Origin of the sequence: Thalassospira sp. HF15, assembly GCF_011806525.1 — a bacterium.
Lineage (GTDB): Bacteria > Pseudomonadota > Alphaproteobacteria > Rhodospirillales > Thalassospiraceae > Thalassospira.
Genome location: NZ_JAAVKI010000011.1, coordinates 1 through 42,467 on the forward strand (window position 1 = coordinate 1; position 42,467 = coordinate 42,467).

Genomic DNA, 42,467 nt, shown 5'->3' on the forward strand with positions numbered 1-42,467 from the left:
CGCGGTCGTGTGTGCGGGGGACGCCGGCGAAAAACTAGGGGGCAAAACCTTCGCGCGCATAGCAAGGAAAGGCTGGTCGTAATCTGACTTTACGCTAACCGCCGATACCGGTCCGGGACAGTTCACGTCTGAATTGTCCCGGTGATGTGCCGGTCATGGCCTTGAAGCCGCGGCTGAAGGCTGACAGTTCACTATATCCCAGATGTTCGGCAATATCGGGGATCGGAAGATTGGTCAGGCGCAGCATATCGCTGGCAATCCCACCGCGCACTTCATCGCGAATTTTGCGAAAACTCGTCCCGGCCAGATCAAGCTCGCGCTGAAAACTGCGCAGGCTCATGGAAAATTCCTCGGCCGCGTCATGGATATCGATCTGACGATGGCGGCAAAGTGTGGCGACGATCCATGCCTTGGTCGCAGTCGGAAGATCGACATTCTGTTCAAGCTTGCTTGATCGCACCTGAAATTCGCGGACCAAATGCCAGTGTTTTTCCGGGTTGGCCTGTTTCATCGGCTTGTTGAGCAACGATGCAGGCAGGAAAATCGCGTTTTCACGCTGCCCCAGACGGACCGGACATTTGAAATGATTCTGGAAAGTGCCTAATCCACGGTCATTTCGGTGTTCAAAATCGATGCAGTTTGGCTGCCATCCCTCACCCAAGGCAGCTAGCAAAAGCGAATGAAACGATGCTTCGCTGAATATCGCATCCTGGGTTCGGCTCCGTACCGCGTGCTCGGCAATCCGATAAGAAAGCTTCGCCTGCCCATCCTCGACCGACAACGAAAAGGATGTGCTGCCCTGAAGGGTCGGAAAAAATCGGGCGAATTTTTCAAGCCCATGACCAAGAGTCGGCGCGGTCAAAACCATCTCGGCATGTTTACCAAGACCGCGATAACCCCATGTATTACCAAGCATTAATCCCAACGCCGGGTCATTGGTAGCATCCGATGCCAGTTCCAGCATGGTGGTAAAAATCATCAATGGTGTTGATTGCGGCGAGATAAAAAGCCCAGCCCCTGCCAACCCCGCACGCGCAGAAAGACCCACATGATCAATGCCGGACTCACCAAGCATTCCCATCACGCTGTTTAGAACCGAACGGTCAATGGCACCCGAAACACGTTTCATGGGTTATCCATTCCATGGGCAGTTACCCTTTAACTGCATTCAATTGATGTGCCAATTGAACGACACCTCTCAACCCGACACCAGCCGCCGAGGTGATTTTGGCACCAAATGTCAAATACAGACCCGTTGGCATTGGCTAGCATTTTAGAAATAGAAAAATACAAAATCGCCGATCAGGGAAACCGCGCTCATTCGACATCCCCCGATGGTCAAACGCGTTTTTCGGCATCTGCCTGAAGTCCAGGGAACAACGTCCAATCAAAGCCCCCTCCGCGCCACCAACGCGGTTGTCAAACGCCTGTGCCCGGCCGGTTTACCCCGGCCTGCGATCAGACATCATCATCAGGGAGAAAAAGAATGGATAAATGTTGCAGCAGTGAAAAGGTCGAAGTCACCCACCCGCTTCAACCCTTGACCGCCGAGGAAATCATCAAGGTGGCAGACATCGTGCGCGCCGATCCGCCCTATGGCGACAATACCCTGTTTGAAACCATTGAGTTGATGGAACCCGAAAAGGATGAACTGGCCGATTTCAAACCGGGCGATGCAATCAAGCGCAAGGCGCGCGTCAATGTGTTTGATTCCACCAAGGTCAGCGTAACCAAGCTGGTGCTTGATCTTGACGATGAAAAGATCATCTCGGCCAAGGAACTGCCGGGCAAACGCCCGATGATCCAGCTAGAACAGTTTGTCGAGATCGAGGAAATCGTCTGTGCCGACCCGACCTTCATTGCAGCGTGCAAAAAGCGTGGCATCACCGACATGTCGATGGTCTGCGTCGATCCGTGGTCAGCAGGCAATTTCGACAAACCCGGCGAAGAAGGCCGCCATCTGGCGCACGTTTTCTGCTGGCTGCGCAAACGCGAGAACTCAAACTTCTACGCCAACCCGATCGAAGGCCTGAATGCCGTTGTCGATCTGTTGTCCAAGGAAGTCATCCGGGTCGATGATTATGGCGGCGCCCCCATCCCCGAGGCGGAGGTCAATTACGAGGCCGACTTCTTTGACGCAGACGAATTCCAGCCAAAAGCCAAACCGATCAATGTCGTTCAGCCCGAAGGTGTGAACTTCAAAATGGATGGCAACAAGATCAGTTGGCGTAACTGGGAACTGGTGATCGGCTTCAACGCCCGCGAATCTCTGACCCTTCATGACATCAAATTCAATGGCCGCCCGATTGTCCATCGCGCCTCCATCGTTGAAATGACCGTCCCTTATGGCAGTCCCGATAACGGGCATTACCGCAAGAACGTCTTTGATATCGGCGAATACGGCATTGGCAAATTGGCCAATTCCCTGACGCTGGGCTGTGATTGCCTTGGCGTGATCAAGTATCTTGATGTCACGCTCAACACCATGAACGGCGAACCGTGGACGATTGAAAATGCCATTTGCATCCACGAAGAAGACGCAGGTCTTTTGTGGAAGCACATGGATTTCCGCACCGAACGCACCGAAAGCCGCCGCAATTCAAAGCTGGTGATTTCCACCATCTGTACGGTCGGCAACTATGAGTATGCCCTGTATTGGTACCTGTTCCTTGATGGCATGATCGAGTTTGAGGTCAAGGCAACCGGCATCATCAACACAGCCGCCTGTCTGCCCGGTCAGCCTGGCAAATATGCCGTTGAAGTTTCCCCGGGAGTTGCCGGTCAGATCCATCAGCACATCCTTTGCGCGCGGCTTGATATGGCGATTGATGGCTATGGCAACAGTCCGGTGGAATGCAACACCTTTGCCGAGGAACCCGGTCCCGACAACCCCTATGGCAATGCGTTCTATGAAAAGGAAACCGTTCTGGAATCCGAACTGGCCGCAGCACGCAAAACCAACCCGGCCTCGCAACGCTACTGGAAGGTGGTCAATCCCAACAAGCTTGGCAAAACCGGTCGTCCGGTGGGATACAAACTTGATGCCACCAATTGCGTGACGCCGTTCATCAATCCGGATTATCCATCGGGAAAACGCGCAAGTTTCATTGAAAATCATGTCTGGTTCACAGCCTATGATTCCGAGGAACGCTTCCCCGCCGGTGATTTCATGAACCATTCCGATGGGCGTGACGGACTGACTGATTTCATCAAGAAGGACCGCTCCCTTCAAAATACCGACCTTGTCATGTGGCATGTCTTTGGCCTGCACCATCAAGTCCGCATGGAAGACTTCCCGGTTCAGCCCTGTGTCACCACCGGCTTCAAACTGATGCCGATGGGCTTCTTTGATGGCAATCCGGGCATCAACTTGCCACCGGAAAAGAACGATGCCAGCTGCCCGGCAAAATGCTGATCTGATCCAACCAACGCGGATCATGTCATCATGTCGATCAGCTATGTGATCATCAGTGGCCTTTTGCTGGGTCTTGCCAGCAGCCTGCATTGCGCGGGGATGTGCGGGGCGATTGCCTCAAACATCCTTGCCGCAAGCGGTCTGCATAATGGCCCGGCACACCAGCAATTCCGTACCCTTGTCCTTATGCAGGCTGGGCGCAGCACGACCTATATTCTTGCCGGTCTAGTCGTCGGCGGGGTTGGCGGCGCGTTTGATGCGTTGCTGGTCACGGCGGGATGGCAACCGGTCTTGCGCCTCATTGCCAGTCTGGTGGTGATCTATTCCGGTCTTGCGGTGATTGGTATCGCCCCGGCGCTGCACCGCCTTGACCGCATCGTGCCGAAATTCCTGTTTCAAACCGCGTTGCGCCCGGCACTTGCAGGCGCCGCGACCACTGGTCACGGGCAACAGACAACGCAATCAGCAAATACCGCGCCCAAAGCATTCCGGGCCGGGATTGGCAAATTTTCACTGGGCGCGGCCCTTGGCCTCACACCCTGTGCGATGGTCTATAACGCGCTTCTTACTGCAATGATGAGCGGCACCGTCGCCAAGGCCGGATTGTTCATGGCCTGCTTTGCACTCGCTGCCCTGCCCGCCGTGATCTTTGCCGCCCTTGGCATCAGCTTCCTGCAGCGTTCTGCACGGGGCGATCAATTGGGTCATGTGGTCAGGAACTTGATTGCCTGTGCGTTGCTTACGGTCGGTATCCTGACCCTTGCCGAACCGGCCATGGGCCTGATCGCACTCTGCCTGTCAACTTAATCCGAAACCGTCGCCGCCTGTCCGACCTCGGTGGGCAATTCAAGATACAACTCCGCGCCCCCGAATGCATGCACCAGATCACCGGCCCGCAGGGTCACGCCTTTAATATCTTCAGGGATTGTCACGCCAGAAAGCGATCGGGTGAAAGGCTGCTCATTGACATGTGGATGGGCCAGAACCCGCTCCCCCAACACCGCGCCATCCGGCCCAATCACCTGCCAGACATTGGCATAATGATCCCAGCCGGTATCGTCATGCGCAACGGTCACATCAAACCGATAAGTATCAGCGCCGGTTTTGGTCGCCTTGGCCGCAACCACATCGGCCTCCCCGGCATGGGCACCCGCCGAAAACGACAAAGCCCCGCAGACAAGAACCAGACGGCTCATCAAACGAAATGATGTTCGGTTCTGCATGGCGGGGCTCCTGATCTGGTTTACTTGGGTTTAGGCCTCTGCCTCATCCCGGCGCACCATGCGCGGACGGCCTTCGGCGTCGATGGCAACAAAGGTAAAGGTCGCCTCGGTCACCTTGATGCGCGGCGGCTGATTGCGGCGAAGCACCCAGCTTTCAAGATGCAGCACCATGGACGTATTGCCGATCTTCTCGATATCGCCATAGACACAGACAGTATCGCCGACATAAACCGGGCGATGGAACGTCATGCCGTCCACGGCGATGGTCGCGACGCGGCCTTCGGCAATCTGACTTGCCAGGACACCACCGGCAATATCCATCTGCGACATCAGCCAGCCACCAAAAATATCCCCACTCGGGTTGGTATCTTTGGGCATGGCAAGGGTGCGGGTACACAGATCACCACGGGGCATGGTGCTGTCTGCGAAAAGGGCTTGCTCTTTTTCTGTCGCCATCAGGCTCACTCCTGTTTGCGGCACGCACATTTCGGCACGCCATTTTTTTATTGGACCTCCCGGTCGCGGTTTTCTGCATCCTGTCTTTGCGAAAATATGATCGGATTGGGCGACCATCACTTGCAATGGATTCAAAAACACATTTTTATGGTCGATGCGCACCGATCATATGGTACGAACCAACAAAGATATGGTACTCGTTTAGCGCCGAGGCTTCCAAGCCCTGAATATCGAAGAACAGATATACGGTATTGGACCTTGTTTTAACACAATAAAAGAAGTTGCGTTCCGGGGCATGACCGACCTTTTTGAAGATTCAAACCAGTCCACCGACAAAGCCTATTCCGCCAAGGATATTGAAGTTCTCGAGGGCCTTGAGCCCGTCCGTCGACGCCCCGGTATGTATATCGGCGGCACCGATGATGCAGCCTTGCACCATCTGGTCGCGGAAATTCTCGATAACTCGATGGATGAGGCGGTCGCAGGCCACGCCGACTGGATCGAACTGGAATTGCAGCCAGACAACACAGTGCTGGTGCGCGACAACGGGCGCGGCATTCCGACCGACCCGCATCCGAAATTTCCGGATAAATCCGCCCTCGAAGTCATCCTGACCACCCTGCACTCCGGTGGTAAGTTTTCTGGCAAGGCTTACGAGACCTCCGGCGGTTTGCACGGTGTCGGTATGTCGGTGGTGAACGCCCTGACCGAGAAATTCCGCGTGGAAGTCTGCCGCGATCGCAAGATGGTGTTTCAGGAATATTCCAAGGGCACCCCGCTGGGTCCGCTTCAGGATGGTGGCGCGATCAATAATCGCCGCGGCACCACGGTTATCTTCAAACCCGATCCCGAGATTTTCGGCGCCCGTGCCAAGCTCAAGGCAGCCACCATCTTCCGTATGGCGCGGTCCAAAGCCTATCTCTACAAGGGTGTGGAGATCCGCTGGTCTGTTGACCCAAGCCTTCTGACCAGTGACGACCCGACCCCGCAGCAGGAAGTCCTGAAATTCCCCAACGGGATTCTCGACTATCTGGAAATGACTCTTGAGGGCCGCGATCTTGTCACTGACCGCCCGTTTGCTGGCGAAGCAAAATTCGCTGACAGTGCCGGCCGTGTCGAATGGGCCATTGGCTGGCCGGAAAGCGGCGAAGGCTATTTCCATTCCTATTGTAACACCGTCCCGACCCCGCTTGGCGGCACGCACGAAGCCGGTTTCCGCTATGCACTGACCAAGGCGATCAAGGCCTATGGCGATATGCTCGGTCAGAAAAAGGCATCGGCCATCACCGCCGAGGACGTCTTTGGCGGCGGCTGCATCATGCTTTCGGTGTTTATTCCTGATCCGCAATTCCAGGGTCAGACCAAGGAAAAACTTGGTACACAGGGCGCGACCAAACTGGTTGAAACCGCAGTTCGTGACCACTTTGACCACTGGCTGACGGGCGATACCGAAAACGCCAAGCGTCTGCTTGAACGCATCATCCTGCGCGCCGAGGAACGTCAGCGCCGCAAGGAGAAAAAGGAAACCAAGCGTCAGTCGGCCACCCGTCGTCTGCGTCTTCCGGGCAAGCTTGCAGACTGTTCGCGTTCTATCGCGGCTGGCACTGAAATCTTCCTGGTGGAGGGTGATTCTGCAGGTGGCTCTGCCAAGCAGGCCCGTGATCGCGAAACGCAGGCTGTCCTGCCGCTACGTGGTAAGATCCTGAACGTGGCATCGGCCACCTATGAAAAGATGATGGCCAACCAGGAAATCAAGGACATGATCGAAGCCTTCGGCTGCGGTTCAGGCTCTGATTTCCGTATCAACGATCTGCGCTATGAACGCATCATCATCATGACCGATGCTGACGTTGATGGCGCGCATATCGCGTCCCTTCTGATGACCTTCTTCTATCAGGAAATGCCCGGCCTTATCGAAGGCGGTAACCTCTATCTTGCGATGCCGCCGCTTTATCGTCTGACACAGGGCGGCAAATCGGTCTATGCGATGGATGACGCCGAAAAGGAAGTCCTGATCGAAAGCGAGTTCAAGAACCGCAACAAGGTCGAGATTTCCCGCTTCAAGGGCCTTGGCGAAATGCCCCCGGCCCAGCTACGCGAAACCACCATGGCCCCGAAAAAACGCACCCTGCTGCGCGTAACCCTGCCGGATGCGGCCGAACCGGACGCACGCGGTCAGACCAAGGATCTGGTCACTCGCCTGATGGGCAAAAAGCCGGAGCTCCGCTTCCAGTTCATTCAGGAACATGCCCGCTTCGTCGAAGATATCGACGTCTGATAGGCATTTCTTCTTTCTAAAAAAACCCGGCCAGTTGCGCCGGGTTTTTTGTCCGCCTTCCCCACCAGAAAAAAGACAGGATCGCATAGTGTCTCACGATTATGCTGCCATCCTTGAACAGATCGCCGACGAAGTTGCCAAAGCTGATTTTGGCACCGCGCGTAAGGCCGATTACATACCCGCTCTTTCGGATGTGCCCGATGATCATTTTGCCATGGTCATCTGTGGCACCGATGGACAGGAATTTGCCATCGGCCAATCCGATCAGTCCTTCTCAATTCAAAGCATTTCAAAAATGTTCGCGCTTGTCCTCGCCCAGCGCGCCCATGGGGACGACCTGTGGCAGGCAGTGCGCCGAGAACCATCTGGCTCGGCCTTCAACTCCCTGATCCAGCTCGAACAGGAAAACGGCATTCCGCGCAACCCGTTTATCAATGCCGGCGCCATCCGGGTCACGGACCTGATCACGTCTCGCTATGCAAACCCGGATCGCTCCGTTGCCGAATTTCTCGGACAACTTTGCGGCAATCCCGATATTCGCGTTGATAACGATGTTTACATCTCCGAGGACCAGCACGGTGATCGCAACCGTGCCATTGCCTATCTGATGAAAAGCTTCGATAAGCTCGACAACCCGGTAGAAGACGTTGTGCGCGCTTATTTCAAACAATGTTCTGTCGCAATGACCGCCCGCGAACTGGCACGTGCCTGTCGATTTCTTGCCTGCAAGGGTGTCGGCATGAATGGCCAACCTGTTATCACCGCCGAAGAAACCAGTCGCATCAACGCGCTGATGCTGACATGCGGGATGTATGATGGCGTTGGCGATTTTGCCTTCACCGTCGGCATCCCGGCAAAAAGCGGCGTTGGCGGCGGTATTATCGGCGTGGTCCCGGGTGAATTTTCGGTCTGTGTATGGTCGCCACGCCTCGATCAGCGAGGCAATTCGGCTGCGGGCATTCGTGCGCTGGAAATCCTGATCCGCGCAATTGGCCGGTCGGTTTTCTAAAGGCCGAACCAAGGATCATGTTACCCGCCCGATGGGCAAAAAGCCGGAGCTCGGTTTCCAGCTCATTCAGGAACACACCCGCTTCGTCAAAGATATCGACGTCTGATCGAAAGCAACCCCAAATCCGAAAAAATCGGCGTAATCGCGTGACTTCGACAATTTTCCGACAATATCTATAGGTACACTCACAAACTCAGATCAAAGATCCGAAGGATTGTTGTCATGAAACCGCGTGCATCACGCCTGTTTAAGTTGAAACGCCCTTTATCGATTGCCGCTGCCGCAAGCAGCTTGGCTCTGCTTGCTGGATGCAACATCGCCGCAATTGAACGCGCCCACTATGAAGTCACTGAAGTCGAAAGCTTCAAAAAAGCTGGCGCACCAAGCCGCGTAATGATGCTTGAAATCGTTGATGCCAATAACACCTTCACAGATGGTTTCTGGAGTGCGGCCATGTCCAATCATGGCTACCCGCCACGCCTAAGGTTTGTAACAGATCCGGCTGACATCAAAGACGGAGAAACCATCAAACCCGAAAACCGTATGGTTGCCGTTGTCAATCCTGAACAATCCACCATGCGCGGAAAGCTGTGCTCCGATCCCAAATCTCTCGTCATGGATGAGACAAGCGACACCGTTACCGTTCGCTTCGGGTTCTGTGTAGGAGACAAGATCATCTCGGAAACACGCGCGCATTTTAACAAGGACCGGTTCGCCGAACAGGTGGAAAACAACGCTGACACAGTCAATTATCAGCTTTTCCCACGCCACTTGCGCAACAATGATGATCGCTACTGCAGCCCGTTCTTGCCAAACTGCTAACGTCTTAGAAGATCTGCAAGTGATCGGGCAAAGATGTGCGGCTGTTCTAGCGGCACATAATGCCCGGCACCTGCAATTTCCTGATACGTCGCCTCGGGAATGGCATCTGCCATATCCCGGTGGCTTTCGGGGCTGATAACCCGGTCATGCGTGCCGACCACAACGCTGCATGGCACGGCAATAGCACAAAGATCGGCCATGCTGTCCGGCCGCAGTGCGACGGCGTTGTTTTGCCGCTTAAACACCCCGACCCCGCAATCATCCCCCATAGCGGTCAACAACCTGACCAAAGGTTCATCATGTCGGTTATCTGGATGAAGCATCTCATCAAGCATCCCGTCATTGACTGCGACAAACGGTTTTTTGGATGCAACAATACGTGACAGCAACAAACGTCTGCGTCGCACCGCCTCGCTATCGGCCGTTGCGCGGGTATTGACCAGCATCAAGTGACTGAGCCGTTCAGGTGCCTGGCGCAGAATTTCAAACGCGGCGTATCCGCCCATGGACATGCCCACCAGCGCAAAGCGATCGGGTGCAGCCTGCAGAACCGCACGCGCCATATCTTCCACCCTGTCCTGATCAAACAGCTCGCAGAACACCGGTGCAATCGCGGGCTTGGTCGCATCCGCAATTTCCGAATAAGCGGTCAATGCTGGATGCCACATACGCTGATCAGCCAGCATGCCCGATAAAAATACAACGGGCACGCCATCGCTTTTAGCGTGCCCGGCAGTCTGATCATTGGGCGGTGTCATTTAATCAGCGCGCTCAGTTCCTTGAACTCGGGCGTTCCTGCCACCCGCAGCCATTCAAACATCACGCTTTCACGGGTCACGATCTTCGCCCCGGCATCGCGCATGCGTTCAAGACCAAAAATCTTGTCCTGTTGGCTGCGCGATGTCACAGCGTCTGCCACAACATAAACTTCGCGCCCGCGCTCGATCAGGTCCATAACGGTTTGCAGCACACACACATGCGTCTCCATGCCAACAACCACGACCTGATCACGCCCCTGACTTTCTTCCATCTTCTCGATAAAGCCATCGGCGGGAATGGCCGAAAACGCCACCTTGGAGACAACATTGCCGCCTTCCGATGTATCACCGGGCTTTTCAAGCAGATCGACAATCTGCTTTGCCGTATGTCCCAGTCCCTTGGGATACTGTTCGGTCACGATCACCGGGACCTCAAGGCGATTGGCGCATTTCACCAGAAAACAGCAATTGGCAATGGTTTGATCCGGCGCTTCACAAGCCGGATAGAGTTTCTCCTGAACGTCAATTATCAGCAAACTTGAACGTGTTGCATCCATCAGCACCGGTTTTCTCCCCGAATATTATCTGTAATGTCAGGTTACGCTGGCAAATTGTTGCAAACAAGCCTATCAAAGCTCGCAGAATGGGTTTTCAAGGCCATTTATGCGGCGTTTTTCTTGACTTAATTAAGGCTTGGCTTTACGACGCAATCAGATTTTTAGCGATCCGCTTAACCTTAACGCATTCTATTGCGGGAAAACGAACCATATGAATTTCGCCGATCTCGGTCTGAGCGAAGATATCCTCAAAGCCGTCGCAGACGCCGGCTACGACACCCCAACCCCGATCCAGGCTCAAGCTATTCCGTCGGTGCTGATGGCACGCGACATTCTGGGCTGTGCGCAAACGGGAACAGGTAAAACAGCCAGCTTCACCTTGCCGATGCTTGATATCCTGCATCATGGCCGTGCACGCATGCGGATGCCGCGCTCCATCATTCTGGAGCCGACCCGCGAGCTTGCGACCCAGGTGGCTGCGAACTTCGACACCTATGGCAAATATATCTCGCTGTCCAAGGCGCTGATCATCGGCGGCGAATCTGCTTCAGAACAAAGCAAGGTTCTGGAAAAGGGCGCAGACGTTATTATTGCAACGCCCGGCCGACTGATCGATACGTTTGAGCGCGGCAAGCTTCTGCTGTCTGATTGCAAACTGCTTGTGATCGATGAAGCCGACCGCATGCTCGACATGGGCTTCATTCCCGATATCGAGAAAATCGTCAACATGCTGCCACAGCAGCGCCAGACGCTTTTCTTCTCGGCGACCATGCCCAAGGAAATCAAACGCCTTGCTGACAAGTTCCTGTCCAACCCGAAGGAAATTACGGTTTCCCCGCCATCAACCATGGCAACGACGGTTGAACATAAGCTTCTGGTTCTTGATGACATGGACAAGCGCGAAGCCCTTCGCCGTTTGATCCGTGCCGAAGATGTCCGCAACGCTTTTGTGTTCTGTAACCGCAAAAAAGACGTCGACATCCTGTTCAAATCGTTGACCAAGCACGGCTTCAATGCCGGACGCATGCATGGCGATCTGGCACAGAGCGAACGTACCGAAACGCTGGCCAAGTTCAAAACTGGCGAGATCACCTTGCTGGTGTGTTCTGACGTCGCCGCACGTGGCATTGACGTTGCCGATGTTTCGCACGTCTTTAACTTCGATGTGCCGTTCAACGCCGAAGATTACGTCCACCGTACCGGTCGTACCGGCCGTGCCGGGCGCGCAGGCAAGGCCTTTACCCTTGCCGTGCCCGAAGATGGCAAACTGGTCGCTGCGATAAACAAGACGATCAACATGGACATCCCGTTGAGCGAGCTTGAAGGCATTGAAACGCTTGAGCTGGATTTCTCCGGCAAGAAACGGCGTAACAAGAAAAGCCGCAAGCCAAACAACCGCGATGATCGCTCTGCCCGCCCGGCCAAATCCGACAAAAAGGATGCTGCACCGGAAAAGGCAGCCGAACCGCAGCCTGAGGCACCAAAGCAAAAAGACCCTGAAACGCCAAAGGCACCGGCACGTGAGGCCCAGAATAACAAGGGCAACAATGACCGGAACAATGATCGCAATAATCGGAACAACCGCAACAATCGTCGTGATCGTGATGACCGCGATGACAAGCAGGTCGTCGGCTTTGGCGATCATGTGCCAAGTTTCCTGCTGACCAAAGTTCCGGCCTCAAGCCTTGGCAAAAAAGCCACTGACGAGGAAGAAGCGCCGAAAAAAACCACCCGACGCAAACCTGCTGACAAGTCAAAGGCCGCCGCCCCCAAAAGGCCGCGCCGTTCGACCAAGAAAGCAGCTGCCGATGAAACACCGGCAGAGGCGGCACCGGTAACAGAAGCAACCGAAGCACCGGCAGAAGCCGCAAACGACGCACCTTCTGACGCCGCACCGGCCAAGGAAGTCAAAAAACGCGCACCGCGCCGTCCGCGAAAGAAAACTGCTCCCAAGGCAGAAACTGCCGAAAACACTTCGGAAAGTTCTGACGCGGCACCGGAACAGGCCCCGGCTGACAGCCAAAGCTAAGCCCGCGAATACAGACAAAATTAGAAAGGCCGTCAGATCGCTCTGACGGCCTTTTGTGTCTCTGCATTTTGGTCTGCACCGTTTTAAACGGCGCGGAACAATCCGGTGGATGTCGGTTTTTCCGGGCGACGCTTGCGCATGAGCTTAAGCATCGTTTCAATCGTGATCGACAGCAAGGTCGCATGGGTGATCTCTTCGATCTCATCCATCACAAGGGTCAAAGCCGCCCCGGCATTGGTATCCTGAACAATGCTGTTGGACGGGCTTGTCCCGACCTCCTCGAACAGCTGCACAACATCCAAAAGTGTGGTGCGCTTGGCATTGCCGCAGAACCGATAGCCACCACCGGCACCACGCACCGATTCAACCAGCCCCGCCCGGCCCAGATCCCGCAGAACCTTTGCCAGATGGTTGGTCGAAATATTGTAACGCTCGGCGATTTCCGATGCTGAAAGCTGGCGGTCGGTATCTTCGGCCAGCTCCAGCACGGCATAGAGGGCAAACAGCGTCGCCTTTTGCAAGGACATCATCGGCTTATTCCCCCTCTTCCATATCTGTTTCCAGCTGGATGAACGGCCCGGCCATCATGCCCTGTGCGCGGAAGAACGACATCAAATCGGTCGCATCGCGCGGGATCATGGTGCGGATTTTGGTCACACCGGCATTGCGGAAACAGCGGCAGATTTCATTGTAAAGGATCGTACCGATCCCCCCCATGCGCAGGTCGGGTTCAACACTGACCGTGCCAACCCATCCACACGGGACGGAATTGAATTCCCATGACCGGACTTCACCAAAAATGCAGCCAAGAAGCGTTCCGTTCTCTTCGGCAATCAGGAAGAAACGGGAATCCTTGCGATTTCCATAGCGGGTAAACAGATCATCCCAGTAATCCGGCTTGCGCAGCCCCGTGGTCCGGTCATCAAGATCGACAACATTGGCCAAGTCTGCCTCGACCGCCGGACGAATATTGATTTTATGCTCGCCAATTGTAACCAGGTTATATCCTGGCGTGTTTTGCGCAGCGTCCACCATGCGTGCCTTTCAGTATATCGGCTGCCAATGTCACGAAACTATCAGACAGTGTCAGCCTCCCCCGGTTACCGGCAGGAGAATCATCACAATAGAAATAAGTAAATTGGTACGATTATACTACACTGCCCAGATGGCACACGGCAATGATAAGTTCCGCTGCGGATGCTCACAAGTACAGGCATTCCAAGCAATTGAAGGACATACTGGTATTGTTCGCTTCATGCAAGTATCCGCATCCATTTGACCAATAAAATCTGCTGCACCGCACCGCTGCCTTGTACTGATAAAGGCGTAAAAAGTATCCGATGCGATGACGCAAAGATTGACAGAAACGCGAAGTCATGGCTTATCGCGCAGCAGGAATTATGTACAGCCGGTCAGGGATTTGGCAAAATCCACCCGTCCGGAAATATGGTTCTCAGGGCGATTTCAGCCCGATATCTTATCGTCCAAAGGAGTGTGGCACGCCATGGCGCGCAACGGTTTCGACGCAATTGATCGTAAAATTCTTCGTGAAATTCAGGAAGATGGTCGAATCTCCATGGTTGAACTGGCTGACAAGGTTGGCCTGTCTGTTTCGCCCTGCCTGCGGCGCCTTCGCAAACTCGAAGAAAGTGGCGTCATCCGCAAATATGTCGCCCTGCTTGATCCGGCACATTTGCACCTCGGTGTGAATGTCTTCGTCACCGTTTCCCTGACCCAGCATGACGAACCGTCGCTCCGCCGCTTTGAAAGCGCTGTGCAGGAACATCCGGAAATCGTTGATTGCTACGCCATGGTGGGTAATCAGGACTATATGATGCGCATTGTGGTGCCCGACCCGGCTGCATATCAGCGCTTCCTGTCAGAAGTCATGATGAAGCTGCCCGGTGTTGCCAACATGAAATCAAGCTTCACCCTGCACGAAGTCAAAAACAGCACCACCCTGCCGGTCGCCGACGCTGACTGATCTTCGCCAGCGGTCCTTTTTCTATGCCGCTTCGGGGCGCTGATTGGGAATGATCGTCGGAAACAGCACGGCCAACGTCAGCCCGCGCAGCAGGAAGAACCCGTTAAACGCGGCCCACAGGAAATGGTTGCTCCCCATCTGCACGGCCCACCAGGCAAATCCGGCATAAATCGCAACTGAAAGCAGCATCATGTTGCGCCAGCGTTTGGTCTGCATCGCGCCCAGAAAGACCCCGTCAAACTGAAACCCCAGAACACCAGTAATCGGCAGGATCGTGGCCCACATCAAATAGTCATAGGATGCTGTGCGGACTTCGGGAATGCTGGTCAGGGCATCAATGATCCACGGCCCTAATGTGGCAAACATAACCACCATCAGCACGGCTGACACAATTCCCCAGACGGTCGTTTTGCGCACGGCCCAAAGGAACTGTTTGCGCTTTTCCGCACCATAGGCCTGCCCGACAAGGGTTTCGGCGGCATGGGCGAAGCCATCCAACGCAAATGCCCCAAACATCAGGAAGTTTTGCAAAACCGCATTGGCGGCAAGGGTCACCTCGCCAAACCGGGCCGAGAAACTGGTAAACAGCGCAAAGGCTGATGTCAGGGCCATAGTGCGGATAAAGATATCGCCATTGATTTTCATCAGACGGGCCAATTGCACCCGATCAAGCAAGCCAATCCCGCGCCATGTCCCGCCCAGCCGCTTTAGATGCGGTTGCATCAGAAACCAGCCCAACGCCACGCCGGAGTAGTCTGCAATCACCGTCGCCCCAGCCACGCCGCGCACGTCCCAGCCAAATCCCTGCACAAACAGGATATCCAGGATGATGTTCAGCGAATTGAGAACCACCTGAAAAATAAACACAGCCCGGCTGTCACGCATCGCCAACAACCAGCCCAGCATGCAGTACTGCATCAAGGTCGCAGGCGATGCCCAGATCCGCACATGGAAGTATTCACGCGCCGCGGCCTCGACCGCCGGTGTTGGCGCAATCAGGGACATGGCCAGTTCGATAATCGGCCATTGCAACACCATCACTGCCAAACCTGCGACAACGGCAATCAGGGCTGCACGGGCAAAAACTGCGCGAACCCCATTGGGATCACGCCGTCCATACGCCTGCGCTGCAAGCCCGGTCGTGGCCATGCGCAAGAAGCCAAAGCTCCAGAATACATAGGAAAAGACCAGCGCCCCTACAGCGACCGCCCCGATATAATGCGGACTGTCGAGATGCCCGACAACGGCCGTATCAACCGCGCCAAGAAGCGGTACAGTCGCATTGGACAAAATGATCGGCAGGGTCAACGCCAGAACACGTCGATCCCCCTTGCCAAACCAGCGGCGCGTGCGGTTCATCTGGACCTCGGTCTATGGATCATGCTGTGGGGCATCCGGGCGAACCGGAAGAATTCTTGTGACACAGAATACCCGACGGCAAAAGACGCCTTTTACTGACCAGCTGTCCAAAAAATCCACATCGTTAACTTTTGTCCCGAGTCATACAGCCTGTGGGTGAAAATTCCACCAAGCAAGCCGTGCAAACCAAAGCCATTTTCTGGAAGATTTCTCAGATCACTTTCAATCAAACAAGATAAGCATTTGATTTTAAACATTAAAATTAAAAACCGAAAGTGATGATGCTTTAAATTAGAAAACATAAAATATTTATACCGCGGCATAGCGACATACGACTTCGCATCACCATACGAAAGTTTTATTCCGCAATTTTTCCAAAATACGCTGTTCCATCCACAAAGTTATCCACAGGCCACATCAAGATCTATGTTTCAGTCCTGTAACTAACTGCGATGCCCGCTGATTTCAGTGGAAAAAATGCTGGTGGTCGACGTGCTGCGTTGCTAAGCAGGGGAAACGGGAAAATCAGGAAAGCAGACATGAGCACCGATACTCTCCTCACCGGACCAAGTGTCCCGGCCGCTTCCGGCACGACCAAAAGCGTTGTCATCTTGCTGCACGGCTATGGCGCGGACGGCAATGATTTGATCGGTCTGGCGCCGCATCTGGCACGCGCCCTGCCCGACACAAGCTTCTATTCGCCCAACGCACCCTTCCCGTGCGAAATGTCCCCCTTCGGGCGTCAGTGGTTCAGCCTCGCCGAATATGATCCGGAATTCCTGCGCCGCGCGCCGGAAACCATGTCGGGTGCCCTTGCCGCGATGGCTGAAGGCGCGCGCAAGAATGCGGCCTATGTCGATGACTTCATTGATCACGTCATGGAAACCCATGGTGTCAGCGCTGATAAAGTCGCCCTTGTCGGCTTTTCGCAGGGTACGATGATGTCTCTGCAAACTGCCCCGCGCCGCAAAGAACAGATTGCCGGTGTTGTCGGATTTTCCGGTGCTTTGCTGGGCGAACAGGCCTTTGGTGCTGAAATCAAATCACGTCCGCCGATGGTGCTCGTGCATGGCACTGCCGATCCGGTCGTCCCGATCGAGGCCTCCCGCCTGGCGAAAGAAACCCTTGCAGCCAATGGCATTGACGTCAGCCTGCATGAACGTCCGGGCCTGCAACACGGCATTGACGAGGAAGGCCTTGGCATTGCCATCGACTTCCTGGGCAAACGGCTTCACTGATCAGATATCTCGTCCACACCAGATTGGCAAAAAGCACCTTTCTTAAACGTCAGGTGCTTTTTTTCTGCCTGATCGTTCCAACATAAGAGCAGCAAAGCGCGATTTCCCACGCACGTGTCTAAACCACAACCCACAAATTCTTTTTGTGCCAGTGCCTTACGAACAATCGGCTTGCAAAAAGTTGGTGCAATCAACCACGATAAAACCTATACTTTTCGGTATTATATAGTTTTAAACTATACTAAAGAACATATCTGAGAATAACTTCGCGCGCCCTGGCGCCACGAATAGCAAGAAAACGGGAACCGATCATGCTTCAGAACATAAGAATTGGTCAGAAAGTCGCCAGTTTGTCGCTGCTGTCCTTGATCGCCTTGCTGGCGATTGCAGCTCTTGAACTTCAAACTTTGCGCAGCGGGTTGCTTGAAGACCGCAAAGACAAAATTCAGGCAACTGTTTCAATGCTGGTAACCGCCGCCCAGTCCTATCAAGACCGCGTAAGCAGCGGCGAACTCACCCAGGAAGAAGCCACGGCCGATTTTTACCGCTGGAGCACAGCGGCAAGGTTTGACGAAGGCACCGGCTATTTCTTTGCCTATGATGAAAACGGCATCAACAAGTTGCACGGCGCCAAACCGTCACTTAACGGCACGGACATGAGTCAGGTCAAAGACCCGACCGGCAACTTTATTGTGCAGGATCTTCTCGCCGCGGCTCAAAACCCCGAAGGCGGTTTCTTCTCTTATTACTGGCCAAAACCCGGTGAGCCCGAGGACAAACTGTTCGAGAAACTTTCCTATTCCGCCATGCTCCCCTGGGGCGATGCAATTGGCACCGGTATCTATATTGATGATGTTGATAAAGCGTTCTGGGAACAGGCCGTCTTTGTGATGGTGATCATCGCAATCGTTGTTGCCCTGATGATTGCCTTCGCACTGGCGATCGGACGTAACATTACAGGTGGCCTGAATAAACTCTCCGCCCGCATGAGCGAAATCGCCAATGGTAACCTTGAAGGCGAAATCGAAGGTCAGGAACGTGGTGACGAAGTTGGCGACATGGCACGAACCGTCGTTTCCTTCCGTCAGCAGGCCGTCGAAAACCGTGAATTGCAGGATCGCCAGCAAAAACTGGAAGCTGAGGCAGACGAACAACGCCGTCAGGACATCACCGACATGGCTGATAGCCTGGAAGAACGTGTCAAAGGTCTGATCCGCGCGATTTCGGGCTCCATCACCGAGATGAAGCAGGCAACTTCGAACATGGAAGAAGCCAGCAACACCAACAGCCAGCTCTCTGCGGCTGTCGCCTCGGCAACGACCCAGACATCCACCAACGTTCAAACGGTGTCTTCGGCAACAGAAGAGCTGACAGCTTCGAGTGACGAGATCGCGCATCAGATCTCGCAGTCGGCAGAGGTCGCCAATCAGGCCAATGAACAGGCCACCCGCACCAACGAGACCGTAACCGGGCTGGCTGATGCCGCACAGAAGATTGGTGATGTTGCCAAACTGATCGGTGATATTGCCGAACAGACCAACCTGCTTGCCCTCAACGCCACCATCGAGGCCGCACGTGCCGGTGATGCAGGCAAAGGCTTTGCTGTTGTCGCAAGCGAGGTCAAAAACCTTGCCAACCAGACCGCCAAGGCGACCGAGGAAATCAACCAGCAGATCCTCTCGGTTCAGAATGAAACCGGCGAAGCGGTTGAGGCGATCCGTCTGATTTCCGAAACCATCGCCCAGGTCGCCGATAGCTCGACCGCGATTGCGGCTGCGGTTGAAGAACAACATGCCGCCATTGGCGAAATTTCGCGGAACGTTCAGCAAGCCGCTGACGGCACCAGCGAAGTCTCCCAGCGCATCGAGACGGTCAACGAAAATGCCGGTCGCGTCTCGTCCGGCACCAGTCAGCTTGCCCATTCGGCAGAAAAACTGGTTGAAGAAGCACAATCGCTTGATGAAGCGGTTGAACAATTCCTTGCAGATCTACGCAAACGTGCAACCGATTAGGTTGCATATTCAGCGAAACCATCCGAAAGGCTGGGGCATAATGCTCCAGCCTTTTTTTGTTCGCGTCAGACAACACCGGCCGCGAGCCCAGCGTATGCAACGCATAGCAACTTGCAACCAGGACGCAGCGAACCCATTTTCAAATTAGAACTCACCACACCTATACTTTGGGCTAATTCTACTTGCACTAAACTGATAGGCGAACCATTATATTCGTATATTTTGAATAAACGTCGCTTCTGGCGGAGGAAAAACATGCTTGGCAACCTGAAGATTGGCTACAAAATCATCGCCTTGTCCGTGATCGCGTTACTTGGTGTTATCGTGATCGGCGGGCTGCAGCTCTCGACACTTCGCGATGCACTTCTTGAAGATCGCAAGGACAAGATCCAGTCCACCACCAACTACATCACGTCAATCGCAAAATCCTATCAGGACAAGGTTGATGCCGGCATCCTCAGTCAGGAGGACGCCATCAGTCAGTTCTACGAGATTGCAGGCGCTGGCAAATATGATGGCAATATCGGTTATTTCTTTGTCTTCGCGACCGATGGCATGACCGAGATGCATGGTGCCAATCCCGCACTCGTGGGTAAAAGCCTCAATGATGCCAAGGACTCGCAGGGCAATTATTTCATCCGTCAGCTGATTGCCGCAGGCAACAAACCTGGTGGTGGTTTCTCGTCCTATCACTGGCCCAAGCCCGGTGAGGATGAAAGCCTGACCTTCGAAAAACTCTCCTTTGCAGAGCCCCTCCCCTGGGGATCGATCATTGGCACCGGCATCTATATTGATGATGTCGACGCCGCCTTCCGCGAACAGGCAACCTTCGTCATCATTATTGGTGCAGTCATTCTGTTGATCATGACCCTTGTCGGGCTGGCCATTGGCCGCGACATCACCGGCGGCCTCAAAACCCTTGCTGCACGTATGCGGATCATCTCGACCGGTGATCTTGAAGGCAGCATCGAAGGTCAGGAACGCCGCGATGAAGTTGGTGATATGGCGCGCACCGTGGTTTCTTTCCGTGAACAGGCGCGCGAAAACGTCAAGCTTCAGGAAAACCAGCGTGCGCTGGAAGAACAGGCCGAAGAAAATCAGCGTAAAGCCCTGATGGAAATGGCAGACTCCCTTGATAAGAAGGTCAAGGGTCTGATCAACTCAATCTCGGCTTCCATCAAGGATATGCAATCGGCCACCGATGAAATGCGTGATGCAACCAATATGAACAGCGAACTGGCTGGCGCTGTTTCAACCGCAACCACCCAGACATCAAGTAACGTTCAAACGGTTTCGGCTGCGACAGAGGAACTCTCTGCCTCCTCTGATGAAATCGCACAGCAAATCGCAAACTCGGCCAACATTGCCAACCGTGCAAATGACGAAGCCACGCGCACCAATGAAACGGTCACCGGTCTGTCCGAAGCCGCTCAGCGCATCGGCGATGTCGCAAGCCTGATCGGCGACATTGCTGAACAGACCAACCTGCTGGCGCTCAACGCCACGATCGAAGCCGCCCGTGCCGGCGATGCCGGCAAAGGCTTTGCCGTGGTCGCAAGCGAGGTCAAAAACCTCGCCAACCAGACCGCCAAAGCGACCGAGGAAATCAACCAGCAGATCCTGGCTGTTCAGAACGAAACCACCGAAGCGGTTGATGCCATCCGCCGGATTTCCGAAACCATCGCCCAGGTCGCAGACAGCTCAACCGCGATTGCGGCAGCGGTCGAAGAACAGCATGCCGCCATCGGTGAAATCTCGCGCAGTGTGCAACAGGCAGCCGATGGCACACGCGAAGTATCGGTCCGCATTGAAACCGTCAATGACAATGCCGGCAAAGTGTCATCGGGCACCAACCAGCTGGCCAGCACTGCAGAGAAATTGGTCTCCGAAGCCGTCGCGCTTGACGATGCTGTCGAAGCCTTCCTCGACGACCTGCGTAAAAGTGCCGCAAGCTAGGCAGGCAACACAAAAATAATAGGACACGCGCAAATAAAGCCGCCCCGGATCATCTCCGGGGCGGCTTTTCTTTCGGATATTCAAACCGGTGTCGCTTTATGGACGCGTGGCTTCAATCTCGATTTTGATGTTTACCGGGTCACCAACCTGGGATGTATCGGACCACTGGCCCTGCCCGACGCCAAAGTCGGTGCGGTTGATCGTCACTGTGCCCTCGGCTTCGGCCTTGTTGCCTTCGATCTCAAGATCGAACGGCAAGATCACTTCGCGGGTCACATCCCGAATGGTCAGGTCGGCAACCGCTTCATACTTGCCCGGCGCAATTTGGCTAAATGACTTGGTGGCGAACTTTGCCGTTGGCCACTGCGCAACATTAAACCAGTCCGGTGACACGATCTGGCTGTCACGATCGGCGTTCTGCGTATTGGCAGAAGCGATATCAATCAGAACCTCGACCGAGGACCCCGCCAGATCATCGGGTGAAAATACGATGGTGGCGTTAAACGATTCAAATTCACCTTCAAACTCTGCACCAAGTTGGGTGCCAGTGAATTCGATCTCGCTTTCATCGGCATTAACCACCCAACTATCTGCTGCCGTGGCCACACCGGAAAAACCGGCAAGGGTCGCAACCACAGTCAGGCTTGAAAGCATTTTGCGATTGATCAGAAACATATCAGCTATCCTTGATTTTGCCGGAATATTTGCCGGGCAACATACGGCGTAACGTCGCATCCCGGTCCCAGAAATGATGTTTTAAAGCTGCCAGAACATGCACACTGACCAGTCCGGCAACTGCCCATGACAGCAACCAGTGCACGGTGCGCAATGTATCGAACAGCTCCTGACTGGGCGCGACAAGATCTGGCAGGGTAAACAGGCCAAAGACACTGACCGGAAAATTCGCCGCCGATGACATGGTCCAGCCGGTCAACGGCATGGCAAACATCAACAGATACAATCCCAGATGCCCGGCCTTTGCCGCCAGTCGTTCAATCCGCCATTTGCCAAGTTCTTCTGGTGTTGGTTCACTCAGGCGCCAGACCACGCGCAGGGTCACCAGTGCGAGCACCGTCACCCCCAGTGATTTGTGGCGTGATATCCATTCAAGCTTTTCCATCCCCAACGGCAGGAGATCCATATACCAGCCAATGGAAAACACGCTGACCACAAGAAGCGCCATCACCCAGTGGAAGCTCTTGGTTACGGTGCCAAAAATCTGTTTCGTGCTGCGCAATTTCATAACGGGCTCGCCTCGCTGCCTGTCTGGGGCTGAAATGGCATGTGCGCTGCAACACAATGGTCACAGCGCACAGCCAGAATTCAGGTTCGCCGAATTACTTCTTCTTCAGGAATTCCGAAGAAATCTGAAGTTCGACTTCGTCGCCGACACCACCAACGAGGTAGTCCATGCCATAGTCAGAACGGGTCACGGTACCGGTTGCCGAGAAACCGACAGTCGCATCGCCGGTCATCGGATGATCACCTTCACCGGTCAGGGTCACGTCAAGAACCAGCGGCTTGGTTTCACCAAGGAAGCTCAGATCACCGGTGACTTTTGCCGCATTGTCGCCGATCAACTCGATGTCGGTGCTGGTAAAGGTCGCGGTCGGGAAGGCTTCAACATTGAAGAAATCGGCGGTTTTCATGTGGTTATCAAGGGCTTCAACGCCACTATCGATCTGATTGAGATCAATCGTGATGGTCGCCGAGGATGCAGACGGATTTTCACGATCAAGGGTCAGCTCACCCGTCGTACCGCCAAAACGACCCTGATAGTCCGAGAAACCAAGATGGTTGACGATGAAGATCACACTGGTGTGGGTCGGATCGAGTTTGTAGGTATCCGCAGCCTGGGCCGAGAACGCCGCACCCGACAGACCTGCAACAACTGCCAGTGCAACACCGGCTTTTTTGATCGACTTAAACATTTTCATTTCCCTCATGTTCACAAGGCGCAGACATCTGCTGCACCGCATTAAATCGTGAATTGAGGATGACAGGGCTGTGGGGCGCTCTCAAGCCGGTGAAACCGCAACATATATTTTCGTTTTTGGAAACAATCAGAAAAATATTTGCCATATTCTTGACAATTTGCGACCAATCATCGCGATCCAGGTGTCAGCCGATCAACAGGATTTCTGCGGCATCAAGACAAACCAGATGCCTTACCCAACAAAAAATCTGCCCGCATTCATGGCCGGCTTGTTGCCAAATTGATGATGATCTTCCTATGGCTGTTCCGGGGCGGCCTGACCTTGCGGTGCGGCTTCACCCCCATCGGTCTCAGTTCCGGCAGGATCAAGACATTCCTTAAGCCACACATCATAGACCGGGTGTTCAAGTGCGGATAAACCGGGGCTTGAAGCAAACATCCAGCCGGAAAACAGCTGTGTGCGCGTACCATTGCCATCATCGCGGATGTCGGCAATATCAAGGAAGGTTGCGCTTTCAGGCCGTTCTTCCGGCGGTGTGCGGTAACAGGCATCGACCCGGATTTCGAGTGTGCCAAAACTGGCCGTACGGCCAACCGGCACCTCGAATGTCGAAATACGCGCGGTGATTTTATCAAGCCCCTGAAGCTGGGCAATCGGGGCCGGGCGATAATCAAGCGCCGAAGACGCTGTTCCGATCATTGCACATGTCGAACAAATTGCGGCAATCGCAAAGGATCGTTTCATTGTGGTCTTCAGTCCTGTTTATCGCTTTTGTCATAAGGATTGTGCAGCTCGGCCACCAGATCGCGCATCACATTACGGAACTGTTCTTCATCACAGCCCATCAAAAGCGCGTCTTCCAGTGCGTCCTGCATGATCTCGCGCAGTTCACCGAAATTGTCATTGAGAACCTTGATCTTTTCTACGCACGATAGCGGCGAACCATCGCTGGCCTGCCAGGTGGGAAAGTGATCAACATTTTCGGTCTTTTTCATCAACCGCTCCGACATTCTATCAAAGACAGGGTTCTGTTCTTCTTGCCCTGCCCTAACATCATCTGCACCAGACCCTGCGATGCAAACCCGGCAAAATCATGGCCGGTTAAACCGGATCAATTATCGCTGTTGGTCGAAGAATAGATAACCTGACCAATCAGATCTTCGAGATTGACCGACCCTTGCGTGTATTCGATTTCGCCACCGGCTTCGATCATGTCAATGTCTCCGCCCGGCTCAAGTGCGACAAACTTGCCACCAAGCAATCCGTCAGACGCAATCTTGGCAGAGCTATCAAGCGGCAGCGCAAGATCAGAGCGCAACGACATCTTAACAACCGCCATATAGTTATCGGGATCAAGCTCCTGCGCGGTCACCGTTCCAACAGTAACCCCCGAAACACGGACGTCATTACCAACAACAAGACCGTCAATACGGTTGAAACTGGCCATGATTTCATAGCCGTCCACCGTGTTGATCCCGGCGCGTGAATAAGAATAGGCCGCAAATCCGACCGCAACCGCGATCACAGCAGCACCGGCAATGGTTTCAATCAGTCTGTTGCTCATAGACCTTATCCGTTCTGTATCTCTTTGAGACGTATATTGTTGAGACTTATATTGTATTGCCCTGCGTCGAAAAACAACCACCCAAACGATGGCCGCTCAAAACAGGCCATTGCCAAACAGCAAGCAGTTCCGAAACAAAACGGGCGCGAGTTGCCCCGCGCCCGCTTGAAATCGGAATTCTTTTGGATGATCAGCCTTCCGGCGACCAAGCCTGATAATCACCGGTCGCCGGTGCACGCTTGCCGCCGCTATATTCGTGGCCTTTCGGACGATAGGCGTGCTTGGTACCGGTCAAGTTAGGCAGATGATCTTTTTGCCAGTCATAACGGTCTTCGGCCTTGTCAGACAGCGGCGCATCAACGGTGTAATGCAGCCAGGCATGCCATTCAGCCGGAACTTTCGACCCTTCGACGACACCTTTGTAAACAACCCAACGCTTGGTGCGACGACCTTTGGCCGGAGTCTTTTCGGTGTAATAGGTATTGCCGAAACGGTCTTCGCCAACGCGCTTGCCAAACAGCGCAGTATAAATACGGGTGCCGACGGTGGCCATGTTGGGTCTCTCTCCAGATCTGGTTTGTCCGCCCGAGTTTCGGGAAGGCGGCAACAGGCATCGCAGGGTGCCAAGGTGATACACCCCGTTAATCAAGTGACTTATATGTCGTGATGTTCGGGGAAAGTCAATGTTTCAAGGCCCGCGAATGCCAAACAGATCGGCAAAAACGGTGCTGTTTCGCTGAATGGGAAATCAATACGTATTAAAGGCGACTTTTTACGTCTTAAAACAACCCACAACTGCTTGTGGGGCGACGACTCATTGATCCATCTACATCTGGGGGCTTTGTCCACCTGCTTATCCACAAACAGCCCCATACATGTAGTAGGCCGGGATCGTTGCTATCCCTGCATTTGCGCTCGTCTGAAAAAGAACATTTTAACATAAATATCAAACTGTTATCATTGGTCTCTATGCTAGGAACAACAACGAAACGTGCTGTTTTCAGCTTCGCACTGGAAATGGAATGAAATCCGCGTTAGCTTGATCCTGCGTTGTGGGGGTCTGTCTCGTTCCCACACAACATGTAGTCCGAGTCTTAGGACCGACACACAATCACACTGCGACACAAAGCGCAGTTTTCCGGGCCTCCCGGACCGATTCAGAGATTGTTAACGAGAATCCCACCAGCATCGAATCAGCAAGACGGCAATCGACCCACTAGATGTTGTGGTAAAAATTACTGTCAACCACAAAGATTAGTGGACTGAGGCGAAATTTTGCCGTTATAGTCCTCCCCACGGACCGGCTGGTTCCAAGGGGGGACCACACCACCGACTACCCATAATTGCGACGCTCTGGAAATGCCGGAAAATATCGGCATCGGGGGCAGCGCAAGAGCATTGAGCAAACTATATAGAGTCAGGCGATGTTGGCGCATCACCCGTAAGCGCCCTGTCACGTCTGATCACAACCGGAGCAGACCATGCGGATCACCAGAAAGTTCACTCAGGAAGGCGTCAGCCCGTACGCCGACATCGAATTTCGCAAGTCATCTTGTGTCATCAAAAACCCGGACGGCTCTGTCGTTTTTGAAATGAACGATATCGACGTTCCCGGCTCCTGGTCACAGGTAGCAAGTGACGTTCTGGCTCAGAAATACTTCCGCAAGGCAGGCGTTCCGGTTGCGCTCAAGCCCGTTAAAGAAAAAGACGTGCCGAGCTGGTTGTGGCGTCAGACTGCTGACACCGCCAAGCTCAACAAAATGCCGTCCGAAAAACGCTACACCAGCGAAACCAGCTCGACTCAGGTCTTTGACCGTCTGGCAGGCACCTGGACCTATTGGGGCTGGAAAGGTGGCTATTTTGACGCCGAATCCGATGCGCAGGCTTTCTTTGATGAAATGCGCTATCAGCTCTCTCACCAGATGGGTGCGCCAAACTCTCCGCAGTGGTTCAACACTGGTCTGCACTGGGCATACGGCATTGATGGCCCGGCACAGGGTCACTCCTATGTTGACTTCAAAACCGGCGAACTGACCAAATCGGCAAGCTCGTACGAGCATCCGCAGCCGCATGCCTGCTTCATTCAGTCTGTTGCCGATGATCTCGTCAACGAAGGCGGCATCATGGACCTGTGGTCACGTGAAGCCCGCCTGTTCAAATTCGGTTCCGGTACCGGTTCGAACTTCTCCAACGTGCGTGGTGGCGGTGAAAGCCTCTCGGGCGGCGGTCGTTCTTCCGGCCTGATGAGCTTCCTGAAAATTGGTGACCGTGCTGCTGGCGCAATCAAATCGGGTGGCACCACCCGTCGTGCTGCCAAAATGGTTGTGGTCGATATCGATCACCCGGACATCGAAGAATACATCGACTGGAAAGTCGTCGAAGAGCAGAAAGTTGCTGCCCTTGTCGCCGGCTCCAAACTTGCTGAAAAGCACCTGACGGCAGTTCTGGCCGCCTGCACCAACTGGGATGGCGACGCAGAATCCGAAGACCGCTTCCTGCCGCGCGCCAACCCGCAGCTCAAAGAAGCTGTTCTGGGCGCCCGCGCTGTGATGATCCCGGACTCATACATCAACAAGATTATCGAGTTCGCACGTCAGGGCTTCACCGAAATCAGCTTCAAGACCTATGACACCGATTGGGACTCCGAGGCATACCTGACCGTTTCGGGTCAGAACTCGAACAACTCCGTACGTGTCTCCAACGACTTCCTGCAGGCTGTTCTTGATAACGGTGACTGGGAACTGATCCGTCGTACCGACGGCAAAGTTGCCAAGTCGATCTCGGCACGTGATCTGTGGGACAAGGTCGGCGAAGCTGCCTGGGCCTGCGCTGATCCGGGCATCCAGTACGACACCACCATCAACGAATGGCACACCTGCCCGAACTCGGGTCGCATCAATGCGTCCAACCCGTGCTCGGAATACATGTTCCTTGATGACACCGCATGTAACCTTGCATCGCTCAACCTGATGAACTTCCGTTCTGATGATGGTGGCGTTGATATCGAGGCGTATGAACATGCTGTCCGTCTGTGGACTGTGGTTCTGGAAATCTCGGTTCTGATGGCACAGTTCCCGTCTGATCGTATTGCCGAACTGTCTTATCGTTACCGTACCCTTGGTCTTGGCTATGCCAACATCGGCGGTCTGCTGATGAGCATGGGTATCTCCTATGACAGCGACGAAGGCCGTGCGATTGGCGCGTCCCTGACCGCGATTATGTGTGGCGTGTCCTATGCGACCTCTGCGGAAATGGCCAGCGAACAGGGTGCATTCCCGGGTTACGCTGACAACGCCAAAGAAATGCTGCGTGTCATGCGCAACCATCGCCGTGCTGCTTACGGCGAACAGGAAGGCTACGAAGGCCTGTCGATCAACCCGGTTCCGCTGGTTGCTGCTGACAGCCCCTATGCCGATCTTCCGGTTGCCGCGCGTGCGGCCTGGGACAAGGCGGTCGAGCTTGGCGAAAAGCACGGCTATCGCAACGCCCAGACCACCGTTATTGCGCCGACCGGCACGATTGGCCTGGTCATGGATTGCGACACCACCGGCATCGAGCCGGACTTCGCACTCGTGAAGTTCAAAAAGCTTGCTGGCGGCGGTTACTTCAAAATCATCAACCGCACCGTTCCGGTTGCACTGGCAACGCTCGGCTATACCGAAAACCAGATCCGCGATATTGAAAAATACGCGGTTGGTCACGGTACGCTCAAAGGCTCGCCGTCCATCACCCATGATGAGCTGAAAGCCAAGGGCTTTGACGACGATGCGATTGCCAAGGTTGAAGGCGCACTGAAGAACGCATTTGATGTCAAATTCGTCTTCAACAAATACACCTTCGGCGATGATTTCTGCGTCAACCAGCTTGGTCTGGATGCCAAGGCGATCAACAGCATGGACTTTGACATGCTCGCCGCCCTTGGTTTTGACAAGAAGCAGATCGAAGCAGCCAACACCTATGTTTGCGGTTCGATGACCCTTGAAGGTGCCCCGCATCTGCGCGACGAAGACCTGCCGGTCTTTGATTGTGCAAACCCGTGCGGCCGTATCGGCAAGCGTTACCTCTCGGCAGAAAGCCACATCCGCATGATGGCTGCAGCACAGCCGTTCATCTCGGGTGCGATTTCCAAAACCATCAACATGCCGAGCAGCGCGAATATCCAGGATTGTAAAGACGCTTACATGCTGTCCTGGCGCCTGGGCCTCAAAGCCAACGCGCTTTATCGCGATGGTTCGAAACTCAGCCAGCCGCTCAACTCCGCACTGGTTGAAGAAGACGATTACGCAGATCAGCCGACCGCTGCCAAGGCAGCCCAGGCGTCCGAGCAGATCGTCGAGAAAATCATCGAACGCGTTGTCCGTGGTGACCGTCGTTCCCTTCCGGGTCGCCGCAAAGGTTACACCCAGAAGGCCACCGTTGGCGGTCACAAGGTTTATCTGCGTACCGGCGAATACGAAGACGGCAAGCTTGGTGAAATCTTCATCGACATGCACAAGGAAGGCGCTGCATTCCGCTCGCTGATGAACAACTTCGCAATCGCGGTGTCCATCGGCCTGCAGTATGGCGTGCCGCTCGAAGAGTATGTCGAAGCCTTCACCTTCACCCGCTTCGAGCCGTCCGGCATGGTTTCGGGTAACGATGCGATCAAGATGGCAACCTCCATCCTTGATTACATGTTCCGTGAACTGGCGATCTCCTACCTTGGCCGTAACGACCTTGCCCACGTTCAGCCGTCTGACATCCTTCCGGATGCGGTTGGCGAAGGTGTCGCCGAAGGTGATCTTGGCGAAGCTGCCGAGAAAGCTGGCGATCAGGCGATCGAAACCATCCGCAAGGTGGCATCTTCGGGCTTCGTACGTCGCAACCTCTATGTGGTTGATGGCGGCGTCCCGGCCGAGGACCGCGTTGTCGAAGTCAAATCGACCGGCACCGATGGCCACAGCCACACCCCGGAAACGGCAAGCACCACCACGGTGACCAAGACCACCACGACCGAGGCCGCCGCAATCCTGTCCACCAGCGAAGAAGTCATCGCCAAAACCGATGACAAGATGGACAAGATCCGCGAAGCGCGAATGAAAGGCTATGAAGGTGACGGTTGCCCGGATTGCGGTAACTTCACCCTGGTGCGTAACGGCACCTGCCTGAAATGTGACTCTTGTGGTGCGACCACTGGTTGTTCCTAAGGGGTCTCCCCTTCCGAACACCTGATCTGATCAGCAAACCGGCCGGGGCTTCCCCGGCCGGTTTTGTTTTGGGATTTTGAAAAAAGGAATGCGTTATGTCCCTGTCCACGCTTGGAAATGACACCGCCCTCATCGTCCTTGATGTGCAAAAGGCCATCGACGATCCGCGCTGGAACAGCAAAAACAATCCAAACTACGCCGATGTCATCGCCACGCTGCTGGCGGAATTTCGCGCGGCCAACCTGCCTGTCATCCATGTCCGCCACGAGGAAGCCAACCCGGCCTCAAGCTTTTATGTCGATGGCCCGGGACTACCGTTCAAGGACGAAGCCCTGCCGTTGGACGGCGAAACCGTGATCGCCAAACAGCAAAACTGCGCCTTTGTCGGCACATCACTTGAAAAACACCTGCATGAGCGCGGCATCAAACGCCTGATCTTCACTGGTGTGGTCATCCACAACTCCATGGATGTCACCATCCGCATGGCCCATTGCCTTGGTTTTGAAAACTGGCTGGTGCTGGACGCCACCACCGCAATTGATGTCACCGATGCCAATGGCAAAACATTCCCGGCTCAAGACGTGTTTGATCTTTATGCCGCTGTTCTTGCTTCAGAATATTGTGCACTGACTCGCAGTCGAGATGTGATCAACGCATTGTCATAAACGACATTTACCCTGACCAGCTTAAGCCTCAGACAACGCCCAATATCCACATTGCGCAACGAGTATCCACATTGCGCAGAAAACGACATTCATCTGCCCGGTCCTGAGGGTTTGCCCTTGATACCAATCGACGTGCCGGTGAACTTACGTTCAGCTGCATGCTGTCGGGTGTCGGCGATGACACTCAATTCATGCAACAGATTTTTAGCAAGGTAATGATATCTTGCGCTTAGGTCGATTTTATACTTTATAAATTTGCCTAAGCAGCCACCTCCCTGTTGTTAAAGGCCACCGATAAAAAACGGCGCAACAGGGCAAAAAGGGTCCAAAGGGACATACATGAGCAAACCGAAAGTATCGCTGTCACAGCGACCTGTCGTGCTGGATACTTTGCGGGCACGCGCGATATCAGCCTTCTCAGTGAAATCTTTTGCAAAAAACAACCCCGGCAGCAGCAGCAATGGAAACAGTGGTAATGTTGGACCCATTGTTGACATACGCGCTTGGCACGACCTGAAACGTGTAGCTCGTTTTCGCCTCGCCGCTTGTAAGTCTCTGCTTAAAAAGGCGCTTTATGCGCTGGCGCTGACGGGGCTGTCGCTGCCCTTTGCCGACGGTGCATTCGCACTTAGCGCTGGCTGCAACCAGTTAAACATTTTCTCAGGAACCTCGGATGGCTTGCAGATCTCCAGCGCCTTTAGTGCGAACGAGGTCGCCAAAGTTACCTTCACACATGCGGCCCCCGCTTCGACAATCAACTATACCTTTACCTATACGGACAATAACAACGCTGCCAATTCGCAGACGATCACGACCGGTAGCTCTGACAATGGCGACACCATCACCCTGTCTTTCAAGATTCCGGCCGACACCACAAACGGCGTCCTTCGCTTTCAAGGCGTCGGCGCGACCTACAACATGACAGGTGCCTGCTCTCTCAAAGCAGAACCGGCCGCGTCATCCTCCGCCAGCACCTCGTCCGCCGTTATCAATGCTGTTTCAAGGTCACAAACCACTGTTATCCAACAGAATATCGGATCACGCATCTCGTCCGTGACCGGTGGTGCGGGTGCTGGGGGCACCGGTACCGGAAATGCCGCAACCGGCAATTCGGATGCTGGCGAATCAGATACCGACGAGGTCGAGAATGCCAGTCTGGTCGGTCACCGCGCTGACGTCCCCCGAAACAGCATAACCGATGGCAAGAATGCGCTGCGCCGCATGGCGATGATGGGAAGCTTTGACAGCTCTAGCGGTCAAGGCATGCAGATGCTGGGCCTTGGCCCGACGGACCAGGGCGATGTTGGCGGTGCCGCCGGTGTCGATGGCCGTTCGGCCTTTGCCACTACCACACCGTTTACAGCTTGGGGCCATGGCTCCTTTACCTCGGTCGATAACGACTATATCAGCGGCGCCAATGACAGTCGCTATGAAGGTGATGTCTGGGGATATAATCTCGGTCTGGATTACCGTTTTGACGATGCGCTGATTGCCGGTCTGTCGCTTGGCTATAACGATACAGACCTGACGACGTCGTTTAACAATGGCAGCTACCGCGAAACCGGCTGGACGGCATCGCCTTATGTCATTTACCGCCCGGTCCATAACCTCACCATCTCCGGCGAAGCAGGCTACGGCATGGGCGATATTGATGTCACCCGCGCTAATAGCACGGTATCGGGCAGTACGACCTCTGACATGTGGTATGCCGCGCTGACCACGTCCTATCGGGTTCGCCCGGTTGACACCATGCCGCTGTCCCTGACCCCGTCGGTCGCGGTCCTCGCTGCCAGCAAAACTGTCGATGCCTATAGCGAAAGCAACGGCACAGCCAATGGGGCGAGCCGTTCCAACACCCGTCAAATAAAACCGGCCATCGAGGCCGCCTATGATTTCACGCCAACCCGAAGCCTGACAGTCACGCCATTCCTCGAAACCGGCCTGACCCATGATTTCACCGATGAAATCAACAATGACAAAACCGCCTTTAATCTCGGCGGCGGTGTGCGTTTGTCTGATGCCATGACCGGGCTTAATGCCGCCCTTGAAGGCAACTATCTTGCCGGGCGCGCGGATTACACCGAATACACTATTGGCGGCACCGTCACCTATGGCTTTGCCCTGAACGCCCCGGACGGGCAGCAAATGGGGATCATCACCCCGTTCTTCACCAGCAACCTCAATGAATATGGCAATCAGCGCATCCGAACCGGCTTTGGTTTTGATGCAGGACGCCTGACCAGCGAGCTTGCGCTTAGCCACAGGATGACGCTCGCCCATAACGATGACGACGGCCACGACAACCGCGATACCAGCGTAGTTGAAATCACCCTGTCATTGCCTTTCTGATCGCGCCAAGATCAAACCTGCCGGGAACACCTCGAAGAATCGCGCGTTATCGTTTCTGTTCAATATATTGGCGCCTGCCATGCCCCCTCAGTCAGGGCGGCGCCAGTCAAAACAGATAACGACAGGAGCAAACATCATGTCCTTTGGCCGTATTCTGGGTGTTGTCGCCCTTGTGGTCGGCATTGGCCTTCTGGTGACGGGCTTTAATGCATCGGAAAGTGCCGTCGATCAGCTTTCGGAAACCTTCCTTGGCCGCTATACCGACGAAACGGTCTGGTATCTGATTGGTGGTATCGCCGCCTCACTCGGCGGTCTGTTGTTGCTGGTAACGGGCGGCAAACGTTAAGCATATTTGCGCCACTGTCCACCGACGCAGGTCCGTGGGCAGTGGCGACATTCTGCCACGCACGTCCAACCCCTTGCCTAAGACAGCGTATGCAGCCAATGCTCATAACGCTTGTCGAGTTCCCCTTCATCAACCTTGCCTAAATTCGGTGAAGCACCCGCACGCACATCACCCGGTGTGACCTCGTATTTCGCCCGGAAGGCCCGGATAAATCCGGCATCGGTTTCATAGCCGCATTCAAGCGCAATGTCATAAATCGACCGGCTGTGTCCTGAACGATCGCCAAGCAATGTCAACGCATGACGAAGCCGCATATCGCGCAGATACTGCTTAACCCCGCCATGTTTCTGAAACAGCCGATACAGCGCTGATCGCGACATGCCCAGGTCATCGGCCGCCGTTTCAGCCGTCAGTTCCGGCGACAACAGGTTTTCACGGAAATAGCGCCGGACACGCACAGATTTTTCGATATCCCGACGCAATGCCTGTGTGCCGGGGGTGTTGCCCTCCGCCGCGTTCAGGCAGGTTGCAAGTATCATGACGATGGATTTTTGCAAAACAGTGATCTGTGCGTCATCAAGCTGATCGATATAGCGATGCATCGACAAAATCTGCTGAAACAGCATCTTCACCAACGGATCCCTTTCCGACAAAAACCGCAGATTATGGTCTTCCGGATTGCTCAGATGTTCCTCGACCAGATGTCTGGGCAAGAACAGATGCAATGAACTGAACTGATCACTGGCCTGCGCCTCGGTCGGCTGCGCCAGATCAAGCAGCAACAAACCACCGCGCTTAAGAATATCACCGCCCACACCCCTGTCGGATTTCACCCCGCCATCGGTATAAAGCTGCACGTTGTAATGATCCATGCCATCGGCCGCGATCATTTGCGAGGTGCGGGAAAAGCTCTGTGAACAGCTTTGCGCCTCGACCATCATCAGGTCGCGATGTCGCCATGAATCAAGGTTCGCGACAAAGCCGTCCTGACGGGTCTTGCGGTCCGCGTCGACACTGTAAATGCAGTTGATACTTTCTTTCCAGATCTCGAATTGCTGTGCGCTCGGAAGTCCACGAAGCGAGAAGCGAGATCTTTCAAGAATTGCGCTCTTGCGATCTGATTGATGCGTCATACCTTGACAGCCAAATGAAGGATAAATCGTAATATCAGACTGCTGTGCTTTGCTTTTGTTTTCAAGAACGTTTATCCCGCCCCGCCGCCAACTGACCTGACGGCTGTGCCGCGATCAGGACCGGTTTCAGGCGCGTTTTCGCCCCAAAACCCGCAGGTTCCCTATGCTCTACGCCCGCACTCAATGTTTACCCACAATGAACAAAAGCGACGATTGGCAACAGACTGTTGCCAAAACCTTACTGTTCAACCTCTGCAACGAAGCGCATAGTCGTTACAAATGATTGACCGATGAGGTTTCACCATGACCGAGACAGTTTCAAACACCGGCAGCACTGCACACAATCTTGCGCCGATCTTCATTTCCCACGGGTCTCCGATGCTGGTTGCGCGTCAAAGCACACCGGCCTTCCACTTCTTTGTCGATGAACTTTCGAAAATCACCGATGGTGTGCGCGCCATTGTGATGGTTTCGGCCCATTGGCAGACCGCAAATCCGACGATCTCGACCGCCGCAAAACAGGAAACCATTCACGACTTCTATGGCTTCCCGCAACCGCTTTACGATCTGCACTATGATGTCAAAGGTGCGCCGGATCTGGCACGTGAAATCGCCGAGGAAATCGGTCTTGAAACCGACGCCGCGCGTGGGCTTGACCACGGGGCTTGGATGCCGATGTATCTCGCCCGCCCCAATGCCGACATTCCGGTTTTCCAGCTTTCCATGCTCGGCCATGGCGGCCCGAAAGAGCATTTTGAACTCGGCAAGAAACTGCGCAAACTTGGCGAAAAAGGCATCCTTGTCATCGCCAGTGGCGCCATGACCCACAATCTGCGCGCACTCGATCGCAACGAAGGCCCGATTGATCCCTGGGCAGTCGAATTCACCGACTGGATGCTCGCAAAGATCGAAGCGGGCGATATTGATGCCCTGCTGAATTATCGCGATACCGCGCCAGCCGCAAAAATGGCCCATCCCGAAGATGACCACCTGATGCCGCTTTATGTTGCCCTTGGTGCTGCGTCTGAACGGTTTTCTCCCAAGCTGCTGCATAACAGCTACGAGTTCGGCAACCTTGCCATGACCGCCCTTCGCTTCTACGATCAGGACGAAGTCAAATCAGCGGCCTGATGGATTGATCACCTGATCCCGTCCGGCCCAAAGCCGGACGGATATCATGCTTTCGCAAGACCAGATCACCCTTGAAATCACCACCAGCGGTCAGGGACTTTATGAAGTCACCGAACCGATCCAGTCATGGGTGGCACAGACCGGTCTTGAACGCGGACAGCTGACCATCTTTGTCCGCCACACCTCGGCCAGCCTGACCATTCAGGAAAATGCCGATCCGGATGTCCGCCTTGATCTTGAGACCTTCTTTGGCCAACTGGTGCAGGAAAATCCCAGCCTTTATCGCCACACCTGCGAAGGCCCGGACGACATGCCCGCCCATATCAAATCAGCCCTGACCGATGTCTCATTGACCATTCCGGTGTCTGATGGCCGGGCGGTCCTTGGCACGTGGCAGGGGATCTATTTGTTCGAACACCGCCATGCCCCGCATCATCGCAAGGTCACCTTGCACCTGATCGGCGAATAGGCCAGATAAATTGCCATGCACGGGCTTGTCCCTATGCCGCCAGAACTGGCTCGGACGCCCAAAGCCCCTTGACCTGTACTTCAAGCAATTCACGCAATGTCCCGCACATATCCTCGCAGTCAAAATTCTGCGTGCTGAAATGCTCGTGAATGGTGAATAAAAACAGCGCCATCAGGGTTTTCTGTATCAGAACCGGCGGCAAATCGGGGTTGAGTTCACCCGAAAGCTGCGCTTCCTCGATCAGGGACTGAACGGCTGCAATCAGCCCGCTGCTTTCCATGATCGCATGCACTGCACCCTTTCTCGGTGAAAAGACAATCTGCTGCATGATCACCTGCCACAAGCCGGGATTAAGCCCGACCTGGGTAAAGCGGTAGGACGCGACATGCATCATCTTGTCCACAAAGCACCATTCCGGGTCCATCGTGTACAGGCCCTTTTCAATCGCCTCTGCCATCTGCTGCCCAACGCAGCAAATCAGCAATTCTTCCTTTGTCGGGAAGTGATTGAATATCGTTCCTTCTGCGACACCGGCCTTTTGTGCAATCTGACGTGTCGGCACATCATCAAACGCCCTGGCGCAAAAACATGCGCGTGCGGCATCAAGGATTTTCTGGCGGGTTTCTTCCCGCTGCGCAGCGCGAACAGTCATCGACATCCCCTTAAATGAGTTCACTCACTGAGCGCACTCATTTAAATCATCAGAACGGGAGTGTCAATTCGGGGCAACATTCACAGACTGTTCGAGTGCCGCCTGCATCATCGTGCCCCGGCACCGGGCGAAAATGTCCGTTGCCGGTCGATAAAGTCCTGTCGAAACATGCATCGCACCCAGCACGGTCGAAAACAGATTATCGTGTGAAAAGCTGCCCGTTTGTGCCTGCGTGGCAAGGCAGCTGGTCTCGATCCGGTTGGCCTCCGCATAACCATCTGACATCCAGACCATCATCGGCACCCTGGTTTGCTCAGATGGGGCCAGCATGTAAGGCGCCCCATGCAGGTACAAACCCGCCTCACCCAGCGACTCACCGTGATCCGAAACGTACAGCAGAACCACATTGTAATCGTCCTGATACGATTGCAGGCGTTCGGTCAACTGGGCGACCACATAGTCGGTATAGCGAATGGTATTGTCATAGGTATTGATCAGCTCCTGCGCGCTGCAATTTTCAATATCACTGCGCGGGCAATCGGGGGCAAACGCCCGGTGTGCGTCGGGATAGCGTTTATAATAGGTCGGCCCGTGACTGCCCATGATGTGAAAGGCAATCAGGCGGTCATGCGGTGCGTCTGATGTCACCTCTTCATCAAGGCCGCGCAACATCACTTCATCAAAGCAGGTGCCAAGTACGCAATCCTCGGGGAAATCCTTGGGCTCGATATTGATATGGCGCACGCGGTCACACACGCCCTTGCAGCCCTCGTCATTTTCCTTCCACAAAACATCGATGCCGGCATGATCAATCACATCCATCAGGCTTTCACTGTGCCGCGCGACCTCGCCGTCATAGCCCGCATGATCCATCGGCGAAAACATGCACGGCACTGAAACCGCGGTTGCTGTCCCGCACGATGACACATCCTGAAAGGCCAGCATGCCGTCAATCTGACTGGTAAACGGCGATGTCGGGCGCGCATATCCATTGGCAGCAACGCTTTGCGCGCGCGCAGTTTCCCCGATCACAAGAAACATCAATGTCGGCTTGTCCTGCGTCGCCATTTCAACCGTGCGCGCATCCTGCCCGATGGCCTGAAATGGCATATCGGAATAAAGATAGCGCCGTTTCACAAGCTGGATCGTCCCGGTGATGTAATTGGACGGCACAAGCTCCTTGCCCAGAACCTTGTTGTTACGCCCGACGGATGCGTAATCCTTGAAGTAAAGCGATCCGATCCCGCCAAGCACCAAAAGCGGCACAACCATCAGAACAACCCGCTGCCCGATGCCGCGAAAGACGGTTTTTGGAAAGCGCAGCGGCACAAGGATCAGAAGCAAAGCCGGAACAATCCCGGTCACCACAAACCACAACGCCGCCTGAAGATTGAAATATGAAAGCGCCTCGCTCTGATTGGTCTCGACGACATTTTCTATCATGCCGCGGTCAAACACGATGCCGTATTTCAACATCGCATAATGCGCCAGCGCGCCGGTCAGGATCAGGAAAACAAAGAATGGCTTGAACAGATAACGCCACGAAAACGGCGTAAACACGATCAGCGATGCGCAGATCAAAACAAACGGCGCACTGATCGCAAAGCCCGCGTCATAATCGCTTAGGCCCCCCAGAATGCCATAAAAGTGGCTCAGCACTTTCCAGTTCAGAACCAGCGCAAAATACACCGCCAGCGCCAAAAGCGCATAGCGATAGTCAATCGGGGAAAGGCGTAAGAAGGAACGAAGTCGACGCATCCGGGTATCCTTGGGCAATGGATCATTGCCCCACCCATAGCGTGCTTACCTGACAGCAAACTGAAATCACTTAGATGATGTCGAAAACCTCAGGCGGCTGCGCGTGCCTTTGCATCGGCCCGGGCCCGTTTACTCGCCCGCAGGCCCAGCAGGCTGTGAAGGACAAGCGTGGTGATCACCACCGTCCCGCTGATCAGCGTCATGTCGTCGGGCACTTCGCTGACAAACAGCCACACCAGAAACGACCCGAATATCGCTTCATTGAGCATGATCAGGCTGACCTCGGCGGCCGGAATTTTGCGCGAGGCATAGGAAATCATCAAAAACGATACCGGCAAAACCCAGAAGCCCATCGCCAAAAGCCAGACCCAGTCCATGCCAATTGGCGATAACGGCGCTGCCATCGGCAGCAGCACAAGCGTCACGATAAAGGATCCAAACAGCATGCCCTTGATCGCATCAATCTCGGGCTTCACACCCAACAGATTGAAATAACCTGCCATACAGATCGCAGCGCCGAGCGCAAGCATATCCCCCAGCGCATTCGCCCCGCCAAACCCGGCACTAAACAGGCTCAGCAACGCGACAAACACCACGACAGAGGCAACCCATGTCCGCATCGGTTGCGCGCGTTTGAAGATGAAAACGCCAATCAACCCGGCCAGAAGCGGTGTCGCAGCGATAATGATCAAGGTATTGGCCGCATCGGTATTGCGCACCGAAAACATGAAAAGCGTGCAGGTCCCGCCGTAAAACAGCCCGGTCAGCATTTCAAAGCCGCTGGGCCGGATCGATTGCACGATGCCCTTGCCCTTCTTGGCCCCGTTCCAAAGTGCCACCAGCAAAAGTGCCAACGCCAAAAAGCCCAGCCGCCAGAACGCGGTTGTAAAATCATCGGCCTCAATCAGACGCAGCAAAAGCGCATCGGGCGACAGGATCACAACCCCCAACAGGGCGATCCATCCACCATGCACTTTGTCAAACCGGTCCATTAACGCCATCTGTTTCAACCTTTGTCCGGCTTACGCCGACTGAGTGTCCCAAAAACAAAGCAGCGCGTTCCAGGGTCAGGACCCTAAACCCGTGCTGCACATAAAGACATTGTCGCGGGCCTTTCCCCTTATGGCAATTCGATTTTTTCAACAATTCTCAAATGGTCCTCTGCCCCTTGCCTGCCCGCGTCCTGAGGTGCATGTTTCGGTCAATTGCATCGACACAAAGAAACTGTTTTGTTTGCCCGCCAACCCCGATAAGTTGGGGTCAAATTTGAACATCTGCCAAGCAAAAGGATGGATCATCATGGCTGGTAAAATCGACGCGCATCTTGCCGATCTCGGCATCACTCTGCCAACCGCGACCGCCCCGGTTGCGAACTATGTGCCCTATGTCATCTCGGGCAAGCTGGTGCATATTTCCGGTCAGATCACCATGGAAAATGGCGAGTTGAAATTTGTCGGCAAACTCGGTGCCGACTATGACGTCGAAACCGGTCAGAAGGCCGCCCGCCTGTGCGCACTTAACCTTGTCGCACAGCTCAAGGCCGCCATCGGTGATCTTGATAAGGTCACCCGCGTTGTCAAACTGAACGCCTTTGTCAATTCCGCACCGGATTTCACCGATCAGCCAAAAGTCGTCAATGGCGCGTCGGACACCATGGTCGAAATCTTTGGCGATGCTGGCAAACATGCCCGTTCGGCTGTTGGCGTTGCTGCCCTGCCGCTCGGTGTTGCCGTTGAAATTGATGGCATCTTTGAAATTGCCTGATCGCCGTTTCGGCGTTTGAAATCATGCACCGATCAGCACCGCTGGTCGGTGTTTTCTTTTGGGCCATTACATCTGATGAAAATGCGTGCGCACCATCTGGGCAAAGACATCGCGCACGTCGTTATGGGCCCCGGCCTTTTCCATCAGGCTAATGGCAAATTTCGGCAATTCCGGCAGGCCATGATCACCACGAAGCGCCTCAAGATCATCGGGGATTGTTCCGACCAAAAAGGCGGTAACTGACAAATCTGATCGCACGGTCGCTGCAGTTGCTTCGATATTGCCGCTTTCAAACACGCTGCGCCATGCAATGCCCGCCTGATCAAGCCCATCAATCACTGCCGGACGAAATGCACATTCGCGGCTGACCAGTGACACCGGCAAAGGACGTTTTGTCTGCGCCTTGCCCGATTTTGCCCCGACCCACACCAGTGGTGCGACCGCCAGGCAATCACCGGCAATCTGACCAACCGGTTCCTCGACGAGCGCAATATCAATCTCGCCACCATTCACCATGGCCCGCAGTTCCGATGAACTGTGGCACCGCAGCGAAAGCTCGATGCCCGGATAATGGTCGCAAAATTTCCGAAGCGGCGTGCGCATGAAAGTACCGACAAGGTCATACGGAATACCGACGGTCAACTTGCCGACATAGCCATCCGCGCTCATGTCCTGCCATATCTCGTCATTCAGCAGCAGCATCCTCTGCGCCTTGCGCAGCAATTTCTCTCCATCCTCGGTCAGGTGCAACCCTTTGCGCGTGCGGTCAAACAAGGCGCGCTCCAATGCGGTTTCAAGCCGCTTGATCTGCTGGCTCACCGCCCCTTGCGTAAGGTTAAGCACCTCTGCCGCACCGGTCATGCTGCCGGTTTCCGCCACCGTCACAAAGGCACGCAACAGCGCCACATCAAGATTTCGCATGGTCTCCCCGCCGATCCAGCCGCGACATCAACAACAGCATTAACAAACGTAATACCATCCATAATGAACATTCGCTTTCCTGATGCAAAGAATTGTTTTCTGATATCCCCTGCCTCACATGCCCCGCGCCACCCGCCATCCGCCACCGCTGGAAGATAGAATGCCCGAAACCCTGCTGCCCGTTTTGTCCTTTACCCTGGCCGCGGCCCTGTCGCCGGGCGGGGCGACAACCCTTGCCACTGCGTCGGGCGCACAGTTCGGCTTTCGCCGCTCCGTGCCATTTATCATGGGCATTTCAATCGGCATGCTCACACTCTCCGTTGCCGGTGCGCTGGGGCTGGCGAATCTTGTGCGCGCGTTTCCGTCCATTGAACTCATCACCAAGCTGATCGGCACCAGCTATCTGGTGTGGCTGGCCTTTAAAATCGCCATGGCCCCGCCACCACCCTCTGCGCAAAAGCTTGAAACCGATGGCACAGAACAAGGCCAACCCATCCCGTTTCTTGGTGCCTTTGGTCTGTTGTGGCTTAATCCCAAGGGCTGGGCTGTCACCATCGGGGCGGCGGCATCCTTTTCTGCCATCACCCAGAACCCGACTGAACTGGCGGTTATTCTTGGCAGCGCCTTTGCCTTTTCCGGCTTTTTGTCGATGGCGCTTTGGTGCGCATTGGGACTAAGCCTGTCGCTGTTACTGACATCGGATTGGCAATGGCGCACGGTCAATGTGACGCTGGGTGCACTTTTGATCGCCTCCATCATTCCGATGTGGCTTTAAACGCGACGCACGCCAAACCCCCTTGACCTCAACCATGGTTAAGGTCGGACAAGGATCGCATCACATCCGTATGAGGTAATTAGAATGCGCGTCTTTGTCACAGGTGGCACCGGGTTGATCGGCTCGGCCATTGTTGAAAATCTGATCACGCGTCAACACGATGTTTTCGCCCTTGCCCGATCACGCGCCAGCCACGAAATGCTCCTCCGTCTTGGTGCAACCCCGATCCGGGGCGATATCACCAACCCGACCGCGTGGGTAAACGGCCTGCCGGATGTTGATGCCGTCATTCACACGGCCTGCGATTTTTCCGATCAGATGCCCCGTATTGACGCCAATCTGCTTGATCACTTGATCCCGGCCCTTCATCGCATGTCTGGAACGGTGCGCTTCCTCTATACCGGCGGCGTCTGGAGCTATCCGCAAACCGAACCGGGACAGATCGGCGACGAAACACTGCCCTTTGCCTCTTTGCCGGAATTTGACTGGATGATTGCCGGGCTAAACCGCATTCTTGCCGATGAAAAACTGCACGGCATCATCATTCATCCGGGATGTGTCTATGCCACCGGCCGCCATGGGCATACCGGCCTGTTTGAGCGCGCCATCACATCCGCCCAAAGCAGCAAGATGATTACCATTGTTGGCGGCGACCATATTGATCAACCCATGGTCCACACCGATGATCTGGCCGATCTTTATGGCCGTGCACTCACAGATG

At 54.6% G+C, this 42,467-nt stretch carries 40 protein-coding genes; 20 read left to right on the plus strand and 20 right to left on the minus strand.

Annotated features, from left to right (window positions below; genetic code table 11):
- Positions 1–94 precede the first annotated feature (94 nt).
- The gene (locus HED22_RS19025; protein WP_167725258.1) at positions 95–1,129 is read right to left on the minus strand and encodes an AraC family transcriptional regulator; all 1,035 of its coding nucleotides are present in this window, start codon (positions 1,127–1,129) and stop codon (positions 95–97) included.
- 357 nt (positions 1,130–1,486) lie between these two features.
- On the opposite strand from HED22_RS19025, the gene HED22_RS19030 reads away from it, so the two are divergent.
- Entirely contained in the window at positions 1,487–3,415 is a 1,929-nt protein-coding gene (locus tag HED22_RS19030; protein ID WP_167725261.1) for a primary-amine oxidase, read from the plus strand.
- A 30-nt stretch (positions 3,416–3,445) separates the two neighbouring features.
- Entirely contained in the window at positions 3,446–4,222 is a 777-nt protein-coding gene (locus HED22_RS19035) for a sulfite exporter TauE/SafE family protein (RefSeq protein WP_167725263.1), read from the plus strand.
- Here HED22_RS19035 and HED22_RS19040 read toward each other — a convergent pair.
- Both HED22_RS19040 and HED22_RS19045 read right to left on the minus strand, forming a co-directional pair.
- Positions 4,219–4,638 carry a hypothetical protein gene (locus HED22_RS19040; protein WP_217701917.1) on the minus strand — a complete coding sequence of 140 codons (420 nt, stop codon included), beginning with the start codon at positions 4,636–4,638 and terminating at the stop codon, positions 4,219–4,221. The two genes, HED22_RS19035 and HED22_RS19040, sit on opposite strands and share 4 nt — an antisense overlap.
- A 30-nt stretch (positions 4,639–4,668) precedes the next feature.
- Complete coding sequence (locus HED22_RS19045) at positions 4,669–5,094, minus strand: acyl-CoA thioesterase (RefSeq protein WP_167725265.1); 426 nt, start codon at positions 5,092–5,094, stop codon at positions 4,669–4,671.
- Between the two features lie 295 nt (positions 5,095–5,389).
- On the opposite strand from HED22_RS19045, the gene parE reads away from it, so the two are divergent.
- From parE to HED22_RS19060, 3 genes are all read left to right on the plus strand, one after another.
- Positions 5,390–7,372 (plus strand): DNA topoisomerase IV subunit B, encoded by a 1,983-nt coding sequence (gene parE, locus HED22_RS19050; RefSeq protein WP_167725267.1) that lies wholly within the window; start codon positions 5,390–5,392, stop codon positions 7,370–7,372.
- An 88-nt stretch (positions 7,373–7,460) separates the two neighbouring features.
- Positions 7,461–8,381, plus strand: coding sequence for a glutaminase (locus HED22_RS19055; protein WP_368484519.1), 921 nt, complete (start codon positions 7,461–7,463; stop codon positions 8,379–8,381).
- A gap of 222 nt (positions 8,382–8,603) precedes the next feature.
- Positions 8,604–9,203 carry a hypothetical protein gene (locus HED22_RS19060; RefSeq protein ID WP_167725272.1) on the plus strand — a complete coding sequence of 200 codons (600 nt, stop codon included), beginning with the start codon at positions 8,604–8,606 and terminating at the stop codon, positions 9,201–9,203.
- Here HED22_RS19060 and HED22_RS19065 read toward each other — a convergent pair.
- Entirely contained in the window at positions 9,200–9,961 is a 762-nt protein-coding gene (locus HED22_RS19065; protein ID WP_167725274.1) for an alpha/beta fold hydrolase, read from the minus strand. The two genes, HED22_RS19060 and HED22_RS19065, sit on opposite strands and share 4 nt — an antisense overlap.
- The gene (locus HED22_RS19070; RefSeq protein WP_167725332.1) at positions 9,958–10,518 is read right to left on the minus strand and encodes a hydrolase; all 561 of its coding nucleotides are present in this window, start codon (positions 10,516–10,518) and stop codon (positions 9,958–9,960) included. The genes HED22_RS19065 and HED22_RS19070 overlap by 4 nt, the downstream gene beginning before the upstream one ends.
- Before the next feature lie 211 nt (positions 10,519–10,729).
- On the opposite strand from HED22_RS19070, the gene HED22_RS19075 reads away from it, so the two are divergent.
- Positions 10,730–12,547, plus strand: coding sequence for a DEAD/DEAH box helicase (locus tag HED22_RS19075; protein WP_167725276.1), 1,818 nt, complete (start codon positions 10,730–10,732; stop codon positions 12,545–12,547).
- A gap of 83 nt (positions 12,548–12,630) precedes the next feature.
- On the opposite strand, the gene HED22_RS19080 is transcribed toward HED22_RS19075, so the two are convergent.
- Both HED22_RS19080 and HED22_RS19085 read right to left on the minus strand, forming a co-directional pair.
- Positions 12,631–13,077 (minus strand): Rrf2 family transcriptional regulator, encoded by a 447-nt coding sequence (locus HED22_RS19080; protein WP_062957798.1) that lies wholly within the window; start codon positions 13,075–13,077, stop codon positions 12,631–12,633.
- 4 nt (positions 13,078–13,081) lie between these two features.
- The gene (locus HED22_RS19085) at positions 13,082–13,582 is read right to left on the minus strand and encodes a GNAT family N-acetyltransferase (RefSeq protein ID WP_044828654.1); all 501 of its coding nucleotides are present in this window, start codon (positions 13,580–13,582) and stop codon (positions 13,082–13,084) included.
- A gap of 469 nt (positions 13,583–14,051) precedes the next feature.
- Here HED22_RS19085 and HED22_RS19090 point away from each other — a divergent pair, with 469 nt between their 5' ends.
- Positions 14,052–14,531, plus strand: coding sequence for an Lrp/AsnC family transcriptional regulator (locus HED22_RS19090; RefSeq protein ID WP_167725279.1), 480 nt, complete (start codon positions 14,052–14,054; stop codon positions 14,529–14,531).
- A 21-nt stretch (positions 14,532–14,552) separates the two neighbouring features.
- Here the strand turns inward: HED22_RS19090 and HED22_RS19095 are convergent, their stop codons facing one another.
- Positions 14,553–15,890: an MATE family efflux transporter gene (locus HED22_RS19095; protein WP_167725281.1), complete on the minus strand. Its 1,338-nt coding sequence runs from the start codon at positions 15,888–15,890 to the stop codon at positions 14,553–14,555.
- Positions 15,891–16,429: 539 nt separating this feature from the next.
- On the opposite strand from HED22_RS19095, the gene HED22_RS19100 reads away from it, so the two are divergent.
- The 3 genes from HED22_RS19100 (at position 16,430) to HED22_RS19110 (ending at position 21,096) form a co-directional block, all read left to right on the plus strand.
- Positions 16,430–17,128 carry an alpha/beta hydrolase gene (locus tag HED22_RS19100; RefSeq protein WP_167725282.1) on the plus strand — a complete coding sequence of 233 codons (699 nt, stop codon included), beginning with the start codon at positions 16,430–16,432 and terminating at the stop codon, positions 17,126–17,128.
- Between the two features lie 311 nt (positions 17,129–17,439).
- A complete protein-coding gene (locus tag HED22_RS19105; protein ID WP_167725285.1) occupies positions 17,440–19,140 on the plus strand; it encodes a methyl-accepting chemotaxis protein in 1,701 nt (566 codons plus the stop codon).
- Between the two features lie 255 nt (positions 19,141–19,395).
- Positions 19,396–21,096 (plus strand): methyl-accepting chemotaxis protein, encoded by a 1,701-nt coding sequence (locus tag HED22_RS19110; RefSeq protein ID WP_167725287.1) that lies wholly within the window; start codon positions 19,396–19,398, stop codon positions 21,094–21,096.
- Between the two features lie 96 nt (positions 21,097–21,192).
- On the opposite strand, the gene HED22_RS19115 is transcribed toward HED22_RS19110, so the two are convergent.
- The 3 genes from HED22_RS19115 to HED22_RS19125 form a co-directional block, all read right to left on the minus strand.
- On the minus strand, positions 21,193–21,771 hold the full coding sequence (locus HED22_RS19115) for a YceI family protein (RefSeq protein ID WP_175581327.1): 579 nt from the start codon (positions 21,769–21,771) through the stop codon (positions 21,193–21,195).
- A 1-nt stretch (position 21,772) separates the two neighbouring features.
- Positions 21,773–22,339 carry a cytochrome b gene (locus HED22_RS19120; protein ID WP_167725289.1) on the minus strand — a complete coding sequence of 189 codons (567 nt, stop codon included), beginning with the start codon at positions 22,337–22,339 and terminating at the stop codon, positions 21,773–21,775.
- 94 nt (positions 22,340–22,433) lie between these two features.
- Positions 22,434–23,027: a YceI family protein gene (locus HED22_RS19125; RefSeq protein WP_167725291.1), complete on the minus strand. Its 594-nt coding sequence runs from the start codon at positions 23,025–23,027 to the stop codon at positions 22,434–22,436.
- A gap of 76 nt (positions 23,028–23,103) precedes the next feature.
- On the opposite strand from HED22_RS19125, the gene HED22_RS19130 reads away from it, so the two are divergent.
- Positions 23,104–23,316, plus strand: a complete 213-nt coding sequence (locus HED22_RS19130; RefSeq protein WP_167725293.1) for a hypothetical protein — start codon at positions 23,104–23,106, stop codon at positions 23,314–23,316.
- 11 nt (positions 23,317–23,327) lie between these two features.
- Here the strand turns inward: HED22_RS19130 and HED22_RS19135 are convergent, their stop codons facing one another.
- The 4 genes from HED22_RS19135 to HED22_RS19150 all read right to left on the minus strand — a co-directional run bounded on the left by HED22_RS19135 (position 23,328) and on the right by HED22_RS19150 (position 25,150).
- Positions 23,328–23,777: a DUF2155 domain-containing protein gene (locus HED22_RS19135; protein ID WP_167725295.1), complete on the minus strand. Its 450-nt coding sequence runs from the start codon at positions 23,775–23,777 to the stop codon at positions 23,328–23,330.
- 8 nt (positions 23,778–23,785) lie between these two features.
- Entirely contained in the window at positions 23,786–24,028 is a 243-nt protein-coding gene (locus HED22_RS19140) for a hypothetical protein (protein WP_167725297.1), read from the minus strand.
- A gap of 116 nt (positions 24,029–24,144) precedes the next feature.
- The gene (gene mlaD / locus HED22_RS19145; RefSeq protein ID WP_167725299.1) at positions 24,145–24,597 is read right to left on the minus strand and encodes an outer membrane lipid asymmetry maintenance protein MlaD; all 453 of its coding nucleotides are present in this window, start codon (positions 24,595–24,597) and stop codon (positions 24,145–24,147) included.
- 190 nt (positions 24,598–24,787) lie between these two features.
- Positions 24,788–25,150 carry an NADH:ubiquinone oxidoreductase subunit NDUFA12 gene (locus HED22_RS19150; RefSeq protein WP_167725301.1) on the minus strand — a complete coding sequence of 121 codons (363 nt, stop codon included), beginning with the start codon at positions 25,148–25,150 and terminating at the stop codon, positions 24,788–24,790.
- Between the two features lie 928 nt (positions 25,151–26,078).
- On the opposite strand from HED22_RS19150, the gene HED22_RS19155 reads away from it, so the two are divergent.
- The 4 genes from HED22_RS19155 to HED22_RS19170 all read left to right on the plus strand — a co-directional run bounded on the left by HED22_RS19155 (position 26,079) and on the right by HED22_RS19170 (position 33,143).
- Positions 26,079–29,783 (plus strand): vitamin B12-dependent ribonucleotide reductase, encoded by a 3,705-nt coding sequence (locus HED22_RS19155; RefSeq protein ID WP_167725303.1) that lies wholly within the window; start codon positions 26,079–26,081, stop codon positions 29,781–29,783.
- 95 nt (positions 29,784–29,878) lie between these two features.
- Entirely contained in the window at positions 29,879–30,448 is a 570-nt protein-coding gene (locus HED22_RS19160; protein WP_167725304.1) for an isochorismatase family protein, read from the plus strand.
- Positions 30,449–31,126: 678 nt separating this feature from the next.
- A complete protein-coding gene (locus HED22_RS19165; RefSeq protein WP_167725306.1) occupies positions 31,127–32,797 on the plus strand; it encodes an autotransporter outer membrane beta-barrel domain-containing protein in 1,671 nt (556 codons plus the stop codon).
- A 136-nt stretch (positions 32,798–32,933) separates the two neighbouring features.
- A complete protein-coding gene (locus HED22_RS19170) occupies positions 32,934–33,143 on the plus strand; it encodes a DUF3185 family protein (protein ID WP_167725308.1) in 210 nt (69 codons plus the stop codon).
- 77 nt (positions 33,144–33,220) lie between these two features.
- Here HED22_RS19170 and HED22_RS19175 read toward each other — a convergent pair whose 3' ends face one another.
- Entirely contained in the window at positions 33,221–34,276 is a 1,056-nt protein-coding gene (locus tag HED22_RS19175) for a helix-turn-helix domain-containing protein (RefSeq protein WP_167725310.1), read from the minus strand.
- Positions 34,277–34,579: 303 nt separating this feature from the next.
- Between HED22_RS19175 and HED22_RS19180 the strand changes: the two genes are divergently transcribed.
- Positions 34,580–35,407, plus strand: coding sequence for a class III extradiol ring-cleavage dioxygenase (locus HED22_RS19180; protein ID WP_167725312.1), 828 nt, complete (start codon positions 34,580–34,582; stop codon positions 35,405–35,407).
- Between the two features lie 46 nt (positions 35,408–35,453).
- On the plus strand, positions 35,454–35,876 hold the full coding sequence (locus HED22_RS19185; protein ID WP_167725314.1) for a secondary thiamine-phosphate synthase enzyme YjbQ: 423 nt from the start codon (positions 35,454–35,456) through the stop codon (positions 35,874–35,876).
- Between the two features lie 31 nt (positions 35,877–35,907).
- Here the strand turns inward: HED22_RS19185 and HED22_RS19190 are convergent, their stop codons facing one another.
- The 3 genes from HED22_RS19190 to HED22_RS19200 all read right to left on the minus strand — a co-directional run bounded on the left by HED22_RS19190 (position 35,908) and on the right by HED22_RS19200 (position 39,287).
- Positions 35,908–36,528, minus strand: coding sequence for a TetR/AcrR family transcriptional regulator (locus HED22_RS19190; protein ID WP_167725316.1), 621 nt, complete (start codon positions 36,526–36,528; stop codon positions 35,908–35,910).
- Between the two features lie 63 nt (positions 36,529–36,591).
- Positions 36,592–38,286: a phosphoethanolamine transferase gene (locus tag HED22_RS19195; RefSeq protein WP_167725318.1), complete on the minus strand. Its 1,695-nt coding sequence runs from the start codon at positions 38,284–38,286 to the stop codon at positions 36,592–36,594.
- A gap of 89 nt (positions 38,287–38,375) precedes the next feature.
- Positions 38,376–39,287, minus strand: a complete 912-nt coding sequence (locus HED22_RS19200) for a DMT family transporter (protein WP_167725320.1) — start codon at positions 39,285–39,287, stop codon at positions 38,376–38,378.
- A gap of 298 nt (positions 39,288–39,585) precedes the next feature.
- Here HED22_RS19200 and HED22_RS19205 point away from each other — a divergent pair, with 298 nt between their 5' ends.
- A complete protein-coding gene (locus HED22_RS19205) occupies positions 39,586–40,050 on the plus strand; it encodes a RidA family protein (protein ID WP_167725322.1) in 465 nt (154 codons plus the stop codon).
- Positions 40,051–40,116: 66 nt separating this feature from the next.
- Here HED22_RS19205 and HED22_RS19210 read toward each other — a convergent pair whose 3' ends face one another.
- Positions 40,117–40,971, minus strand: a complete 855-nt coding sequence (locus tag HED22_RS19210; RefSeq protein ID WP_167725324.1) for a LysR family transcriptional regulator — start codon at positions 40,969–40,971, stop codon at positions 40,117–40,119.
- 160 nt (positions 40,972–41,131) lie between these two features.
- Here HED22_RS19210 and HED22_RS19215 point away from each other — a divergent pair, with 160 nt between their 5' ends.
- Positions 41,132–41,746 carry a LysE family translocator gene (locus tag HED22_RS19215; protein ID WP_167725326.1) on the plus strand — a complete coding sequence of 205 codons (615 nt, stop codon included), beginning with the start codon at positions 41,132–41,134 and terminating at the stop codon, positions 41,744–41,746.
- 84 nt (positions 41,747–41,830) lie between these two features.
- Positions 41,831–42,467 (plus strand): NAD-dependent epimerase/dehydratase family protein (locus HED22_RS19220; protein ID WP_167725328.1); only part of this gene is annotated, 637 nt, incomplete at its 3' end.

Excerpts from the sequence above, each read along its gene's own strand:
- HED22_RS19025 (WP_167725258.1), bottom strand. The coding sequence starts at position 1,129 with ATGAAACGTGTTTCGGGTGCCATTGACCGTTCGGTTCTAAACAGCGTG.
- HED22_RS19030 (WP_167725261.1), top strand. The coding sequence starts at position 1,487 with ATGGATAAATGTTGCAGCAGTGAAAAGGTCGAAGTCACCCACCCGCTT.
- HED22_RS19035 (WP_167725263.1), top strand. The coding sequence starts at position 3,446 with ATGTCGATCAGCTATGTGATCATCAGTGGCCTTTTGCTGGGTCTTGCC.
- HED22_RS19040 (WP_217701917.1), bottom strand. The coding sequence starts at position 4,638 with ATGCAGAACCGAACATCATTTCGTTTGATGAGCCGTCTGGTTCTTGTC.
- HED22_RS19045 (WP_167725265.1), bottom strand. The coding sequence starts at position 5,094 with ATGGCGACAGAAAAAGAGCAAGCCCTTTTCGCAGACAGCACCATGCCC.
- parE (WP_167725267.1), top strand. The coding sequence starts at position 5,390 with ATGACCGACCTTTTTGAAGATTCAAACCAGTCCACCGACAAAGCCTAT.
- HED22_RS19060 (WP_167725272.1), top strand. The coding sequence starts at position 8,604 with ATGAAACCGCGTGCATCACGCCTGTTTAAGTTGAAACGCCCTTTATCG.
- HED22_RS19065 (WP_167725274.1), bottom strand. The coding sequence starts at position 9,961 with ATGACACCGCCCAATGATCAGACTGCCGGGCACGCTAAAAGCGATGGC.
- HED22_RS19070 (WP_167725332.1), bottom strand. The coding sequence starts at position 10,518 with ATGGATGCAACACGTTCAAGTTTGCTGATAATTGACGTTCAGGAGAAA.
- HED22_RS19075 (WP_167725276.1), top strand. The coding sequence starts at position 10,730 with ATGAATTTCGCCGATCTCGGTCTGAGCGAAGATATCCTCAAAGCCGTC.
- HED22_RS19080 (WP_062957798.1), bottom strand. The coding sequence starts at position 13,077 with ATGATGTCCTTGCAAAAGGCGACGCTGTTTGCCCTCTATGCCGTGCTG.
- HED22_RS19085 (WP_044828654.1), bottom strand. The coding sequence starts at position 13,582 with ATGGTGGACGCTGCGCAAAACACGCCAGGATATAACCTGGTTACAATT.
- HED22_RS19090 (WP_167725279.1), top strand. The coding sequence starts at position 14,052 with ATGGCGCGCAACGGTTTCGACGCAATTGATCGTAAAATTCTTCGTGAA.
- HED22_RS19095 (WP_167725281.1), bottom strand. The coding sequence starts at position 15,890 with ATGAACCGCACGCGCCGCTGGTTTGGCAAGGGGGATCGACGTGTTCTG.
- HED22_RS19100 (WP_167725282.1), top strand. The coding sequence starts at position 16,430 with ATGAGCACCGATACTCTCCTCACCGGACCAAGTGTCCCGGCCGCTTCC.
- HED22_RS19105 (WP_167725285.1), top strand. The coding sequence starts at position 17,440 with ATGCTTCAGAACATAAGAATTGGTCAGAAAGTCGCCAGTTTGTCGCTG.
- HED22_RS19110 (WP_167725287.1), top strand. The coding sequence starts at position 19,396 with ATGCTTGGCAACCTGAAGATTGGCTACAAAATCATCGCCTTGTCCGTG.
- HED22_RS19115 (WP_175581327.1), bottom strand. The coding sequence starts at position 21,771 with ATGTTTCTGATCAATCGCAAAATGCTTTCAAGCCTGACTGTGGTTGCG.
- HED22_RS19120 (WP_167725289.1), bottom strand. The coding sequence starts at position 22,339 with ATGAAATTGCGCAGCACGAAACAGATTTTTGGCACCGTAACCAAGAGC.
- HED22_RS19125 (WP_167725291.1), bottom strand. The coding sequence starts at position 23,027 with ATGTTTAAGTCGATCAAAAAAGCCGGTGTTGCACTGGCAGTTGTTGCA.
- HED22_RS19135 (WP_167725295.1), bottom strand. The coding sequence starts at position 23,777 with ATGAAACGATCCTTTGCGATTGCCGCAATTTGTTCGACATGTGCAATG.
- HED22_RS19140 (WP_167725297.1), bottom strand. The coding sequence starts at position 24,028 with ATGAAAAAGACCGAAAATGTTGATCACTTTCCCACCTGGCAGGCCAGC.
- mlaD (WP_167725299.1), bottom strand. The coding sequence starts at position 24,597 with ATGAGCAACAGACTGATTGAAACCATTGCCGGTGCTGCTGTGATCGCG.
- HED22_RS19150 (WP_167725301.1), bottom strand. The coding sequence starts at position 25,150 with ATGGCCACCGTCGGCACCCGTATTTATACTGCGCTGTTTGGCAAGCGC.
- HED22_RS19155 (WP_167725303.1), top strand. The coding sequence starts at position 26,079 with ATGCGGATCACCAGAAAGTTCACTCAGGAAGGCGTCAGCCCGTACGCC.
- HED22_RS19160 (WP_167725304.1), top strand. The coding sequence starts at position 29,879 with ATGTCCCTGTCCACGCTTGGAAATGACACCGCCCTCATCGTCCTTGAT.
- HED22_RS19170 (WP_167725308.1), top strand. The coding sequence starts at position 32,934 with ATGTCCTTTGGCCGTATTCTGGGTGTTGTCGCCCTTGTGGTCGGCATT.
- HED22_RS19175 (WP_167725310.1), bottom strand. The coding sequence starts at position 34,276 with ATGACGCATCAATCAGATCGCAAGAGCGCAATTCTTGAAAGATCTCGC.
- HED22_RS19180 (WP_167725312.1), top strand. The coding sequence starts at position 34,580 with ATGACCGAGACAGTTTCAAACACCGGCAGCACTGCACACAATCTTGCG.
- HED22_RS19185 (WP_167725314.1), top strand. The coding sequence starts at position 35,454 with ATGCTTTCGCAAGACCAGATCACCCTTGAAATCACCACCAGCGGTCAG.
- HED22_RS19190 (WP_167725316.1), bottom strand. The coding sequence starts at position 36,528 with ATGACTGTTCGCGCTGCGCAGCGGGAAGAAACCCGCCAGAAAATCCTT.
- HED22_RS19195 (WP_167725318.1), bottom strand. The coding sequence starts at position 38,286 with ATGCGTCGACTTCGTTCCTTCTTACGCCTTTCCCCGATTGACTATCGC.
- HED22_RS19200 (WP_167725320.1), bottom strand. The coding sequence starts at position 39,287 with ATGGCGTTAATGGACCGGTTTGACAAAGTGCATGGTGGATGGATCGCC.
- HED22_RS19205 (WP_167725322.1), top strand. The coding sequence starts at position 39,586 with ATGGCTGGTAAAATCGACGCGCATCTTGCCGATCTCGGCATCACTCTG.
- HED22_RS19210 (WP_167725324.1), bottom strand. The coding sequence starts at position 40,971 with ATGCGAAATCTTGATGTGGCGCTGTTGCGTGCCTTTGTGACGGTGGCG.
- HED22_RS19215 (WP_167725326.1), top strand. The coding sequence starts at position 41,132 with ATGCCCGAAACCCTGCTGCCCGTTTTGTCCTTTACCCTGGCCGCGGCC.